Source organism: Bacteroidota bacterium, assembly GCA_037133915.1.
Lineage (GTDB): Bacteria > Bacteroidota > Bacteroidia > Bacteroidales > CAIWKO01 > JBAXND01.
Map to the genome: position 1 here is coordinate 1 of JBAXND010000025.1, position 57,671 is coordinate 57,671.

Below are 57,671 nucleotides of genomic sequence, written 5' to 3' on the forward strand. Positions count from 1 at the left end.
CCTGAGCTGAACCAACAGCTGTTGCTGATAAAGCAGCAGGATTTGAAATTACAATCGGAGCCAATGAAGTAAATGTACATGCTTTCGAGTCTTTAACTACTAATGTGTAACTTCCGGCTGAAAGGCCATTGAACACATTTGATGACTGAGCAGCACCTCCGTTTAAAGAATATGTATAAGGTCCGGTTCCTCCGCTTGCTGATACAGTTATTGAAGCATCACTCCCATTGTGGCAGCTGACCTGTGATGAACCGCTTGCTGTTGCTGTAACTGCTGAAGGATTATTAATTGTTATTGAAGCGCTGCTTAATGCACAACTATTAGTATCCTTTACAGAAACTATATATGATCCGGCAGAAAGACTTGGGAAAACATTTGAAAGCTGATAAGGTCCACCATTTAATGAATATCGGTAGGGCAATGTGCCACCCGTAGCGGTTACGGTAATGACGCCATTATTAGCATTATTGCAACTGATATCAGTTGCAGCAGTAGTAAATGTAAAATGGTCGTGTAAAGTAAGAGTTTTGATAATCGTATTCTGATTACACGGACAGCCATTCCCAATTGATATCGTCAATGTTTCGGCGCCTTCGGCTATAGCATCAGAAATAATAGAATACGGTATTGTAACCGAGTTAACATTTGCCGGGATGGTTACTGAACCTGTCGGAAAAGTATAATCAGCAGCAGTTGACGAGCCTGAAAGCGTATAATTAATAGTAAGTGGTGTTGCATTACTTCCGCCATTACGAGCAAAAACAAAATTATAATTACAACCTTCATAAACATCATCGGTTGCATGATTGTTTAAATCAAAATTTGTCATCGTAACCGGATTGGAAGTAAAGCTCTTTCCTTCTATAAAAACACCGGAATCCCATTTTTTATCAGACACATCGGCGATTGCTAGCTTAATATGATAAGTCTGACATGGAGTAACTGTCCACCTGGCTGTTAAAACTACAGTATATCCGTCATATTCAATAGCTGTTCCGCCAGTATTATCAATATAATAGCTGGCATTTTTATCAGGGCACGTTGAAGGGTTGTGACTTGATTCAACCGTTTGATTCCATCCATTAATATGTATATTATTAATAGTAACGGCAGTAACATTATCCGGTAACAAAGCAATATTTTTTGCATTGTTGCTAAATCCTTGCCCACCGGCAATACCGGGACCGCTTAAAAGAAATGCGAACACATCATTAAATTTGCTGCATGCCCATTCGGGATATTCTTCTGAAGCGAAAACATATTTAAACTCCACGGTATTACTTGCAGGAATAAAATCAAATTCTAATACAGATGCATCCATTGTTGAATTTGCACCGGTAATAATATTTAAGTCGGCATCACCTGCAGTGCCAAGTTCAGTAGTCCGGTTTGTGTATGTGTTAGGACCTGCAGCATTGGTTACATTCCCGGTAGCCAGCAAAATACCGCTACTCAGAGGAAATCCGGAGCCGTTAGCACTAAATGAGCCCAAGGCCGCTTGGCTTCCGGTATAAACAACATTAGAAGCCTGCAAACAGCCTGATACCAAGACATTTTGGACAAGGGTTGTTGGCGTATAAGGGGTGCTTCCAATCGGTGTGACAGAGATTGCAGGAATTGCTTTCATTTGATTCTGCCCCTGTTGCGAGGATTTATCTGCATTACCGTTCGGACTATTAACCCTAATAGTATTGAAGATATCTCTACCGGTAACTGCTTCCACATTTGTCTGAACCGGAATCTGTGCGAACGACTGGAATATCGTCAAGAGACTAATGAAAGTCGCCAGAAAAAAGTATGTTATTGATTTCATGTTGGATAATTTTAAATTGATACTGCTAATAAATAATGCTTATTTGGAATGTTTCTAAATTGTAAATTTGAGCAAAAAAAAATCATGCCCGGCGTCCGGCCGTCATGAAATTGAACATCTCAATGCTAGTGACTTTATAATGTAAATTATGACGTATTAGATTATTCATCTTCCTATGCGTTTTTTATTTTTATTTAGACAAAATTAAGATAGTAATTACTTCCACACAAGAACTTTAACATATTTATTTTTTTCATCGCCGTATAGTTTTGTTTTATAGTCTGTTAGACACATACATTATATATTATTAATTGTAAATTTTCAAGTATATTTCTACGTTTTTTTGCTCTTATTTCCGAAAAACAATTCATCGTTTTTACCTTTTAAGCGAATATTCTTCATTTCAATATGTTTAATGCCGGCAGCTTGACAATTATCATTGCGGATTTTGGAGTATTTCTTCGTATTTTTATAGAAATTAGATTTCATGAATATCTCGGCAGCAATTCTTGCAGGCGGAAAAGGGTCACGCATGGGCAATATACGCAAGGAGTTTATTTCCTTTGAAGGAACAACTCTTTTGGGTCGTATGTTCGAAGTACTTAGGCCTGTATTTGCAGAAATACTGCTGGTTTCCAACGAGGACCAAAAACTCTATAATGGCTTTGGAATAGACAAGATAGTTCCGGATACCTTCCCCGGAAAGGGGCCGCTTGCCGGAATACATGCGGCATTGATAAACACCACCGGGTATGTTTTTATTTTTGCATGCGACCTTCCGAAGCTGGATATTGCATTCATCCTGCAACAGATTCGGCAATTGCATGCCGGACAGGATGCGCTCGTTCCCCGTCATAAAAATGGCATAGAACCACTCCACGCTATCTATAGTCAATCATGCGTTGAACCGGCAGCAAAAGTGCTGTCGCAAAATAACCACCCCGCAATTCGTGAAATGCTGGATTTGGTAAATACCAGATATTGGGACATTCCTAAAAACGATAGCTTTGCAAATATCAATTCCATCGATGACCTCACAAAATGGGAGCGCAGGATGATACCAAAACAATAACACATGCGAAAAACCGATGAAATTCTTCTGAAATATCCTAAAGATAAGCAATACCTTATTGCTATTCTTCATGAAATAAAAGAAGCCGAACCCGACAAATACATAAGTGAAAAAGCATTAGAGGCAGTTGCTCAATATTTAAAAATAAACAAAGGCGTTGTTTATGGTGTGGCAAGCTATTACAGTATGTTCTCGCTAAAACCGTCACAGCCGAATACGCTTAATATCTGCTGTTCGCCGGTTTGTGCACATGCAGGTGCCGATGAACTTTATGATGCAATAACTTCTGACAATAATTTAAAAAACAACATGGAGGTCGCTATTGGCAGATGCGAGTGTCTCGGACTTTGCGCTGAAGCGCCTGCAGCAGCATTAAATAATGAACCAATCGCTGGTCTCACGACCGATAACGTACATGAAAAAATTATTTCTGTTTTAAAAAGTGAAGGCGTATGATCAGTGAGACAAAGTTACTCACGGCAATCAACGGAACGATTGATCCGCTCAGCATCACAGACTACATCAACGCAGGTGGCTATACGGCACTTTCAAAGGCTTTGCACATGAAGCCCGAAGATATTATTGAAGAAATTAAAAAATCGGGATTGCGTGGCCGCGGAGGAGCAGGTTTTCCTACATGGATTAAGCTACAAGCCGTTCGAAATGCGACATCAGTAAAAAATAAATTCATTGTTTGCAACGCAGACGAAGGCGAACCCGGTACTTTCAAGGATAAAAAATTGATGGAGCAAAATCCTCATCAACTTATTGAAGGCATCATAATAGCGGCACTTGCCACAAATTCAAACAGAGGATTCATCTATGTGAGAGGCGAATACGGCGAATCTATCAACAAACTAAAAACAGCCATTAATCAGGCAACGCAACACGCTTTTCTCGGTCAAAGTATATCAGGAAGTTCATTCAATTTCAATCTGGAAGTGATGCCGGGGGCGGGTTCATACCTGTGCGGCGAAGAATTTACGTTGCTTGAATCACTTGAAGGAAAACGCGGAAACCCAAGAATTAAACCGCCCTTCCCTGCCGAAAAAGGTCTTTGGCAGGAACCCACGCTGGTAAATAATGTTGAAACACTTTCTAACCTTCCGCATATTATAAATAATGGTTCAGCATTTTTCGCTTCTATGGGAACTGAAAAATCGAAAGGAACAAAATTGGTTTGCCTTAGCGGAGATATCGTAAAACCGGGCGTTTATGAAGTTGAAATGGGCTGCACCTTAAACGAAATCATAATAGGACTCGGTGGTGGATTGAAAAATAATGAAGCGGTAAGTGCAGTATTGCTGGGCGGTGCTGCAGGAACATTTGCAAACGCTTCCCAGCTCGATGTTTTGTTGTGCTATGACAAACTGCTGGAGCAAAATCTAACCTTAGGGTCAGGAGCAATTATTGTTTTCGGTTCAACTGTTTCATTAGAAAAAATAATAGCGTCCATACTTCGGTTTTTCAAACATGAATCGTGCGGAAAGTGTGTCCCGTGCCGAATTGGCACGTACCATCTTTCGCGAGAATGGGAAAATTCTTTCGGTCAAACCAAAGAAGAAAAAAAACGGCTGCTAGAAGTTCTCACAACCAAAGCAAAACACATTGCTGCAACTTCTCTATGCCCATTGGGACAGTCGCCGGTACTGCCGCTTGCATCAGCACTCCGGAATGTTGCAGACCTACTTGTTTAAAATTAGAATTTCAAAAATGAAAACGGTAAAATTTACTATAGACGGAAAAATAATTGAAGCCGAAGAAGGGCAAAACCTTTTAACCGTTGCCCGTAAAAACGGTTTTGATATTCCGGGTTTGTGCTATCATCCGAGACTCAGCCCAACAGCCGCCTGCAGGCTTTGCTGTGTGAAAGTTGAGAATACCCGCGGTCTTGTAATGTCCTGCACACATGCAGTTAAAGAAGGCATGAATATTACCGCTTTTGATGCTGAACTCGAAGAATCGCGCCGCAACAACCTTGACATGCTTTTGTCAGAACATAATGAAGAAACAGACCACTCATTCTACGATGAGTTGCGCCCTCTAACAGAGCGATACGGTCTGTCGGATATAAAAAACAGGAAGTATGTATCCGTTTATGAAACCATCGATTTTCCGATAGATGCAACAAGTCCTGCACTCATGTATGATGCCGGTAAATGCATCAAATGCTTCAGATGCATCAAGGCATGTGATGAAATTCAGGGTAAGGAAGTACTTTCGATGGCTGACCGCGGCATTCATTCTTATGTAGTTGCCGGATTCAACAACTGGGGGGCATCAGAATGTGACGGCTGTGGTGAGTGTATCCAACTTTGCCCAACCGGCGCCATCGTAGAAAAGCCACATCGCGGCGAATTCAACATCAACAAAATCGATAAAAAAGTAAGAACAACCTGCCCTTACTGCGGTGTTGGGTGCCAACTTGAATTGTGGATCAGCGATGGTAAAATTGTACGTGCCACCGGAGTAGAAGGCGTAATGCCCAATGATGGCAGGCTTTGCGTAAAAGGCAGATTCGGATATGAATATATTCACAGTGGAGAACGACTCACTACTCCACTAATCCGCAGGAACGGGACATTTGAAAAAGCAAGCTGGGATGAAGCTCTTGCACTCATCGCAGAAAGGCTGAATACTATTAAGAATAATTATGGTAATGATGCATTGGCAGGATATGCATCGGCAAAAGCCACCAATGAAGACAATTATATCTTTCAAAAATTCATTCGAATTGCTTTTGGAACAAACAACGTAGATTATTGCACGCGGCTTTGCCACGCCTCTACCGTAACGGCGATGATAAAATCAATTGGCGATGGTGCTGGCAGCAACAGTATTCAGGATTTTGAAAGCGCCGATTGCCTTTTTGTAACAGGCAACAATATCATTGAAACCCATCCTGTAACTGCAACTTACATCAAACGCGGTGTAAAAAATGGTCAACGCATTATTATTGTTGACCCGAAAAAAACGCCGCTTGTCAAATACGCTGAACTGTGGTTGCAGCCGAAACTCGGCACAGACGTGGCATTGCTGAACGGAATCATTCGGGAGATTATAGTGCTCGGGCGCATCGATAAAACATTTATTGAGAACCGAGTTGACGGCGGTATGGAAGCATTCGACCTTCTTAAAGAATTGACAGAAAAATATACAGGCGCGTACACCGAAGAAATAACAGGCGTTTCAGCAGACAAAATAAAACTTGCAGCCGAAATTTATTCCTCAGCAAAAAATCCCATCATAGCCACAGGCATGGGAATGAGCCAGCAGGTAACGGGAACGCACAATGTTTTCAGTTTGATAAACATGATTCTTATCACCGGAAACATTGGCAGGGTTGGTGCAGGAATTAATCCACCCCGGGGACAAAACAACGTACAAGGCGCCACGGACGTGGGTTGCACACCAGCTTTTTATCCCGGTTATATCCCTATGCTGAATGAAGAAAACAGGAAACGTGTTGCTGCGCTGTGGAATATTTCGCCTGAAATGTTAAGTTCAAAGCCGGGTCTTACAACTGTTGAAATTGTGCAGGCGGCTCATAGTGGCGATTTGAAAGGACTATATATCATGGGAGAAAATCCGATGGTTTCTGATCCAAACCTCAACCACACAAAAGAAGGTTTTGAAAAACTTGATTTTATCGTCGTACAGGATATTTTCTTTACCGAAACCGCTGCACTTGCCGACGTCGTTTTACCTGCCGCGGCATTTGCCGAAAAGAGCGGAACCTTTGTAAGCAGCGACAGGCGGGTGTTGCGTGTGCGAAAGGCCGTTGATGCGCCTGGAGAAGCACGTCAGGACTGGAAAATAATTTCAGAGGTTGCGAGCCGCATGGGAATTAGTATCGGCAGTTATAAAAATGAATCGGAAATTTTTGATGAAATTGGTAAAGCGGCACCGATATTCGGCGGCATCAGTTATGAACGGCTGGAACATGAAGAACTGCAATGGCCTTGTCCCGATAAGGAACATCCGGGAACACCCACACTGTATCTTGATGGGTTTAACACCGAAAGCGGAAAAGCCAAATTATTCCCTGTAGACTATCATGAGCAAAACGAGCGCACATCCGAACGCTTTCCGTTTATGCTGAATACAGGTCGTATATTGTATCAATATCACACTTCAACGATGTCGCGAAAAGCGGAGGTGTTGAGGGCATTTGCGAATGAATCATATGTGTTAATGAATTCATCAGATGCGCTGAAGCGAGGATTTACAGATGGTGAATTGCTCGCAATTTATAACGGGCGGGGAGAAATTAATGTTAAGCTGAAGGTAAGTAATGATGTGCTTGAAGGCGAATTATTTATGCCCTTCCATTTTCCCGAAGCACCGGTAAATGCTTTAACGCGAGATGAACTTGATGCCTTCTCTAAAATTGCACCGTTTAAATTATCGGCAGTAGGTGTAAAAAAGGCAGTATAAAATGCGCTTACAAAAAGTTAAGCCAGCGGCTGAAATCCTGTTCGGTTCTGACAGCTTCGCGCCTGCTTCGTATTTCGGGCATTTTCTTTTTCTGAATAACAGCCCAATAGGTCATGTTGCTGCTTTTATCGGTAACCATAAAAGATAGCTGATCATCCGTATTTACCGGGAGTCTGTTAAGCGGCATAAAAACGATTCGACATCGTAAGTATTTTCTTATTTCCTTTCTCCAGGTTCCTTTGAGCACCTCGAAACGCTCTTCGCAATTTAAACTGTCGAGGTATTTAATGATAATCATGTCATCCATAATCGCACATTTAGTATTGTAGTTAGTTCAGGAGTTTTAAAAGCCCGGATCATTTTTTCGGTTCATAACTCCGATCCATGATCCGGGAGCCTTTATTTTCTGAAGTCAATACAAAGGTGCGACAGAACGAATGCCTGATTCAAGGGTTAAAAAATAGTATTTCGCCTACCGAAACGGAGGGTTCATGGCAGGTTATTTGACTTATGCCGACGAGCATAATACTTCATATATTTGGTCGGAATGCTTGACAAATAATGAATTAGAGTTGTATTGATTTTGATGCGTCAATCAGAGATTCTGATAATTTTTTCGCAAAGAGCAATTATTCAGATTCCAAAATTCGTGTGTACATCCGGGAGGTTCCGGGAAAAAGGAGGAACATTGCGGCCATGAATTTACGTTCATCGGCAGCGCGGGTTGATTCACCGTTGAGATCATCTATATTCAAGGCTTTACTAAGGCTGACGCACAAATTCTCTTTTTGAAGTTGAAACTCAATTTTATCCATTTTCCGGCATTCATTAATAACGACTTCAGCGTTTTTGATACGTTTATCGATATCTTTTTTCTTTATTCCCGGCAGTTTTGCTTTTACGATATCTTCGAGCGGAATGATAAAAAGATCTTTATATTCCAGCCATTTTTTATCTGAAAGTTCCCGAATACTTTTAAAATATTCAATCCATTCGCTGGTAACAAATGACTGACCAATAATACCCGGATCGCCGGCGTTCTGAGCAGGAATCAGGCAACATCTAAAACTTGCGAAAACGAATCTTTGTTCATTATTCAAAATGCTGTCAACGGCTTCTTTCAGCTCCCAGATTAATGAAGTTCCTTCCTCTCCAAAAAGGCCTTGTACATGAGCCAGATCAATATCTTTGCGGTAGACAGCAGTAATTGGTTTTGTATCTTTTTGAGCAATACTGCCTTTCGGGAAAAACGCAGGAGGTGCGTGACACTCCAGACAGCCCTCGCCGTGATAGGCAGGATTAGCGGCAGCAAGCAGCGTTCGTTTAATAAGATCGGCTTCCTGCACCCTCATTTCATTTACAGCATTTTTCAATGAATCGCTCACCGGCTGCTGTTTCAATAAAACATCAATCAGCATAAAGTAGGTCGAGCTGATTTTTAAAACCTCATCTGAGTAAATTGTATTTGATAACGGGATATCGAGATTCAGCGAATCAACTTTCAACGAAAGGTTTCTAAGACTCCAAGCCTGTTCTTTGGTCAGGAACAATCCATTTACCAGATTAATCGATGATGTCCGCATAACCAGATAATTCAGACCATCAAGTTGCTCATGCCAAGTTCCGGACATAATTTCAGCACCGGATTTTTTGCCGGCATCTGAACTATAAATAAAAAGAAATGCCGCAACACTAAAAATTATTATTGCGAAGAATATTTTCCTAAAAAACATGAGACGATTATTAGTAGTTAACTCCAGACACCATTGATGGGTTCATTACAAAAACCACACTTCCCATTTTTCATATTGTTTGAAATGTTGGTATATCCATTTCGCTCAATGAGAACTTTTTTACATTTTGGGCAATACGTATCGTCTGACTTTGTGCCGGGCACATTTCCAATGTAAACAAATTCGATTCCTGCGTTTATAGCGATATCGCGTGCTTTTTCAAGCGTTTCAACGGGTGTAACGGGCAATTGTGTGAGCTTGTAGGCAGGCATAAAACGGTTGAAATGCAGTGGGAACTTCCCTAAACCTGAATTGTAAAGCCAGTCACACATTTTTTTTATCATATCCATATCGTCCGTCCACGTAGGGATAACGAGGTTGGTAATTTCCAGCCAGACACCTTCTTCCTTAAAAACATTTAGATTCCGTTTAATTGTATTCAATGATCCGCCGTTCAATTTCCGGTAGGTTTCATCACTAAAACTTTTCAGGTTGATGTTGGCAGCATCGAGGTGCTTACAGATGGCGCGAAGCGGAGTTTCATTGATATAACCATTTGAGATGAAAATATTTTTCAGCCCTTTTTCATGTGCCAGTTTTGCGGTATCAAAAACATACTCGTAGAAGACAACCGGTTCAGAATAAGTATATCCGATACTGGTACATTTATTTTTAAGTGCGTACGCCACAACATCACCGGGCATCAAATCGTAATTTTCTGTTTCAAATGGTGAAACCTGTGATATTTGCCAGTTCTGGCAGTTAAGGCAATTGAAATTACAACCGGCTGTGGCCAGTGAAAACACAGTCGTTTGTGGCAGAAAATGATACAGTGGTTTTTTTTCTACCGGATCGGTATTGATAGAACAGGGATTTCCGTAGTTAATCGCATACAAGGCATCATCGAAAATAACACGTGTTTTGCAAATGCCGGTTCCTTTTTCAGGTATTATACAGGCATTGGGGCACAGGCCGCACATGATGCCTTTATCCGTTTTACTAAAATATGCAGCCTGTTTATGCCATTTCCAGATATCAATGGGTTTGTTCATAATTTGATTCTGCTTATTAAGAATGGTGCCGAAAACATCAAAATCGGAAATTCCCAATGCGGCAACACCTGCTCCAATTGCGCATCGCCGAATAAATTCCCGTTTCGAAATCGTTGATTTTTTCATTGTAAGCGAGTGTTCTAATCAACAAATTTATTGTCTTTCCAGTTACCCGAAACTACCTTTCCCGATGCATAGGTAAAGGTTCCTTTGCCATTGAATTTACCGGCTTTCCATTCGCCTTCGTATTTACTGCCATTGGCAAATAGAATGGTACCCTGACCTTCCTTCAAACTATTTTTCCAGTTGCCGTCGTATTTCTCGCCGTCTTTTGCAATGAAAACGCCATGCCCGTTCAACTTATTGTTTTTCCATTCGCCCGTAACTACAGCCCCGGCAAATTCACCGGATGCATAGGTATAGGTTCCCTGTCCGCACAATTTATTATTTACGAAATCGCCTGTATAATTATCGCCGTTTGCATACACAAACACCCCTTTTCCGGTCAGAGTGTTATCTTTAAAATCACCCGTATATTCACAGCCCTTCCATGCGCCGGAATTATATGTAAAAGTGCCCTTGCCATTGAGTTTCATATTTTTAAATTCGCCAACATATTTGTTGCCGTTTGAATAGGCGTAAGTGCCGGTTCCATTCTTACAGTCACCGTCAATACATCCGGTCTGCGCCAATAATGCAGTAACTGAAAGTAATACAAAGGAAGCTGTTGCGAAAACAATATTAAGAATACGTTTCATTGATTTAATTTCAAGTGAATAATTACAGTTTGATTATTGTTTTATCAGTAACATGGGTTTAGAAAATTCTCTGCCGGATACAATCATAACATACGTACCCGATGTCAAATCATCAATCAGAATTCTATTTTTATTTCCGATAAGCAGCGATTTTTTTACAATTCTGCCCAACGCATCAAATATCAGCAATTCCTGCGTTTCGAAGCCATTGCTGACTTCAACAAAAATTTCATCTTCAGCAGGATTAGGATAAAATACAATTTCCCCTTTGAATAAATTCTCACTTACAAAAGTGCAAGGGTCAAAAGTAATAAGTATAGAGTCGGAATTTGAGCAAACCGAATCAAGCGCTGTTAAGTAAATCAGGGCCGGACCAATTCCAAAACCTGTGGAATCGATAGTAACCTGATTCAATATTTCTCCCGTTGACCATGCATATGAATCATAACCGGCCGGCGTCGTTAAAGTGATATTTTGACCTGCACACAATGTAGTATCATTTCCCAGATGTATAACCGGAAGCACAACAACATTCAGGTTATTCACGACACTCTGAACTGTATCGCAAAGATTGCTTACTCTGCAGTAATACACACCGGCATCACCACTTGTTATCGGTGCAATATTCAGCGTATCCGAAGTAGCGCCCGCAATTTGCCCGCCGGGACCATACCACTGATACACGGGTAAAGGTGACCCACCGGCAGTAACAAAGAATGCAACTCTACTGCCCGTACATCGTGAAGAATCTGCAGATTGTGACAATACCTGCGGCAGCGCATGAAGTGTAAGTGAAGCATTATTACTGTTGACCGAATTACAGGTACTTGAAACCACACAATAATAATTTCCGGCATCACCTGAAGATACATTGTTCAAAGTTAATGTACTTGAATTTGATCCGGAAAGTATTCCTGACGGTCCATACCATTGATAACCGGGGGCAGGATTACCTGTAGCAGTAACGGTATATACAGCCTGTGTTCCAGGACACCGGACTACACTCACCGGCTGCCCCGCAATTTGAGCAATAGTTCCGTTTACCGAAAGAGTACCTGCAGTGCTGTATGTTGAAGGCGGACAGGCATTGCTCACCACACACCGATACTTATAATTGAACATTCCAACTGTTGCTCCGGTAATATTCATGGTGGCCAGAGTCATTCCTGAATACAATGAATTATTCGCCTGATTTGCCCATGTAGAGCCACCGTTGATGCTGAGCTGCCATTGATAGTTAAACGGTGCAGAGCCACCGGCAACCACGCTGAATGATGTATTACCGCCTGCACATGCATTTGAGCCCGAAGGATTTGTTGTAATCGTTGCGGAAGTATTTACGGCTAATAATGCATTTGATGAAACGGCAGGTGGAGCGCAGCTACCTGTTACTACGCAGTGATAGAGGTAATTATTCATTCCGCTTGTGGCAGTAGTTAAGGCCATAGCGGCAGTTGTCATTCCGCTGTAGCCGCTGCCATTGCCTTGATTCGCCCAGGTACTACCGCCATTTGTACTTATTTGCCATTGATAGCTGATACCGGTTCCGGTTGCATTGACAGAAAAAGCAGCCCCGTAGCCGTTACAAACAGACGCATCAAGAGGCTGAACCGTGATATTCGGTTTTAGATTCACTGTTAAAATAACGCCTGTCGAAGTTGCTGTCGGCGCACACGTCCCGCTTAAAAAACAACGATATTGGTACGCGTTCATACCGGCGGTTGCAGTGGTGATTGTCATCGTTGATGACGTCATACCACTGTACACTCCGCCATTGGCCTGGTTATTCCATACAGTTCCGCCGTTGGTACTCAGTTGCCACTGATATGAAACCCCGGTTCCTCCGGAAGTAACACTGAACGAAACATTCGCACCTTCGCATATAGTACTTGCTGTCGGATTATGAACAACCACCGGTGCAACGCATTTATATCGTACATTCCCGTTCCATTTTTCATCCGAAGCAGCGCCCATGGTAAACCATTTCCCATAAAGCTCGCCATACACAGCAGTTGCGGGGTTGTATAGTGTGCGTGCCCGCCAGTGATACAGTTTGTTATCAGGGAGAATTTTTTCCGCATAGACATTTACGCCCGAAGGACCTGCCGCCGTGGTCCATGCGGCGGAAGAGCCGCTGAGTGCAGGAGCTGAAAAAGTAGTTCCCGGAATAGATAGCTGGTATATTAATTTAACCTTACTGTTAAACACTGCGTTTTCTTTATGCGAAATACGAAGTTGGGATGTTGAAAGCAAGTTCCCGTTTTGGATTTCATGGAATCCGCCTGCATCGTATTGAGATGTCGCTCGGCTAATTGCTTTTGCATTATTTCCGTAGAAAACAACGGCCAACCCTTCATCGGTTTGTCCGTTATCATAAGCATAAGAACCAATGATTACATCGCTGTAGCCATCGCCGTTTACATCACCTGCACCTGAAACGCAATATCCATAATAGGCATTTGCCTGATTAGATTCCAGTGTGTCGGGTGTTGCACCATAACCGGTAGCTGAACCGTAGAAAATATAAACACGGCCTTCATTGGTCTGACCGTTCGTATAACTTGGTGAACCTGCAATAAGGTCGCTGTAGCCGTCGCCATTGATATCTCCGGCTGAAGCAGCGCTGGTACCCAGGTACGCACCAAATTTATTATTCTCGAAATACCAACTTTCCGTTGCAGGCAATCCGGTTGAAGATCCATAGAATAGGCTTACACGTCCTTCATCGGTCTGACCTCCATCATAAGCTTTTGATGCAATGATTACGTCGGCATATCCGTCGCCGTTCACATCGCCGGCGGATGCCACACAACTGGCCCAACCCATGTTCTGAAAATTAGGTTCGGTAGTCCAGGCAGCAGTTGATGATAATCCGGTAGAAGATCCGTAATAGAGATAGGCGCGTCCTTCATTGGTGCTGCCATTTGACAAACCCGGTGCGCCAACAAGAACATCAGAGTATCCATCTCCATTTACATCTCCGGCAGAAGAAACGCTCAGACCATATTGAGCCGCGGCGATATTGCTTTCCGTTGTCCAGTTTTCTGTGACAGACGGACCAGAAGGAGAACCATGATACACGAACACTTTGCCTTCATCAGTTTGTCCATTATCATAAAGATAAGCACCAACAATCACATCACTGAAACCATCTCCGTTTACATCACCGGCGCCTGCAACGCTGTATCCGTATGATGCATTAACTTGTGTACCAATAACACTCCAGTCAGCAGAAGAAGAAAGACCGATTGCAGAACCAAAGTAAACATAGGCTGCACCGACAATATTAGAACCTGAGTTCATCCCATAAGCTCCGACAATAATATCGGAATATCCATCCCCATTTACATCGCCGGCATTGGCGGCACTATATCCATAATTTGCACCGCTTGCATTGCCCAGCCCGGTCCAGTTTGCAGTAACTGAAAGGCCGGTAGCAGAGCCGTAATAAACAAACACAGCACCTTCATTTGAAAAAGAAACGTCATAGTATGGCGCACCCACAAGTACATCGCTGTATCCATCACCGTTAATATCTCCGGCAGATGAAACGCACCAGCCAAAATATGCCGATGCCTGATTTGATTCATTCGTCCAGCTTGAAGTTGTTGCCAGCCCGGCAGCCGATCCATGAAAAACATAAACCCTGCCCTCATCTGTTTGCCCGTTGTCATACAGATACGAACCGACAATCACATCAGCATATCCATCGCCATTAACATCGCCTGCGCTGTTCAACGCAGCACCGAAATAGGCGGTTGCCTGATTTGCTTCGGCAGTCCAGTTTGCAGCGGCAGCAGGGCCGGTGGATGAACCGAAGAATAAAAATGCGCGGCCTTCGCCGGTCTCGCCATTGGTGAAACGGCTGGCGCCTATCAGAATATCCGAATAACCATCACCATTTACATCTGCGGCACATGCAACAGCGGCGCCAAGATAGGAACCTGCAGCATTGGCTTCATAAGTCCAGGAAGGAGAAGTTGAAAGACCTGTGGAAGAACCATTGTAGAGATATGCTTTTCCTTCATCGGTTTGCCCGTTATCATAAAGGTCGGCACCAACAATAACATCAGCATAGCCATCGCCATTCATATCGCCGGCAGTGTTAACAGAAATACCGTAATCGGCGTTTGCCTGATTACTTTCAGTCGACCATGCAGCGGTTGCAGCAAGTCCCGATGATGAGCCTAAATAAACAAAAGCGGCGCCCTCATTGGTTTGCCCGTTATCATACAAAGGTGAGCCAATAACAATATCCGAATAGCCATCACCATTCACATCGCCTGCACTGTTGACCGAATGTCCGAAATCTGCGGATGCCTGATTATTCTCACCGGTCCATGAAACGGTTGCAGATAATCCGGTTGATGAGCCATGAAAAACAAATACAACGCCTTCATCGGTTTGCCCGTTGTCAAACAAATCAGCGCCTACAATAACATCGCTGTAACCGTCTCCATTCACATCGCCTGCGCATGCAACCGCACTTCCAAGTGCAGCATTGATTTGGTTTGACTCGTAGGACCATGCAGGCACTGCAGACAGACCGGTTGATGAGCCTTGAAAGACAAGTGCTCTGCCTTCGTTGGCCTGTCCGTTTGAGTAGTGATACGCACCAACAATAACATCACTGTATCCATCGCCATTCACGTCGCCGGCAGTATTCACGGCATAACCAACGCCATCACCGGCATTGTTGCTTTCATACGTCCAGGCTGCCGTAGTTGACAAACCTGTAGCCGAGCCATGATATACAAAAGCGCGTCCTTCATCGGTTTGACCATTATCGTACAAAGGTGCGCCAATGATAACATCACCATAACCATCGCCATTTACATCGCCGGCAGCGCTGACTGCAAATCCGAAATAGGCAGTAGCCTGATCTGATTCTTTTTGCCAGTTAGCTGTAGTAGAAAGTGGGTCAACCGTTACAGGATAAACAGCATTGGCATCATCAACAATTATCTTCAATTCGTTTCCTTCAAGTACCATGCGGGCATCAAGAGTCCTTCCGTTTGCATCCCAGACAGCAAGTCCTTTGTACCATGCAACATTTTCTGTTGTTCCGAGGCGTGGGTGCTGCTGATAAAATAATAAATCGGATGAAGACTTAATCGCGGTCAGCAGATTACTTTCTATATTGATAGATAAGGTGAGTGGCTCATTTCCTGCAGGAATATTATTAATAATAAAATTCTGCCTCATACCCTCTTCACTATTTTCATAATGCATATCAAAGCCTGTATGCCTGACATCCAAAGAATTTAAATCAGAACAAAACTGTGGATCGGCAGATGGCCGGAGTGGTGCCCCACCTTTGCTGATTGTTTCCAAATTCATTGAAATACTCCATTCACCATGTGCCTCAGTTCTGGGTTTCATAAAAAAACCATTGTTCAAATAATTGATGCGGAGATTCTGATTACGGTTTGGGCTCGAAAAAAAGCCGTACGCGGCATCAAAACGAATATTATATTCTTCGACCCGTATATTCTGGAATGCAGACTGCTGCCATTTATCCGTGGAGGGTTCGCTTGTCTGAGCACCCAAATGATAAAAACTAAATGCAAAAACAGCCAGAACAGCAAGTAAACGCGACAAGAAACACTTTTCCATATTCAGCATAATTATGTTTTTATGACAAAACCACATTTCTTATCTATTGCCAAAACAAGAAATGACATAATGGTTCCGTATCACGAAGATAAAAAAAGTGGGCAGACCTGAGAAGAAAAAACTGCTGATGGCAGCTTACATTTTCTGAGCGCGTTCAAGAGCTTCGCCCTCAAGCTTGCGTGCTTTGTCTGATGTAGGAAAATCAAATATCTCCTTTTGAATGGATTTAGGAAAGAGTCTTTTGACATCCGTGGTATAATTATCACCATCGCCGGGAGCAATATGGCCCAAAATCCTTAGTTTACCGGAAGTCATATCAACATACAATAACAGCGGTACAGACCAACCGGCGCCCGATTCTAACTTATCATCCTTTTTGTAGTATTCCTGCATATAAGCCCATATACAAATAGTTCCCGCATCAGTATGAAAAACCTTATGCGCACTAAAAACCTTTCCGCCAAATTCGGGTTTCACCAATTTATTATCCAGATAATTTTGAATTACAGCAGAATCAGCTACAATAATTGATTCAACTTTTTTATTTCCACAGGAAGTTGCAATAAATAAAATTATTGCAATAAGGAAGACCGAAAAATAACAATTGTAATGTTTTTCCATAGAACATGTTTTGGTTAAAGCAAATATAATTCAGAAAATGTCAAAATGCAACATAAGTCTCTTTTTTTCAACATAAATTAAACAATGACCACACACCTCAGAGGCATCAATCACATTTTGTTTCACAAATAATTGTAGATTTATACCTTCAAAAACAAATTAATTGCGGATGTATCGAAAACTAATTCTGTTTCTGATTGTTTATGCTGTCAACCCCTCGTTCGGTCAGATTATAATTAACAGCAATAACTTTCCGGTGGGTGGACTAAAAATCAACCGCGGATATTCACTTGCGACCTCAACTGCTTTGGGAAGCCCCGGCAGTAATCAGTTTTATGATTTCTCGAGTATCATACCGGTTTTCCACGATACTATAAAATATTATCAGGCATCACAAACACCCTGGGCAGCGTTTCATCCGGGAGCAACCATAGCATCTGCCATTTCCGGTAACGGACTCACCACGGTAGATTATTTTTCGGCCAGCAGCACAGCATTCAGAAGAACCGGACAAACACTTATCGGCAATTTTGGCGGCGGATTGGATACTGTACATGCCAATTATATCCCTGATGACACCTTGCTTTCCAGTAATTATACGTATGGAAACATTGAAAACACACGTGCAAAAGCAACGTACATCAACTTTTTGTCGACGGCCAACCTGGAGAGAACAATAATCAGAAGCAGTTTCTTTGATGGCTGGGGTTCATTACAAACTCCTTTGAATTACTACGGCGATGTGCTTAGAATGAAGGGCGGCGAAATTAATTACGACACTGCATTTTACTTCGGAACACCTATATATACGGCTGCCGACACCCAATATTATTATAAGTATTATGCAAAAGATATCAGGCATCCGGTGGTAGTGGCACATACCGACAAGAATTTCAACCTTCAGTATCTGGAGTACATCTTCTCGCCTCCGGTTATTGCCGGTTGCATGGATACTATGGCGCAGAATTATAACCCACTGGCGAATACACCCGATGGAAGTTGTGTTTATTGTAATGTTGCGTTTACCATTACTTCTGATACAACCATATGTAAAGGCAACACAATAAATCTAACTGTAACCGGCGGGAACAGCTATATGTGGCAGGATGGCTCGACATCTTCAACATTATCAATAACACCGGAACACAGCAGTAATTACAGTGTTTATGTAAGCAACTCATCCGACTGCCACGCACTTGCCAATGTATATGTTACCGTAGATGAGCCGGTAGATGCGGCATTCTGGACATCTCACGACACCTATTATGAAGGTGAAGTCGTGCAATTTGTAAACCTGAGCACTCAAGCCTCGCAGTACTTATGGGATTTTGATGAACCACCTTCGGGTAGCAGCACACTGGAATATCCGCTGTACACCTACGTTTCATCGGGGTTAAAAAATATTGTACTGATTGCATCTAACAGCTGTTATGCAGACACAAGCAGCGCACAGATTACAATTCTGGAACCCTCATCACTGCCAAATTCAGCCATTGACGGCAGTTTTAGCATTTTCCCTAACCCCGGAAAGGAATATTTTAGTATTAGCGGAAAACTCAATGGTTGCGGTATCTATGAAATCATTGCAATTGATTTGCTGGGAAGAACGAGTGTTCTTGCCTCGTCGGCATATCATGACAGCAGGCTGAACAGCCTGGTAACAACAGAAAAACTTCCGGATGGGATATACCTCATTGAACTCAGGACTGCTGAACAGAATATCAGATTCAAATGGTTAAAAACGAAGTAATATCATGACCAAATTAATAAAACTAAAAATTTTCGTCACAGCCATTTTTTGCATAATAGTATTCAATTCAAAGGCACAGGTTGTAATCAATGAAATATCGCCGTCCAACGATTCGGTTGTGAAAGATGAAGACGGTGATTCACCCGACTGGATTGAACTATACAACAGTGGAAGCTCAGTAATCAATCTTGGCGGGTATCGTATCAGCGACAACATTGCACAGCCTGCCAAATGGGTATTTCCATCGGGAGTGAGCATTCAGCCATCCGGTTTTATATTGCTTTTTGCATCAGGCAAAGACCGTAAAAAATTCTTTCATCATTGGGAAACAGTTGTAAATGCTGACAATTTGTGGCATTACACCACACCCTTCACTGAACCGGATTCAAACTGGAGAATACTTCCCGGATTCAACGATGCTTTCTGGAATCAGGGTATTGGAGGTATTGGGTATGGCGATGGCGATGATAATACTATTCTTACTCCGCCTGTAACATCTGTTTATATGAGGCGCGTTTTCACAATAACCGATACTGCAGATATCGCATCGGCAGTGTTCAATATGGATTATGATGATGCCTTTGTTGCCTATATTAACGGAGTTGAAATCGCCCGTTCCAATATCGGAGTAAATGGGACTCCGGTACCCTTCAACACACCAGCACTGTCGGAGCATGAAGCAAAAATGTACACCGGCGGGGCAGCTGATCAGTTTTTTCTTGACGAAGCGTTTCTTAAATCCTTCCTTAGGAACGGCAACAATATACTTGCAATTCAGGTTCACAATGTCACTTCAGGATCGTCTGACATGACCTCACTTGCGTGGCTTTCATTAGGAATAAAAAGCGCGTCTTCCAATTATGGACCTGTTCCTGCCTGGTTCAACCTGAACAGTTCATCGCTGCATACAAATTTTAAACTGGCACAAAATGGAGGAACACTGATGTTGTCTAATCCATCGGGCACACTTCTCGACCAGTTCACCGTGGGACCTATTCATACAGACAATTCATATGGCCGCAAGCCTAACGGCACTTCCACCTATAATTATTTCAAAACACCGACGCCGAACGCATCAAACAACAATGTAGCCGGTTACAACGGATATACGGCAGATCCTGTATTTTCGCCTGATGGCGGATTTTTTCCATCAACACAAACGCTCACTCTTACAACAACGACACCCGGGGGAATTATCCGCTACACACTTGATGGCAGCGTCCCAACGAACGCATCACCACAATATTCAGTACCTCTAAGCATCGATTCCACAACTGTTGTAAGAGCACGAACCTTTCACCCGTCACTGCTTGAAGGCAATACTGTCACAAACACATTCTTCATTTCAGATTCATCTTCATCATCGCTTCCTGTTATTTCGCTGAGCTTCCCTCCTGCCCTATTCTTTGATACCGTTACAGGCATTTACGTAAAAGGCCCCAATGCAGAAGCAAACATTCCATTTTTTGGTTCAAATTTTTGGCAAGAACGCGAAGTGATGGTGCATATTGAATATTTTGATAAGCAGCGGCATTTAGGTTTTGAGCAGGATGCAGGACTTGAAATATATGGAAACTATTCTCGGTCGTATCCGCAAAAAAGCATGAAACTTGTGGCCCATGACGGCTATGGTAACGGCTCATTCAACTATCAGTTGTTCCCGTCGAAAGACATTCATTCATTCAAACAATTCATTTTAAGGAACGCAGGAACAGACTGGAATCAGGCGCACATGCGTGATGCGCTTTTACATACCCTTGCATTGAAACCTACAAACTGCGATGTAATGGCATATCAGCCCAGCGTAGTTTATTTAAATGGTAAATATTGGGGCGTATATAACATCCGAGAAAAGATTAACAAATATTATTTAGAAAATAATCATGGAGCAGACCCTGATTCTGTTGATTTGTTGCAGTACAACGGACTTGTGATGAATGGTTCAAACACACGGTTTATTCAGGATGGATCTTTTGTGGCCTTTAATGATATGAGTAATGCAGCCAATTTTGCAACTGCCGAAACGTTGTTTGATCTGGAGAATTTTGCCGATTATTTTGCAGTTGAAACATGGTCGGAAAACTGGGATTGGCTTACCAATAACGTGCGCTACTGGCGTGAAAATAAAGCAGGTAAAAAATGGCGTTACATCCTTTGGGATCTTGATAACGGATTGGGCGGGCAATACAGCTACGTTGCCAATTCATTAGATTCCAATATCCACAAGTCCTATGATTATACATCAATCCTATTCCACAGCCTGCTTAACAATACCGGCTACAAAAACTATTTCATTAACCGATATGCCGACCTTCTGAATACAACCTTCACTCCACAAAATTTCGTGACCATCCTGAACAGTTCGCGTGATACGGTTGACAGCGAAATGTACCGTCATTTCAGGCGTTGGGGAACAGGATTCAACAACCCGAACTGGGGACTGGCAGGTCACGGCGACTATAATACATGGAGAAATTATCACCTTCCGGAGATACTCACTTTTTGCCACAACAGGCAAATTACAGCACGCAATCACATTGAAGCAACCTTTCATCTAAAAAAACAGGTTCCCGTTACCTTGAATGTATATCCTCCAAATGCGGGGAAAATTATTTTAAATACTATAACAGTTGCAGACATGCCATGGGCAGGAATATATTTCGACAGCGTTCCTGTAAAGATTACCGCTGTTGCGAATCCCGGTTTCCAGTTTGGTTTCTGGCAATCAGGAATTATCTATTCATCCCCGCAAAATACTGCATCGCTGACCTTCAACCCTGATACTGCCGACGTATTTACAGCCTATTTCTATGGTTCACCTGATACCGCAAAAATAACCTTCAGTGAAATAAATTACCATGCATCTGACCTGGCTGATGACGCCGATTGGGTTGAACTTCATAATTACAGCGCATGGGATTTCGACCTGTCGGATTACCGTTTTAAAGACAGTCAGGACGAAAACTTTTTTGTTTTCCCGAAAGGAACCGTGCTGCACGGAGGCGAATATCTGGTACTTTGTCAGGATACAACAAAATTCAAAGCAATACACCCAGCAGTCACCAATTATATGGGACCCTGGAATTTCGGGCTCAGTTCTGCGGGTGAGAATATACGGTTGTTTGATAAAGACATGAATCTATACATCAGCGCGGACTACTCAGGAGGAAGTCCCTGGCCGACTTCACCCAACGGGCAGGGCCGTACACTTGAATTACTCTCACCCAACGGCAATCTCAACGACCCGTATAACTGGTTTGCAGGTTGTCCGGGAGGTTCGTCGGGCGGACCGTTTGTTCCATGCGATAACAGCGGCACTGACACACCCAATAATATTTCTGACGGCTATGTCGCAGTGTATCCAAATCCTGTGTCCGAAAATTTGTTTATTGAATTCAATCCGGAATTAATAACGTCATCCATCGTAACAATTGAACTTTTCGACCTTTCGGGAAGACCCGTTTTCAGGCAGAATCAACAAACACAGGAGCAATGCATTATTCAAAATACTTTTGCACCCGGAATGTATATCTACAAAATTTCTTCATCATCAGGTTATCATTGTGCAGGTAAAATAATTTTCGAATAAACGTTTCATATCAGACAGTCAGATATCAATAAATAACCCAGTGACCATGACATATAAAACAACGGTTGTTTTTTTTGCGGCATTTCTTATTTCGACATTATTTGCCACGCTTACAGATGCTCAGGGAGTCAGCATCAATACATCAGGCGCAGCGGCTGATTCATCAGCCATGATTGATGTTGCAAGCACAACAAAGGGCGCACTGATACCGCGCATGAGCACACTTCAAAGAAACGCAATAATTGCACCCGCAACAGGGCTTATCATTTTCAATACCGATTGTAACGAAATACAGTACTATACAGGTTCTGCATGGATAAGCGTTCTAAACAGTCTGTCAACATTAATACCGGGGCCGATAAGCGGCCCGTCAACATTTTGTGCAGGACAGACAGGCGTGTCCTATTCGATAACCTCTGTGTCAGGTGCAACAAGCTATTTGTGGTCGGTTCCTCCGGGTTCTACAATAAATTCGGGACAGGGAACCAATTCAATTGTGGTGACTTTCGGCAGTAATTCAGGCATCGTAAGCGTTTCCGTGACAAACGGCTGCAACATCAGTCCTTCATCAAATCTTGTAGTTACGGGTGCCATACTACCTTTAACTCCGGGAGCCATTTCCGGAAGTGCAAATATTTGTTCAGGCCAATCAGCTCTAATATATTCAGTCGCGCCTGTTCCGGGTACAACGACCTATAACTGGTCACTTCCCACAGGAACAACAATCACAGCCGGGTCCGGAACTAATTCCATCACAGTAACCGCCGGAAACACTTCAGGCACGGTAAGTGTTACATCGACCAACAGTTGCGGTACAAGCGCTGCGTCGAATTTAAGTATCAGCATCACTTCAGCTCCGGCAACACCGGGCTCGGTGAGCGGACCGGTAAATGTAACACCGGGTCAGACCGGTCTTAATTATTCCATCGCAGCAGTTAGCGGTGCAACTTCATACACATGGACTGCACCGACCGGCTCTGTTATAACATCAGGACAGGGAAGTACTTCAATAACCGTAACATTTGGAAGCACATCAGGGAGTATTTGTGTAACTGCAGGCAATATCTGCGGAAACAGCACTTCAAGCTGCCTCTCTGTATCAACGGCATGCTATACGCCGGGCAGTATAACGCTGAATTACACCGGTGGAATGCAAACATGGACCGTGCCCTGCGGTGTTACATCCATTGTAGTGCTGGCCGATGGTGCCCGTGGTGGAAACGGATGGAATCAGGACGGCGGTGGAACTGTGAAAGGATATGGTGGTTATGGTGGCAGAACTCAGGCAACACTCACCGTTACACCGGGAAGTACATTGAACATTTTTATTGGAGGTACAGGAATGGATGCCACTCCGTCTGCATATGGAACCGGCGGATATAATGGTGGTGGCACGGGCTTCAGAACAATGGGATATGCCGGTGGCGGTGGCGGTGGCGCAACCGATATTCGGCTTGGCGGAACGGCACTCTCCGACCGTATTCTGGTTGCAGGCGGTGGCGGAGCCGGGAGCGGCTGGTGTACCGCAGGAACAGGGGGTGGTGGAGCCGGGGGCGGCACAACAGGAGGAAGCGGAAGTATGTGTTCGGGATATCCTGTTGGAACCGGCGGCACTCAAAGTGGGGGTGGAAGCCTGAACGGAACACTTGGTACCGGCGGAACAGCCACAAATTACGCAGGCTCCGGTGGTGGTGGCGGATACTATGGCGGCGGTGCATCAGACGGCTCAGGCGCAGGTGGTGGCAGCAATTATGTTACCCCGACAGGCAGTTCAGCCATTACTCATACTCAAGGTGTACAAACAGGCAACGGTCAGGTAAGTATTACCTGGTAAAATATTCTATTATTGCCTTAAGACATCCGGAATCTAAGAATCAGTCGTGTTTTCGCGACTACCGTAAAAGGGCAGATACTGCACACTTCCGAACGTGCACCTATTATATTTCACAAATTGTGACCCGATTCTTGTTTTTGTATGTTTTATTTCGCTATAATTGATATGTCGTTTTTATGGACTGTCAAATAATAAATCCTATGAAAAGAACTATTACTTCATTTCTCATTCTATTCATCACATTTCAGATTTACGGTCAACAGGCTGTATTCGATGACTACAAGCCTATCCGTTCATCAGGAACCATACCTCAGGACTTTCTGCAATTATTCTCAGCGCAATATCAGCAGGATATTTCAAAACTCAATACTGACGAAAAGCGTTCTGTACGCCGGTCAAAAGAAAAATTCCTGCTGCTTTCAAACTATTACATCTATGATTTACTCACCGGTGGTAAAGTCATGTTTGGAGATCCTATAAGCGAGTATGTGAATAAAGTTGCCGATCATGTGTTGGTTGCTTATCCTGACCTGCGTAAAGAATTGCGTTTTTATGTAATCAAATCACCTTATGTAAATGCCTTTTCGACCGACAAAGGTATTATCCTTATAAATCTTGGATTGCTTGCTCAGCTCGAAAACGAAGCACAACTTGCATACGTGCTGGCGCATGAAATTGTACATTACGTAAAGAAACACAACATGGATCTGTACGTATTTCAAGTGGATGTGGACAAGAATACCCGAACCTTGAACAAAAATAATTTTGGAGATAAAACATTAAGCATGAGCCATCATTCGCGCGAGTCGGAACTTGAGGCGGATAAAGAAGGTTTGCAAACGTATTATGCATCAAGCAATTACTCATTGAGTGCTGTTAAGAATGCGTTTGATGTAATGCTCTACTCCTACCTGCCTTTTGATGTAGCCCCTTTTAATAAAGACTTTTTTGAAAAAGATTTTTTCCATTTCCCAAAAGAATATCAACTTGACACATTTGCTGCAATAGATGCTGAAAAATATTTTAAGAACGACACCGAACTTCATCCCAGCATAGAAAAACGGCTTGAAACAGCCGATGAAATCCTGCAGGGAATTGATAACAAGGGACGTCAGGATTTTATCGAGCCTAAGGAAGATTTTATGTACGTCAGGAATCTGGCTCGTTTCGAAAGTATCAGACTTAAATTACTTGCAGCCGATTATACCGACGCCATTTATGACTGCTTTCTGCTTCAAAAAGAATTTCCCAACAATAGTTTTCTGAATACATCCATTGCTGCCGGACTTTATAACTTATCGCACCGCAAAACACACTCGCAATCAGATAACCAAAGCGGATATAAAAAAATTCAAGGCGAACCGCAACAGTTGTACTTCTTTCTGCAAAAGCTGAATAAAAAAGAATTAAACGTTCTTGCGCTCAGCTGGTGCTGGCGTACAAAAACAAAATATCCGGAAAGTAGTTTTCTGAAAATGGCGACGTATGATTTATTATACGACATGGTTTCAACAAATGAGATACGCAGAAATTTCTTCAGCACCAAAATAATGGATACGACTGTTGTCAATGCTTCAGAACCTGTTGCAGACACAAACCGTTCATCAAAATACGGCAAGATTAAAACCAAAAAAAGTCGCGAGGAAGCCATCAATTATCTGCGCTATGCCTTTGTTGACCTGATGAACGATACAAGCTTCGTACGTTATTTCGCGTGGATTGAAAATCGGGTTGATGAAGAAAAAAATCAACCCGAATCTAAAAAAGAGCGGTTCAGAAAATGTCGCGAAAATTGCGTTGACAAGGTGGTTGTAGCGGATCCTTATTACCTGTATTTCGATGCCAGAGGCAAAGGCAACGTCAAATTTTTCAGAACAGAAGAACTGAACCAAAGCATCAATGACGCCATTATAAAAGGTGCTCAAAAAAACGGGTTGAAAGCCGAACTCCTCAGCCCCATGAATTTCGGACCGGATGACGTGGACAAAATGAATGACCTTTCTTTGATTAACGAATGGCTCTCTGAAAGGTTTGCACTGGAAGATGATTTTGAATCGGCACCTCTCGAAAGCGATGAAATAAAAAAAGTAATGCAAAAATATGAAACGCCCTATCTGTCGTGGGCCGGCATGGTCACTGTTCATCTTAAAAAGAGTTTTACGGCTACGGATCTGCTGCTGTTTATCACTGTTTATGGAATCCCCATTGAAATATACAGACTCATAAGACCACAGTATACCACCTACTATTATCAGGTGTTGTATGATACCGATGACGGAACACCCCGCCTTACTCAATCAGCCAGACTCAAAAATAATTACAGGAAGGATATTTTAAACTCCCGTATTTACGATTCGTATTATCAAATAAAAAATACAAAAAAATAAATTTCATGGAAATTAATCTCGGTGAAGACAATTATAAAATTCATTGAAAATGAAAAAAACACTTACACTTATATTCTTCGCATTATTGACTCAGGCATTATACAGCCAATCGCCGGGATATAACGGCAAGAAGTTTTCTATAAACTATGGCTTTTACTTTATTAATGCGACAAGCAATCCTAATACAAACGGCAACAACGGTTTCTTCTGTTTTACCACCACCCACTGCCTGGCTCCGGAATATGTAGTAGGCAGGCACATAGCCATGGGATTATCATTGCGGTATTCAAGAACAGGCTTCTTTTACAAAAGTAATCTTATCTATAATAATAATTTAGCCTATAATCCCTATGGCAGCAGCTATACGCTTTTTGGCAGCAACAATAAAACAGACCACAGGCTTACCGGAACCATGAATGTTATTTCCGCCGGGATATATCCCAAAATATTTCTTAAAGCAGGCATTGCACCTCTCGGTTCTTACATGAAACCGGAACTTATTATTTCCATGACTTATGTGCAAGCCGCCAGTGACGCAAAAATGAATGATTATATAAACGCTGACCACTACTATAATGTTCCCGATTACCCGTCACCAAAAATCAGCAATTACAGCCCATATATGACCATTGGCGCCGGATTAGAGTTCGGTGAAACCAGAATACTTTTTAATCGGCTGGTGCTTGATTATGGATTGAGAATGGGTCTCACATTCGGATCATTTATGAACCAGCAGGCTCAAGTTACCGAATCTAATTATTACGAATTAGTTTCAGGCCGCCGATTATTTCAGGCATCGCTACTCAATTTGAAAGTTGGTGTAGGATTACTCGCCTTCTAAACTCACAGCATCTGAACATGTAGAAATTTATCGGTACTGCGGTCAATTAAAAGCGGAATGAAATACAATTCAATTAATTTCTTCTAAAAGTCACGTCATACAACTATTTTTAAAAGAAACGCTTCAGCAACACCACCATTTTTCCCAAATCACAATCCTCTGCTAAACCACTGCGGAGTTAATTGCAATCATATCGACCAAACTATCAAATAATTTAGTTTGTATTGCTAATACTAACTATCTTGTATTACTAATACTAACTTCTTTGTATTAGAAAAACTAACTAATTTGTATTTCTAATACAAACTTATTATCTTTGCAAAAAGGAAATTACATGATAACGGAAGAAATACTCAGATCAGTTATTGTAGCCAATCGCCACAATATTGATAAAAGCAAACCTATTAAAAGGACAAAAACGCTCCCGTTGAACAGCGCAAGAGTGGTCGTGGTAACAGGCGTACGCCGATGTGGCAAAAGCACCTTGCTACAGCATTATCTGAAAAAAGAGAAAAATAAAATATTTCTCAATTTTGAAGATACCCGTTTAGAAGGGTTTACTCTTTCTGATTTCCGAAAACTTGAGGATATAGCTATTTCGGATAAAACAGACTGTTATGTTTTTGATGAAATACAAAATATTGAAGGTTGGGAAAAGTATGTGCGTTCTGCGCAGGAAAAAGGATTTCGAATATTTATTACCGGCTCAAACGCATCCATGCTCAGCCGCGAATTTGGCACGCGACTTACAGGAAGGAATATACAGGTGGAACTTTTTCCATTCAATTACACGGAATTTCTGCATTTCACAAAACAAAAATCCGGTGCTGACAGCTTCAATGAATATCTGAAAAGCGGCGGATTCCCGGAATTTCTTGCCTTTGCAGATAACGAATACTTAAGGTCGTTGTTCAGAGATATTGTTATTCGTGATATCGCTGTGCGAAGAAGCATCAGAAATGAGCATGTTATTCTAAGGCTGGCATTGTATTTATTGAGCAATGTCGGTAAGGAAGTAAGTTACAACAATGCAACAGGGCTATTATCTATAAAATCAGTCCGTACAACCATAAACTATTGTGATTACCTCCGAGAAAGTTACCTGCTTGATGTTATTCCGCGGTTTTCTTATTCAATAAAGCAGCAACAAAACAGCCCTAAAAAAGTCTATTGTATTGATACGGGTATGGCCGGGGCAAACAGTCTTTCGTTCAGTGAAGACTACGGCCGCATGCTTGAAAATGCAGTATTTTTGAAGCTCAGACAGTCAACTTCAGATATATTATATTACAAAGAAGCACAGACGGAATGTGATTTCTTAATAAAAAAGAATGAGAAAATTTGTCTTGCCGTGCAGGTTTGCTGGCACCTTACTGAAGACAATATGGAAAGAGAAATCAATGGATTGAGCGTTGCAATGAAAGCCACGGGTGCCAAACAAGGAGTAATCATCACATTTGACCAGCAAGACTCTTTTGGCAAAATCAAGGCTATTCCAGCATGGAAATGGATGAATCAGGAATTAATATTTTAAAATTACATTTTCTTATAATCAAAGAGTACCCACGATAATTCCATTAATTTCATGAAGTTTCTATATCATGCATAGCAATAATACAAACGCCGAATCGTAAAAAATAAATGCTGCAAATGATAAAATGGGCAACAAACCGTCAGGTAATAATTATTGTGCTGTTGTGCCTGCTTTCCAGACTGCCTCAACTACTCAATCCTCATCTCCGCATTGATGGCGATGAGTGCATTGAAGGACTGATGGCTAAACATTTCTCTGAAGGCAACGGCATTCCAGTATTTTTCTATGGGCAGACCTATGGATTTGCTCTGATTGAAGTTATGCTTATCAGCCTGTTCTATGTATTTTTTGGCATTTCAGATACGGCAATAAAAATTGCGATGCTGACACTATGGACCGTTGGTATTGTGTTTTTCTATAAGACGCTCAAGCAGCTCAATCCTGAAGACCGGTGGACAGCCTTTTTGATTACCCTTGTATTTATTTTCTCTCCGTCATGGTTTATGTGGTCATTGAAAGCAAGAGGTGGTTATTTAACGGCATTCGCACTATTCCCAATCATTACGTATCTTTTATTTCATAAAAAACATGGGCAACAATTATTGGCAGCATTATTAAGCGGAATATTGACATGGCTGCTTTTCGAATCACAACCGCTTTGGCTTGCAGGTCTGATACCTGTTTTCGTGTACAAATTCTACAAATCAAAAATAGCCTACACCGTTTTATTCTTTTCAGGAAGTATTGTCACCGCCGGAATTTTCATGTTGCTTAAATCAGGTATTACAACATTCTGGGCACCACAAGTGTTGACTATGTCAACGCTCAGCTTCACCTCAATTGGCGCCATTCCGCTTCAGGTTTTTCATCATTTAACCGGCAGTTATTATTATTTCGATATCATCAAGTTCGGATTAGCAACACAACTGTGGGCTATCGCTTTCACCGCAATTATTTTCGGAACACTCGTATTGGGTTTCATCAGGTTGATACTCAGAAAAGCCGAAAATCCACTATTCTATGTTTTTTGCTTATCGGTACTTTCAACAATGTGTTATGTAGCATTAATCAGCACGGAAACGCCACGATACCTTCTGCCCATTACAGGCTGTGCCCTGCTGATGGTTTATACAGCAATGAGTTCATATAAAAAGAAATCAGCAACGAACATATTAGCGGCCACTTTCATTATTTTGGGAGGCATTGTGTTGTCAGGTATGAGATACTCAACGTATGAAGTATCTAAAAAATCAGAATTGCTCGATCTTATAGAAGCGTTGAAGTCAAAAAACATCCATTATGTTTATTGTAATGGTGGATTGATGCAATGGGAAATAATGTTTTATTCAAAAGAACAGATTACGGCCCGGAGTTTAAGCAATAACGACAGATATCCAAAATACATTCAACTGGTTGATGATGCCCTTCAGCGCGACTCAACAAAAATTGCCATGGTTGGTGACATTGGAAACACCTTAGTAGTTTCGGATGCACAGCTTATTGATAAACGTTTTTTTATTTGTTTTAACCCCGGCAGAGCGACACTTATTGAGCATGGCTTTGACTTGGGTAAAATAGACGGAACAAAGAAACCCGAATAATTCAATGCAGGCAAAATCCTCGTATTTCTGAACAATACAAAAAAAGAGGCGACCCGTATGAGTCGCCTCTTTCAATTTTCATCATGCAATTTTATCCTTTTTTAATTCTCATGCTGTAGAATGAACGATATACGAAAACCAGACCTACCAAAAGGCAGAAAGCGCCAATATAAGGTGTGTAATCGCGTCCACCGGTTTGTTTTGCAGCCAGACTCATGCTAACTGCTATTTCTACTGCCAGCATTCCAAACAGGGTTGAGAATTTAATAACAGGGTTCAGTGCTACAGACGACGTATCTTTGTAAGGATCGCCCACAGTATCGCCAATAACGGTTGCTTCGTGGAGCGGTGTTCCCTTTTCTTTCAGGTCAACCTCAACCACTTTTTTGCTATTGTCCCATGCTCCGCCCGCGTTTGCCATGTACATTGCCTGAAAAAGTCCGAAAACGGCCAGTGAAATCAGGTAGGATACAAAGAAGTTAGGATCAAAAAATGCGAAAGCCAGGGTCATTGAAAAGATGACACCAAAAATATTCCACATACCTGCCTGAGCGTATTTTGTACAGATTTTAACCACAGCTTTTGAATCTTCAATATCTGCTTCAGTTTTGTCGAGATTGATATTCTTTTTGATGAATTCAACAGCTCTGTAAGCTCCGGTTGTAACCGCCTGTATAGAAGCGCCCGAGAACCAATAGATAACGGCACCACCTGTGATAAACCCAAGAAGAACGGGTGCATCAGTAAGTTCGAGCTGAAGCAATCCCTTCGCTTTAAGCATAAGAATAATCGCGAATATCATGGTAGTAGCACCGATTACCGCGGTTCCGATAAGAACAGGTTTTGCGGTGGCTTTAAAGGTATTTCCGGCTGAGTCGTTTGCTTCGAGGCTGTGTTTGCCGCGAACAAAATCAGGTTCAAAACCAAAATCTCTTTTTACTTCTTCTTTTATGCCCGGAATTTTCTCTATCTGCGAAAGCTCAAAAACCGATTGAGCATTATCGGTAACCGGTCCGTAGCTGTCAACAGCAATAGTAACCGGACCCATGCCCAGGAAGCCAAAGGCTACCAGCCCAAAAGCGAAAATAGAAGGATAGGTCATAAACTGATCGAGACCGAGCATGCTGGTCTGGTATGCAATAAACATAAGAGCAACCATCACCATGCCTTTCCAGAACGCACTGAAATTACCGGCAACAATACCTGACAGAATAGTCAGCGATGCGCCACCTTCGCGTGAAGCAGTAACAATTTCGGCCACATGGCGCGACTTTGAACTTGTAAATGCTTTGGTGAGCTCGGGAATAATTGCTGCTGCAAACGTTCCGCAACTGATAATTGTGGCGAGTTTCCACCATAATCCCGTATCAGAAATTTCGGCAATAAGAAAATAACTTGCCAGATAAGTAACCACTATAGAAACAAGAGAAGTAATCCATACCAATGTTGTAAGGGGTGTTTCAAAATCAAAAGTATCTTTCTGGCTGAAACGAATTCTGGAAATAACCTGGTTGACTAAGTATGAGAAGATAGAAGTAAACACCATCATTATACGCATGGCAAAAATCCACACAATCAGGGTAGCCTGAAATTCGAGGCCCATTGCAAGTACAATAAAAGAGATGAGAGCAACACCGGTTACACCATATGTTTCAAAACCATCGGCCGTAGGACCAACACTGTCGCCGGCATTGTCGCCTGTACAGTCAGCAATTACGCCTGGATTACGCGGGTCGTCTTCACCAATGTTAAAAACGATTTTCATCAGGTCGGCACCGATGTCGGCAATTTTAGTGAATATACCACCGGCAATACGAAGTGCACTGGCACCCAAAGATTCGCCAATAGCAAAACCAAGGAAGCAGGCACCGGCGCTGTCGCGAGGCACAAACAACAAAATAATGAGCATCATTATAAGTTCCACCGTAATCAGAACCACGCCTACACTCATGCCTGCCATCAAAGGAATAGAAACCACTTTCCAGGGTTTGGTATTCAGTGCGGCAAATGATGTGCGGCTGTTGGCCAGCGTATTGATACGGATACCGTACCATGCAACGCCGTATGAACCAAGGATTCCAAGAACTGTCCAGCAAAGAACCACGATAGTCTTGCTAATTTCCATTCCATTCAGTCCATAGAAATAATAGAATATAGCCGAACCTATGATTGCAAAAAGGATGAGCAGAAATTTTCCCTGTTGCAGTAAATAAGTCTTACAAGTTTCATAAATAATATTCGAAACTTTAAGCATACTTGTATGTGCAGGCATCTTGCGGATTCGCAGGAATTGCCAAAGGCCAAAAAGCACGCCTAACAGAATAATAACAGTTCCGTAGAGCAGCAAATCCCAGCCATCGAGTCCGAAATTTGCAAAAAAGCTGTTTCTCAGATCAGGGATTTTAAGATCCACTTCGCTGGCGAAAGTAGCCGCCGGTGCAGTAATCATGAACAGCATAATAAAGAGAGTCTTCATCGTTTTTTTCATATGCAGTAGATTTGATAATAATTCAGGAGGAGGTAAAAACCGCTGCAAAGTTAACAAAAATACAATTCGAGGCAAGAGCCCGACCTTGTGCGTTGTGTGAAAAGTAGTTGCTTTATATCATCATGTAATGATTATACTGATTTTGATTTGCAAAAAACACGGTTGTTTTTAAGTGAAATATTTATATTTGTACGCAATATTACAATTGGTCAATAGAAATCTATGCCCACTAATGGCTTTTCAGCTACTTTTGGATAGTTTTTGAGGACTTGATGAAAATGCGCATAAAACGGCGCAATGATTTTTATCAGCAGGGCAATTATTCAATGAGTATGGTTGCAAAGCTTTAAACAGTACTGTATAAATATATATGTGGTTTGCATAAAGTGAAAAGATGGAAAAGCGGAGACTGGAAATAATTGGAATATCATACAGCCAGTCGCAGAGCGGTGCATATGCGCTGATACTGGGCGAAGCCGACGGTAAAAGGCGTTTACCCATTATAATTGGCGTATACGAAGCACAAGCCATTGCTATAGAGCTTGAGAAAATGAAACCGGCGCGTCCGCTCACCCACGACCTGTTTCGCAGCTTTGCCGAGACCTTTGGCATCAACCTCACCGAGGTATTTATCGATAAGTTTGTAGAAGGTGTTTTCTATGCAAAGCTCATTGCTTCTGACGGAACTAAGGAAAAAGTAATTGACGCACGCACATCGGATGCCGTAGCATTAGCAATACGTTTTAATTGCCCTATATTTACGACGGATAAGGTGCTTACCGTTGCCGGGATGGTCAAAGATGAAGAAGATGAGCTGAACGAAGAACCACTCGATTCAGAAAACGAAACGGAAGACCAAATATCGGAAGCTTCAAGGGATTCGACAGATGCAGAATATGCATCAAACACATTTGCGGAGCTCGAACAATTGCTGGAAGAAGCGATTAGAAATGAAGATTATGAGCGCGCTTCGCATATAAGAGACGAAATTAAAAAGAGAGAAACAAACACAGACAATCAATAATACTAATAAAACAAACACTTATGAACCTAAAGCTTCGACTTGTTGGGATGAATTTCATGCAGTTCTTTGTATGGGGATCCTGGTTGCTTACTATTGGCGCTTTTTGGTTTCAGACAAAACAATGGTCGGGAACTGAATTTGGCGCAATATTCTCCACCATGGGTATTGCATCATTGTTTATGCCTGCAATTGCGGGTATCATTGCCGACAGATGGCTCAACGCTGAAAGGTTGTACGGTATTTTTCATATTTGTGCAGCAGCGGTACTGTTTTTTATCCCTTCGGCCGGCAGCCCCAATACCATGTTTTGGTTGATGCTGCTTAATATGATTTTCTATATGCCCACCATTGCACTTTCCATAACGGTATCATACTCCTCCATGAAAGCTGCCGGAATGAATGTGGTAAAAGAATACCCACCCGTGCGGGTATGGGGTACCATTGGTTTTATTGTTGCACTCTGGACAATCAGTCTTTCGGGTCTTGAAACATCGCCGTTCCAGTTCTATATTGCCTCAATATCGTCATTATTACTTGGTTTATACGCATTTACATTGCCTGCCTGCAAGCCGCTCGGTCGTGGTCAGAAGAGATCATTTGTAAATGCACTCGGCTTGAATGCATTTAAATTATTCAAGAACCCCAAAATGGCCATGTTTTTCATTTTTGCCATGCTGTTAGGGGCATCGCTTCAACTCACCAATGCTTATGGCGATACCTTTTTGCACGATTTCAAAAAGATTCCTGCCTTTGCCGACCTGCTTGCCGTAAAATTCCCGGCGATTATCATGTCGATATCGCAAATATCTGAAACGCTTTTCATTCTTACCATTCCCTTCTTTATGCGTCGTTTTGGGATAAAAAAGGTAATGTTATTCAGTATGGTGGCATGGGTGCTGCGCTTTACGCTGTTTGCTTATGGCGATCCCGGTAACGGATTATGGATGCTTATTCTCTCATGCATTATCTATGGTATGGCCTTTGACTTTTTCAATATCTCAGGTTCACTTTTTGTGGAAACACAGAGCGAACCGGAAATCAGAGCCAGTGCGCAGGGTTTATTCATGATGATGACCAATGGCGTAGGCGCTTTCTTAGGAAGCCGTCTCAGCGGAATCGTGATTGATAAATTTTTCACAACAAAAGTTACAGATGCCGCCGGTGCCGTTTCCGATAATTTGAATTGGCAAGGTATCTGGCTGACATTCGCAGCTTATTCCTTAGTAGTTGCGCTGTTGTTCTGGGTATTATTTAAACACAAACATAATCCTGAAGAATTTAAAGAAGTGCATCATTGATATTATAGAAACAAGATTTAAAAAGCTGTCTGCTGAAAAGCACGACAGCTTTTTGTTTTCAGACAAAATACCTTCATGATAATTAAAATATTCTATCCATTGAATTAACTGCCAAGAGGTAGAACATTTTTTGTAAATTTTTGTATCACCGAAATAATTGTGTATATTTGCGCCGATTTCCTGGTCTGAATTTCAAAAATACATAGGATTATTAATTCTTCGAATCAATCTTGATTTTTACTGATTGATTGACTATACCGGGCAACACCTAAACATTTTAAGCATCCATCAAACGGTTTTAAAACCATAACATACAGTTTATGTACGATATTATTGAATTGAACGGGAAATCTCTACCCGAACTTCAGGAGATTGCTGTGAAATTGAACTTGAATGGCATTCAAAGTTTGCAGAAACAAGAGCTGATATACCGCATTCTTGACCAGCAGGCGATTAAACCATCGCAACCACAGCAGGAAGACAAACAGCAGCCCCGGCAAAAGCGCACGTATCAGAAAAGGGCGCGCATACAAAAAATTGATGCTCCCGAAATCAAAAAAGACGATAATGGGAAAAAGATTGAAAAACCTCACGAAAAGGTTTATTCAGTAAGCCCCGGCGTAGCTCCGGAAATAGATAAAAAACTTCTTTTTGAAGAAGAAAACAAGAAATTTGATTTTCTGGCACCTGAAGATGCTTTTGAAACAACACCCGAACCGCTTATTCAGATTCAGCCGGTTGAAGTTGATGCACAGGCTGCACAGCCTGAAGCCGAGGCTCAACAGGAATCTCCCGTAGAAAACAATTTTGAAACCGTCGCCACTCCTGAAGCTGAATTGATAAGCCAGGAGCCGAAAGAAGATAACCTTGACCATCTGGTAAAAGAACCTTTTATAAAAAGAGTAAAAGAGAAAAATAATGACTATCAATTTGAACTTGACGGCATTATTTCTTCAGAAGGTGTTCTTGAGATTATGCCTGACGGATATGGTTTTCTGCGTTCTTCTGATTATAATTACCTGAATTCACCCGATGATATTTATGTATCGCAGTCGCAGATAAAACTTTTCGGTTTGAAAACCGGTGACACCATATGCGGAAGAATACGCACACCCAAAGAAGGTGAGAAGTATTTTCCGCTTATAAAAGTTGAAATGATTAACGGACGCAGCCCGGACGAAGTCCGTGACCGTATTAACTTCGACCATCTGACACCGCTTTTCCCGGAAGTAAAATTCAAACTTACCGGACATCCTCAAAATTCAATATCGACACGCGTTATCGACATGTTTACGCCCATCGGTAAAGGTCAGAGAGGGCTCATTGTAGCTCAGCCCAAAACAGGTAAAACCGTATTGCTTAAAGAAATTGCGAATGCCATTGCATACAATCATCCCGAAGCATACCTAATTATTTTACTTATTGACGAACGCCCCGAGGAAGTAACCGATGTGCAGCGCAGCGTGAATGCCGAAGTGATTTCATCAACCTTTGATGAACCAGCAGACAGGCACGTAAAAATTGCCAACATCGTTCTTGAAAAAGCAAAACGCATGGTAGAATGCGGTCATGACGTTGTGATTCTGCTTGACTCTATTACCCGTCTGGCAAGAGCTTATAACACGGTTGCACCGGCATCAGGAAAAGTATTATCGGGCGGTGTGGAAGCAAGCGCTCTTCACAAACCCAAGAAATTTTTTGGTGCTGCACGACAGATAGAAAACGGAGGTTCACTCACCATTATCGCTACGGCTCTTACAGAAACCGGTTCAAAAATGGACGAGGTGATTTTTGAAGAGTTCAAAGGTACCGGTAACATGGAGCTTCAGCTCGACCGCAAATTATCTAACAAACGCATGTTCCCGGCTATCGACATTGTTGCATCAAGCACACGCCGCGACGACTTACTGCTCGACAGAGAGACACTGCAGCGTACGTGGATACTGCGCAATCACCTTGCAGATATGAATCCGCTGGAAGCAATGGAATTTCTGAAAGACAGAATGAAATTCACACAAACGAACGAAGAGTTTCTTGTTTCGATGAACGGATAAGAAAATACGCTTGATAAGGCGGGGCTCACGAAAGTGAAGCCCCGTTTTTTTTTAATTCACGCGGAACAAGCCGAATTTCATGATACACCAAATGGCACGGAAACCGTCTTTCCAACTGATTTTTTTGCCTTCGGCATAGGTACGGCCATAATATGAAATACCCACTTCATAAATCCTTATGTTCTTCAGACGGGCAATTTTTGCTGTAACTTCAGGCTCAAATCCAAAACGGTTTTCACGCAGTTTAATTCCTTTAATGATATCCGAACGGAACATTTTATAACAGGTTTCCATGTCTGAAAGATTCAGATTCGTGAACATGTTTGAAAGACCTGTCAGCATACGGTTTCCGATCGAATGCCAGAAAAATAAAATACGATGCGGCCGTCCGCCTGAAAAACGAGAACCAAACACCACATCGGCAAAGCCACGAATGATAGGCTTTAACAACAGATTGTACTCTTCGGGGTCGTACTCAAGATCGGCATCCTGAATAATGATATAATCGCCCGTTGCCTTATCAATACCGGTATGCAGCGCAGCACCCTTCCCTTTATTCTTCTCATGTTTGAAGTATTGAATATTCATATCGGGATGAGAAGCCTGATATGCCATTATTGATTCTTCGGTTGCATCTTTCGAAAAATCATTGACAATGATAATCTCTTTTATAAATCCGCCATCCAGATTTACGGCACCAACTTTATCAAGAATGAGATGGATGGTACGGGCTTCATTGTATGCGGGAATGACGATAGATAGCGTTGGCATGGGTTCTTTTTGTATTGCTTTTCAGACAAAAATAAACAATCTCGCATAAATACGGCGTAAAATCAGTTCAGCTTCCTTATTTTTGCTTTATAATGCTTATGCCACTTAAAAATAAAATTTATTCCTTTTCGCCCTTTCTTATAGGAATTGCTTTGCTAATAGCGTTCTTCGGCACACGCGGCTTTTTCGGCAATCCTAAAAGCAAGATTATATTCAGTGATGGTATTGGCTATTATTCTTATCTGCCGTCAAATTTCATTTATCACGACCAAACTTACTCTTTTCTTGAAAAGGCATCGAGCAATTATTATGACAGTGCACCCAATCCCAAATTATTTGAATTCAGACACGAAGTGAACGGGCGCTATGTGAATCAATTTTTTGCGGGCACAGCACTATTGATGCTTCCGTTTTTTTTACTCGCACACCTGTTAAGTATTATCAGCGGCCTTCCGCCTGATGGTTTTTCATTGTTATACCAGTATTTTATTGCACTCGGCAGTATTTTTTATTGTTGGCTTGGCTGTGTATTTTTGTTCAAATTATTACGAAGACTTACAAAAAGAGCCGGGGTGTCGGCACTTTCGCTCACGCTTATTGTATTTGCAACAAACCTGTATCATTACACGCTTTACGAACCCGCCATGTCGCATGTTTATTCCTTTATGGCTATTGCCGGCTTTCTGCTGTTTTCTTTCGATTACTTCAACACACTTCGTCCACAAAAATTACTATGGGCTGCATTGTTTTTGGGAATCATTTTGTTAATCAGACCGACCAACATTATAGTTCTGCTGCTCCTTCCGTTTGTTGCAACAAGCCATCCTGTTTTATTGTCAGGAATCAAACACATGTTCAAAAATGCAACATGGCTGTTCGCACTATTGATTGTCGGATTATTGAGTTTCATTCAACTGTGGCTTTGGCATAAGCAAACCGGACAATGGTTTATTGACAGCTACGCGGGACAATCATTCGATTTTTCACAGCCTCACATTATGCAGGTTTTGTCCAGTTATAAAAAAGGATTTTTTCTTTATACGCCGCTGTGCGCATTTTCATTAATCGGTCTGTTTTGGTTTCTCAAGAATAATCGATTCATGTTATTTTTCGCACTGCTTTTTTTGTCTGTCGCAGTGTACACCATTTCATCGTGGTGGTGCTGGTGGTACGGCATGAGCTTCGGACATAGGGCGTTTATAGATTATTACTCGCTGTTCGCCATTCTTCTCGCGTTTGGTTTTTCCTTGCTTAAGTCACCGGTTACCAAAATAATTACGATAGCACTTTGTACTTTTTTCCTGTTTTTAAATCAGGTGCAAGCATACCAGTATCGTTATTATATTTTGCATTGGGAATTGATGACAGAACAAAAATACAAACAGGTTTTTCTTAAAACAGGCAAAGAATACCGAGGGATATTTTGGAAGGATAATGATACAAATGCCCCGGCTAAAGATTCTGTAAATGCTAATACACAATAACAAAAGGGATTTTGTAAGTCGTGGAAATTCCATCTTATGTATCTTTGTTATAATAAGCAAATAATCTAACGGTTCACAATGCACATTCACTATAAAAAGACCATCTTCTTACTTGCCCTGATAATCATGGCATTTGGTGTGTTTTTTCTTTTTCTGTATTATTCGGCAAAGCACAAACTTATCGTCCCGGCTGCACCAATTGCAGGTTACACAACAACTGCCGATCAGATGCCCGGGCCGAATGCTTACCTGTACAGTTTTGAACATGGGGAAGCTTCTGATCTCAGAAGCAACGTCAGAGCACATACAGGGAAATACAGCACCATTGCATCCGGTCGCTTATCATACAGCCTGGTAGTTAAAAAAAATATTGATTCTGCGCTGCTCACTTTACCAACCCGTATAGCAATCAGCGCATGGTTATTTATTGCAGGCAGCGTCAATGACCCCGAAGCACAGCTTGCAGTAACCGTTACAGACAAAAAAAACAAGGAGCGCTATTCCGCCAGTATTCGTATTAAGGGAAATAGTGTTCCTGCAAACCACTGGTTCAAAGTTTCGGGAAGTTTTGATATTAAAGACATCGCATTCAATCCTGATGATCAATTAAACGTTTTTCTATGGAATCAGTGCGACAGTGAAATATTCATGGATGATTTGCTGGTAATTTGTGGCATTCAAAAAGTGTGCGACCTGAAAATGGCGCACCCGCATAAAAAGTGAGTTATGACAATTGTAGAAATAAAAACAAAAATAATTCACAACCTGATTTTTCTGTCAGCCATAACAATCCTGCTGCTGGCTCAAGGCTGCACTGGAATAAAACTACCGCCATCACTGGAGTGCAGCACTTTTGAAATTCAATCGTTTCAGCTGTTTCTAAAGCCCGCAAAAGCCAACAATGCGGGTGATAGCAATTGCAAGACTATAAATCTGGATTACACAAACGCCATCAACGGATTTACGATACCTTCTGTGAAACAGGCTCAGGACGGACTTTTCCATTTTCATTTTTCAATAAAAAACAAAAAAAGCAGCACAAGTAAATTTCTATATCGCCTGTATTACCAAAATGAATCCTACAAATTTCCTGAATGCAGCGCTAACGATTCTGCGAAACAGCATGAAAAATCAGGAGAGAATTTTTACGGAACGGCCATGCAAACTACAACATGTTTTGCATATACATCTGAAATCCCCGCCGACGGAAGGTTTCATGAGGTTGATGGTACTTTTTCAATTACAGGAAATCCAAGAAATGAACAAAAATATTTTTCAGGCAATGTTAATGACCGGTGGAAGCGCAATCCGCGCGTCGGAACATACCGGATGATGCTGGTTGTAAGCGATGAATCGAATCTCCAGAAAGGGCTTTTCCCGACATATATTACTGATATTACAAAAACAAAATCAGGACAGTTTGTGAATCCGTTTCATTTTTTCCTTTATGGCGGTGGACGGGCTATTCCGAACATCATATCCCAAATTTCAGAAATCAGGTTGCGTATTATTGCATCACCGGATTTAAGCTCTGGGGTGTACATTTCACCGGCTGATTTTCCATCGCCAAAATCAGATACGGCCTTTACAATGAATTGTAATAACACGACCTTGTTATACAAAAATGCACCTGTTCAACAATTCATTCATTATGTTGATGAGTCCTCAGCCTTTGATAATATTCCCACTCTTGCCAATGTTCTGAATGATGAGTACTCTCAGGTCGATTATAATTACAACCGCACTTTCAGCAAGAAATCTGACCGTATTCACACCAAACCGTCTACAGCCGATTGCCCTTGCCGCGATATCATTCCCGACACATCCACTCATCGGATTACAATAATAAATCCTGCTGCCACAGCACAGAAACTGCAAAAACAGGATGTTGGTTTAATCACCCGTCACGGGCTAACCTATGGCACATACACGGTAAAAGCGAATCTTACTCGTTTGCTCAATAAATACCATGTCTGGAATGGTTTGACAAATGCTTTGTGGCTCATCACTCAAAGCAATGATGCGTGGAACGAGCGCAGTATCTGCGAAGGCAAAGGATACCGTCCTAAATACTGGAGCGGTGAAAAAGATGAACGTGCTCAAACAACAACCTATTCCGAAATAGATTTTGAAATTCTGAAAACAGTACCCTATTGCCCCGATTATGCTTTTCCACCCGCCTATCTTTATCCTGTTGCAAATGCTAAAGACAGCACCCAATGGAACGTGCCGCTGCCCGATGAAGTGAATAACGGCAATATTACCGTAAGCTGCACCAATTGGGACATGGCATGCACGGCACCTGAAAATTACAACGCGGGCTGCTTCCCTGTTCCGTATAAAAATGAGATTTTTTATGCCCATCGTTGGGATTACTGGTATCGCGCCATCACTGAGAAATATGATGCCAATGAACGCGAATTGTTCGGTTCTCCGTATTACTATTTTCAGATTGAATGGACCCCGACAGAAATAATCTGGCGTATCGGCCCTGAAAAAGACAAACTGAAAGTTGTGGGTTACATGAACAGCGGTGTGACCACTATTCCCGACAACCAGATGCTGCTCATCATCTCGCAGGAGTTCCACAACACCGACTGGTGGCCCGGAAGTCCGTTCGACCAGCGCAATATTCCCTTCCCGTCGGGAGAAACCAAAGGCACTATTTTTGAAATAACGGTAGAATAATAACAGTTAATATCAATTTCAGAAAACCGTTTCAATGGTTGATGTGGTCCATAGTTATCATATAATCAAATTCTCCCAGCAAGAACTATTTCCCCTGCTTATTATCTGTATCCTTAAAACCTTTGTTTTTCTTATATTTGTTATGATTAAATCGTAAAAGATGAAAACAATTATCACGTTTCTTACCCTCGCTTGCCTGATAACCTTCAAAACTTTTTCGCAAGGCACCGCGATAAATACAAACGGAACGGCTCCCGATCCATCGGCAATGCTCGATATAAAAAGCAATGACAAAGGATTACTGGTTCCGCGTATGACCACCGGTGCACGCGATTCCATTGTAACTCCTGCCGAAGGATTACTCATTTTTAATACGACTTCAAAGTGCTTTAATTTTTACAAAAGCGGAAGCTGGTTTGAATGGTGCGGAAACTGTATCGCGCCTTCAGCAGCGGTTGCAGGCAGCAACAGCCCGATATGTTCCGGCAGTACGCTCAATCTTACTGCCACCTATATTCCCAACGTTACCTATACATGGACGGGACCTAACGGATTCACATCCACTCAACAAAATCCGGTGATTTTAAATACAACGACCACCAACAGCGGCTTATATCAGGTACGCACAAACAATCAAAATTGTTCCAGCAATTATTCAGGTACAACAGCCATTATAAATCCTGTACCTGCTTCTGCATTTTCATTTACCCCCACTTCTCCCGGGCTGAACATGAATGTTACTTTTACCCCTTCAGAAACAGGTGCCACGTATTCTTGGACCTTTCAGAATGGAAATCCGGCAACAAGCAATGCACAAAACCCGGTTGTATCGTGGGTTTCAGCAGGCACATACGATATTACACTTACGGTCGTTAAAAACGGATGTACCTCCACAATAACCACACAGCAGATTACAGTGACCGTATGCAGCCCGAACACTGTTACGTTCAGCTATACGGGAAGTATCGTTACCTATATTGTTCCGACAAACGCCTGCGGAACAGTGACTGTAGATGTGATGGGTGCACAGGGAGGTAATGCAGGAGTATATACCGGCGGACTTGGAGCCCGCATAAAAGGAGATTTCACCAATCTTGCCGGACAAACCATTAAAATATTGGTGGGGCAACAAGGCGCTGCAGCAATTAATAATTCTGATCAAAGCGGTGGATGTGGCGGCGGCGGTTCGTTTGTTACACTTCAGAATAATTCACCGCTGATGATTGCCGGCGGCGGCGGCGGCGCCGAAAACTATACAGGTGCCTCAATGTGTAATGGAGGCCCGGGACAGATTACAACAAGCGGGCAAACCGGAGGTGGAAGCGGAGGTGCAGGCGGAAGCGGAGGTGGCGGTGGCACTACCTGGCCATGGACAGGATGGCACAGTGGTACCGGTGGCGGCGGACTTACCGGAAATGGAATTAATAACTCAAATGGAGATATCAGTTACGGAACCGTGAATACTCCCGGAATAGCTTTTATAAATGGAGGTGCCGGTGGAACCGGAGGTTCATTGGGTCGCAACGGCGGTTTTGGCGGAGGCGGTGCAACGGGCTTCACCGGAGGTGGCGGCGGCGGATATTCAGGAGGCGGAAGTGGGAATTATCAAAGCTCACCCACCTATGGCGGCGGCGGTGGTGGTTCTTATAACGGAGGAACAAACCAAACAAATACTCCGGGATACCAGTCCGGAAACGGTCAGGTTATTATATCATGGTAATTGAACTTTTAATGACAAGGACTTCAATTGCCCTAGCCGACTCCCACAAAAGCGGTGGATAAAAAATCAAGCGCCCAAAACAGGTATAAAAAAATGCATACCAGTAAGGCGGTAAGCTGAGTAAGCCGAAGGATTATTGTTATTCTTGCCGACAAAGAATTGCCATTGATAACCCCAGGCACGGAAACTATCATTCCAATGATTGCCGTAACAATTATTGCTCCGGGATAATTTGTTGTGCACTTCAATACAACACTTTCATAAAAAGCCCTGGTAGCAAACCCCAGAAAAAGAATCAGAAATCCTGTATTAACAATCAGGTGGAGGATTTTCCTTCTCACAGGTTTCTTTCAGTTCATGTTCAGCCTAATGACAAATAGCTGGACGAATAAGCAAGTATCGGATTACAATCAACAATGGATTTATTTGCAATCCGATGTTAATTATCGAATAATGGTAACTGTGCCGTTGTATTTTGAATCATGACCACGGGCGGTAACTTCAAGTACATAATAGTACACACCGTCTGCAGCATCTTCTTTACCTACTTTGCCATTCCAGAATACAGCAGGATTAGTGTTTTCCCACACTTTCTTTCCCCAACGATTGTAAATCAACAGATTGTAATCAGTAAATCCGCGTGCAATAATTTCAAACTGGTCATTGACGCCATCACCGTTGGGTGTAAAAACATTGGGTAATAAAATATCTTCAGCAACATTGATTGTTCCGTAAGCGGTGTCTGAACATCCGTTAGGCGTTGAAACAATCTGAATCACATCATACGTGCCCGCATAATCGTACGCATGTATCGGATTCTGGTCTGTGCCGGTAACTGCATCTCCAAAATTCCAGTAATAAATAAGGTTTACGCCTAAACTCTCATCCGTGAATTGTATAGGGTCACCCGCAAGTACATTGTTTGTATCGGTACTGAAACCAGCCGTTGGAACAGGATAAATTGAAATATTTGCCGTACTTGACAATACCATTTGACATCCGTTAGGAAACGTAATTGTAACCGTAACGGGATAACTCCCTGAAGCTGCATAAACATGAATGGCATTGGTAATATTTGACGCCGAAGTTCCATCACCAAAATCCCATACCATGCTGGCAAAAGTCTGATTGATACCTGCAGTATCAACTTTAATGGTGGTTTGAAGCGGTGGATAACATGTTGTAGTCCCGGTTATTGTGATATCAATCGCCGGAGGATTAAAAATACTTACAACGCTGTCGTAGGTCATTACGAAAGTACATGGTCCAGCAACTATTGTCAGTGTTACATCATATGTACCATTGACATTGTATAGATGCGAAGGGTTTTGAATTGTTGAGGTAGTACCATCGCCAAAATCCCACAGCCAGGAAGTAATTGGTGATGATGTTTGCGAAGAATCGCTGAATACCACTGTAGACGAAGGTGTGCAGGGCGGTGTCGGCGTGTAGCCAAAATCCGCAAAACCGGCAACAATAGTAATTGTATCGTTCGCGGTAATTGTAAGTGAACAGTTATGAATAGAATCAGTAATTACAAGTGTGGGCACAAAATTACCACCATCTGTGTATGTATGCATGGCTGAACCGGTGGTGGTGGTGGTTGCGTTGCCATCGCCAAATACCCACAAAAAGCTGGTAGTACTGGTTGATGTTGCAGTGAAAGTGACATCAACAGGTGTACATCCGCTGGTCGGACTGTAAGTAAAACTTCCGGTAGGGCCGTTCACCGTAATATAATCGACGAGATGCAGTGAATCAATACAGCCATCAGAATTAACCACAATTAAAGAAACATCAAAAGTTCCTGAAGTAGTATAATGATGCTGCGGATCCTGAAATTGGGAAAAATTATTCATGCCACTTCCGGGATCGCCGAAATTCCATAGCCATTGAACTACATCGGCAGATGATGAATCATTAAAATTCACAAACAAAGGCGGGCAGTTTGCCGTAACCGTGTTTGCAAAGAAATTTGAATGAGGTCTTGAAATGATGATTTGCCTGTCGTAGGCACTGTCGCAGCCCACAGAATCGGTAACCGTGAGACTTACGGTAAATGTAGCCGTGAGTGGCGGGTTAAACAGATGCCAGGGATTTTTTGCCGTATCTGAAGGAGAGCCATCGCCAAAGTTCCAGGCATAACTCAGATGCAATCCGCTTGAAAGGTTGGTGAAGAACACTGTATCATTGAAACACTTCAATGAGTCGGCGGTAAAAAACGCAATCGGAAATGTAGTGGTGATATAATTCAATTTTATAATTGTGCTGTCGCATCCTTTGCTGTCGACAGTTTTCAGTTTCACTGTATAAGTTCCCACGGCACTGTATGTATGCACCGGATTTTGAACAGTGGAAGTTGCCCCATCGCCAAAATCCCATGCCCATGACGAAATAGTAGCAGGGGCAATAGCAACGGTCATGTCTGTAAAATGCACCGTAAGCGGATTACAGCCTCCCTGTACATCGGAAGTAAAATTAGTGCGAGGTTTCTCGCGAACTGTAATCCAGTTCGTTTTTGTTATACTGTCGTGACATCCTAAAGCATCCGTAATTACAAGCTTGACGGTAAAAACACCGGGATTAAAATAGAAATGAGTAACTACATATCCCGAACCGGTTGTACCGTCGCCAAAATCCCAATGATAATTTGTGACTGAAGTATTAACAACAGAAGTACTCAGAAAAGCAATAAAATTGCCTTCACAAATTTCGGTCGTCGTTTGGGTAAAACTAGGCGTAATATCAGATATCTGAACATAATTAGCCACCAGCATCGTATCCTTACACCCGTTACTGTTCGAAACGATTAGCTGCACATCGTAAAATCCGGGCGAACTATAGGTATGCGAAGGATTTTGCTGCGTTGAACTTCCGCCGTCACCAAACGTCCAGTTCCAGGTCTGGGGCATAATAGACTGGTCGGTAAATTGCACGAACAGCGGCGATGAGCAACCTATTTGCGGGGTTCCCGTGAATGTTGCCTTGGGTGGTTTGACATAAATATAATCCGTGAACTTTATAGTATCGGGACAACCGTTGTGCTTTACAATCAGCGTCACACTGAAATAGCCGGTATCCTGATACGTATGCTGAGGGTTTTGCTCATGGGATATCCCACCATCGCCAAATTGCCAATACCAGTCATCGGCGTATGGGCTCGAAAGATCCGTAAAATTGACTGTAAATTTCAAACAGCCGATGGTATCGTCGGCTACAAAATTCGCGATAGGATGCTTGCCCGCGAAAACAGTATCAGTCCAGGTATTCGTACATCCCATAGAATCCACAACAAACAATGAAACAAGATAAGTTCCGGTATCAGGATAATTATGACTTGGATTCTGCAGATGACTTACCGGTGATCCGTCGCCAAATGTCCATGTCCAGTTAGTTATATAACTTGAAGTAACAGTTGAATCGGTAAATTGCACCAAAAGTGGAATACACCCTTCGCGCGGATTGGCACCGAAATGCGGCAATGGAGGCGAAATATTCACATAATTAACCCTGTTATACGTATTGGTACAACCATGAACATCAGTAACGGTAAGCATTACCGTAAACGAACCTTGTGTTGTGTACGTATGCGTAGGATTTTGTAATGTACTGGTTGAGCCGTCACCAAAATTCCACGAAAATAAAACAGCGCCCGGAGCTGAAGGTGTAAAGGAAACATTAAGTGGCGGAAGGCAGGCTAAAATAGGATTTCCGGTAAAACTGAGGTTAGGAGGACCGTAAACCGTAATGGTATGCACCACGGTATCAGAACAGCCGGAACCATTGGCCGAAATCAGTGTTGCGGTGTAGGTTCCCGGTGCACTGTAAGTATGTGAAGGGTTCTGCGCTGTAGAAGTGCCGCCGTCACCAAATGTCCACGACCATGAATTTGGCGCAGGTGTGCTTAAATCATGAAAAGTTACTGTAAGTGGCGAACATCCCGACAATGGACTTGCACTGTACTGCGCGGTAAAAGGGCTTGTGGTAATTGTTACGGTATGCGTAATGGTGTCTGTGCATCCGTTTTGAGATACAATAAGTGTAACGGTATACGTGCCGGGGTTGTTGTAACCATGTGTGGGCGAAAACTGCGTGGATGTGCCGCCATCTCCGAAAGTCCAGGTACTTGTAACCGAACCCGGAATCGTTGTATTGGTGAAGTGCACGTTTACAGGCGGATTGCAGGCCGACGGTACTTGAGAAGTAAATCCAGCCACAGGCTTTAATCCCACATGTACGTAGTTTGTTATTGAGAAACTGTTTGAACATCCATTCTGATCGGTAACTTGCAAAGCCACAGTAAAATTTCCGGAAGCTGTGTAGGTATGTGTAGGTGATTGTGCCGACGAGGTTGCGCCGTCACCAAAATCCCACAACCATTGATTAATGGGTGCGTCGCCCGGAGTAGACGTATTTGTAAAATGAACTGCCAGTGGAGAACAGCCCGAAAGAGGTGCTGCCGAAAATGACGGTGTGGGCAGTGCAAAAACGTGAATGTATGCAGTTTTAACGATTGTATTATTGCCCTGGGAGTTGGTCGCTTTAAGTGTTACGGTATAGGTGCCCGGAGCAACATATGCATGCGTAGGGTTTTGAATAGTGGAAGTACCACCGTCGCCAAAGTTCCACAACCATGAAGTGGGATTATTGGTTGTAAGGTCAGTGAAGGTAACGATAAGCGTGCCGCAACCGGTAGTAGTATTGGCTGAAAAATCTGCAACGGGCGCCTGTGCAAATCCTTTAATTGCAATGAATAAAAGGAATAATACAAGGACAGAGAATCTCTTTTTCAAGGGCATTGGATTTAAGACTTCAGGTAGACAATGTTTTTTGAATAATGGTTGTTTTAGAAAACCTTATAAATAATGGCATAAAAATAATTAAAATCATACTAATATAAGCAAAATATAAGCTTTACCCAAGGATATATATCAATCTTCAGCACTTTTTCATTTAAAAAACGCTATAAATTTCCTGATTTATTAATCTTACCTTTGCAGAAAAGATTCAACTTTTAATCTTCACAACATGGATATTATCCGCATCACCAAAGAATTTAAATTTGAAATGGCTCATGCATTGCTGAATTACGACGGTCCCTGTCGTAATATTCATGGGCATTCATACTACCTTTACGTTACGCTTAGCGGGCAGACCATTGCAAATGATGAAGACCCCCACAATGGCATGGTGATGGATTTTACGCTTTTGAAAAAACTAATCCATGATAATATTACCAATCAGCTCGACCATTCCCTGGTTCTTTACGATAAAACGCCTGCTGAAACGCTGAAAGGTCTGTCAGGATTTGAAAATATTGTACTTCTGCCCTATCAGCCAACCTGCGAAAATATGCTGATAGACTTTGCATCAAGGATTAAAAAAATCCTTCCGGAACATTTAAAACTTCATCACTTAAAACTTTGCGAAACAGTCACTTCTTCGGCAGAGTGGTTTGCTGAAGACAATGACTGATGCACTATTTTTTGCTTCCGGAATTAAGCCAGTCCGGTAATATTTCCTTCGTTATCAATATCAATATTTTCTGCTGCCGGCACTTCCGGAAGGCCCGGCATACGCATGATTTCACCGGTAATCGGAATCACAAAACCGGCTCCGGCTGCTATTTCTATTTCTCTGACCGTAACAATAAAATCTTTCGGCCGACCCAGCAGGTCAGGATTATCCGATAGTGACTTCTGCGTTTTTGCTATACAGACAGGAAGTTTATCAAGCCCCAGTTCATGAATTTTAATTAAATCTTTCTTTGCTTTTGCCGTGTAATCAATCGCTTCAGCCCCATAAATTTTCTTGGCAATGGTTTCAATTTTCTTCTCTATAGACCATTCCCAATCATACATGGGCGTAAATTTAGCATGACAGCGGTCAACAACCTTACCAACAATTTCGGCAAGTTCAACAGCACCGCCGCCACCTTCAGCCCACACATTTGCAATGGCCGACGGAATACCCAGTTCTGTGCATTTATCCCTGATAATATTCAGTTCTTCATCGGTGTCGGTCACAAATTTATTGATGGCAACAACGGGGCAGATATGGAAGTGCCCCATATTCTCAATATGTTTTTCCAGATTTGCCAATCCTCTTCGCAATGCTTCGGGGTTCGGCTCTTTGAGCGTTTTAAGGTCGGCGCCGCCATGGTATTTTAATGCGCGAACGGTTGCCACAAGCACAACAGCACTGGGCGCCAGTCCTGCATAAACACATTTGATATCGAGGAATTTTTCGGCTCCCAGATCAAAACCAAATCCTGCTTCGGTGACCACATAATCAGTTAACGTAAGTCCCATTCTGGTGGCGATTACACTGTTGGTGCCCTGTGCAATATTTGCAAACGGACCACCATGAATAATTGCAGGAGTATTTTCAATAGTCTGAACCAGATTGGGCATTATCGCATCTTTAAGCAATGCCGCCATAGCACCGTTTGCTTTAAGATCGCGGGCATACACAGGCTTTTTATCGTAGGTGTAACCGATAAAAATATTCCCCAGTTTTTCTTTCAGATGATTCAGGTTATCCGACAAACAAAGAATGGCCATCACTTCGGATGCGGCTGTGATGTCGAAGCCCGTTTCGCGTGGCACTCCCGACATGGTTCCGCCCAGCCCTACAATTGTTTTACGCAGTGAGCGGTCATTCATATCCATCACACGTTTCCACGAAACGGTCCGGGGATCGAGCGGCAGATGGTTTCGTTTATTCTGGATGTTATTATCGATAAGTGCCGCAAGCAGATTGTGTGCTTTTTCAATAGCAGCAAAATCGCCTGTAAAATGCAGGTTGATATCTTCCATAGGCAGCACTTGTGAGAATCCGCCACCGGCGGCACCGCCCTTCATTCCAAATACGGGTCCAAGCGACGGTTCGCGCAGTACAACAGTTGTCTTTCTTCCAATCCGGTTCAAGCCTTGCGATAGACCTATAGACATCGTTGTTTTTCCTTCGCCCGCCGGAGTAGGAGAAATAGCCGACACCAGAATGAGTTTGTGCTGTCGCACAACGTCTTTATCTATGAGTTTTAACGGCAGTTTTGCTTTATACTTGCCATACATCTGCAGGTCATCTTCCTGAACGCCTAATTGTGCAGCAATTTCTTTTATGTGCAGCATTTTTGCTTCGCGTGCAATTTCAAGATCTGTTTTCATACTGTGATTATAATTGTTTTTACTTTGTTTCTATAATTGAAGACTCTCACAGACGGGCATTACCAAAGCCCGTCCAGATATGAATTAAGTGCATAAAATGTTTTTTCGGTCGCTTCGAGATAGCCCATATGCGCGACATCACCCATCAGCAAGGCAATACAATCGTTGGGCAGTGCCATTTGTTGCAGCACCTTTTCATATGGAATCCGGCTGTCCAGCTTTCCGGCTATAATGAGTACCGGAACAGGGCAATTTTTCAGCACATGGCTACGATCGGGCCGTTCAAGCATTCCGCGTTGCGATGCGATAATAGATTCTTTGGTCATTCCCCGTGCAGCTTCGGTCAGGGTTTGAATCTCGCGTTTCAGAAGGCTTCTGTTAGCAGGGGCAAATAATTCCGGAATGAAGTTGCTGATAAAACCTGCGTGATTTTTCTTTATAACATCGATTGTACGTTGTCTGTTTACTTTTCCGTCGGGTGTATCGGCATAAGCAGTGCTGTGAAAAAGGCATAAGCCACGCATCATTTCCTCATACTTTTCGGCAAAGGCAAGCATTACATAGCCACCCATTGAGTGTCCGGCCATGGCACATTCTGTAACACGCTGCGACTTCAGTACAGCATGCACACATTCAGCCATGGCTTCCATAGTATGTATTTCGCCCAAACACTCACTGCGCCCATGCCCCGGCAAATCAATAGTAATAACATGAAAATTTGCTGAAAGCCGGACAGCAAAATCATTCCATATATCAAGAGTTTCGGTAAAACCATGAAGCAGCACAACTGTATTTCCGCGACCCTGAGCTGTAAAGAATATTTTTTTTCCGTTGATTGTAATAACCATGCTGTTCTTTTATTGATTCCCCAAATTAGCCTATAATCGCTTCGATTAATCGACGAATCACAAATATAAACTATTATGCAGCTTAAATCAATAAAGATGATTTAAATTATTTTCTACATTTGCTGCATTAAAATTCCTACAATTTACAGCGTGTTCAAACGAAAACAGTACATATCGTCGTCATCATTATCGCGTAAAGCGTGGAAACGTTTTTTACAAAGCAAACTCGCCGTTGGCGCTCTGATTTTTATTGGGTTTGCGGTGGTAATTTCGTTGCTGGGATACCTTATAACACCCGACAATACGCCATTCGCCAATCAGCAATTCCTTGAGCTCACCACCAAAAAGCCCGGTTTTTCAGTAAAAATGCTGATGGTACGTAAAAACGAACCGGCTTCAGCAAAAAACTTTTTTAGTACGATGATATCGGGACATAAAAGCGAATACACCGCAGTTCCGATTTATAAATATTCATTCAAATCAGACACAATATTCGTTGAAGCGTATACGGGAGCCGTACCCAATGACGGAGAAATAAAAGCCTATAACTTTGCCGATGTTTTGTTTCCGCTTCAAGCAGAAACAGCGCCGGTGCTATCATCCGATGGAACCATTTCCTTCACAGATATTGATGGAAATCCGGTTACTAAAAGTTGTGCTGAACTCAAAACAGAAATTGAAAAAAATAACATCATTGATAAAACGTTTTTACTCGGAACAGACCGTTTCGGGCGCGATTTGCTGAGTCAGTTAATGATTGGGACGCGGGTAAGCCTGTCGGTAGGACTTATTTCAGTTCTGATATCGCTGGTTATTGGCATACTGTTTGGGGCGCTGGCCGGCTATTTCCGTGGTTGGGTTGATAATGTAATTGTTTGGTTCATCAACGTTATCTGGTCAATACCGACCTTATTGCTGGTTATTGCCATAACATTTGCTTTAGGAAAAGGTTTCTGGCAGGTTTTTATTGCGGTTGGACTCACCATGTGGGTTGAAGTGGCACGAGTGGTCCGCGGACAGATTTTATCCATTCGCGAAAAAGAATTTGTGGAAGCAGGAAAGGCATTGGGATTTAAAAGTTTCAGGATTATTTTCAGGCATATTTTACCGAATGTTATGGGGGCTGTTATTGTAATTTCCGCAGCAAATTTCGCATCAGCTATATTGATAGAAGCAGGCCTCAGTTTTCTGGGAATAGGCGTTCAGCCGCCCATGCCCTCATGGGGAACCATGATTAAGGAACATTACGCGTATATCATACTTGACGCAGCCTACCTCGCCATTATTCCGGGCATTGCCATTATGCTCATGGTACTCGCATTTATGCTCGTCGGTAACGCTTTGCGCGATGCTCTTGACGTGAAGACGGTGAGCAAATAATGTTTGTTTATTCTGCAACAATAAACTTAACAATTTCCGTACGCACAGAAGTTTTCATTCTCAGATAATACAATCCTCGCCTGAGTGTCCCCGCAAAAATTCGTTGGTCGCCTTGCATCGCTCTTGAACTATTGTAAATTATTCGTCCTTCCGCATTGGCAATGCTGATATAATATTGTTCTTTGATTCGATTACCCGGAACAACTGTAAAGACACCATTATTTGGATTGGGAACCACGGTACTTGCCGAAGATTCCACAGGCAGCAACGGTTGCTTCCCGCTTATCACAGCGGCTTCAAAATGCAATACAAACCTATGAACTGCATCACCCGTGTCTGCCGTAAAATAATATTCGGGTGTGTCTGCAAGATTTGTTGTAACACCAGTTTTCAGATCTTCCAAAAATATTCCGGTATGCTGGATTAAATGTTCAAACTCGCTTGCGGTAATTGAAAATAATCCATTGTGTGCGGGTCTAAAAACAACAGGAATTTCGGCACCATTCTGAACGTCGGGAATCGTATTTATTGCATACTGAACGGATGAGCTATTTGAGTTCTCTGTCCACAACTGGCTCAGGCCACCATCCATAAATTTATAGGCATCGAACTGTCCGTCAAATCCGGCAGAAGATTGCTGGCATATCCTTACAACAATTTCATCGCGCCAGGCTTCATTTTTCAGTGTAAGTCTGATATAATCCGGCTCAGCTTCCGATTTCAAAAAGCCGGTATTATTATGTATACGGACCTGATTATTCATTTCAATGATGCCGCCCGAATTATTATTGCAGGTAATAAAAAAGCCCTGCATCGGAGGTAAATACCTGGAACCACCATTAACACCAATCCCATTATTGTAAACAGCATAGTTTGAGTATGATTGATTATACACATAAACAGCGTTATCAACATTGATTTTATTCCAACCCAAAGGCGCATCCCAATCTATGGAACTCGGATAGGGATTTCCGGCCAGGCACCATCCCTGCTTACTTAAGGGCAGGTTTGAATTTCTGGTGAGCAAAAGTTGCAGACTGCCGGTATTGGGCTTTGAAGAGAAATTATATGTACTTGAACTGAGCGATTTCAGAGCATATCCTTGAAGTGTAGCAATGGGTGCTGCAGGTGTAATTAGATTGGACCATGAATAATTGTTCTCGTTCCAGCTTTTCAAATACTGACCGCTGAATACCGATGCCGTAGCAATAGTAACCGGAGCTGAAATATAATGCCAAACGTTTCCTGTTATGTACCGTTCTACTTTAGCGGTGCCGTTTCCATTAATTATTCCGTTATCAATAAATGAACCCGTACCGGTGTTATTCGACTTAATTATCAAACATTGCGCCCCATTGAGCGTTGTAACACCGTGAACCGTGAGCGACTGCCCGGGTAAAATAGTGAGTGTTGCACCGGGATTAATTATCAAATTACGGCATTCTGCGAATCCATTTATTACCGGGTTGTTCGCCGAAGAAGAAATTACCACATCGGTGTTTGAGTCGGGAATTTGCCCTCCCTGCCAGTTTGCCGGAGACGACCAATTGCTGTTAAATCCAAGCCATGGCTGAATAAAACAGTTGCCGCTTATGACTGTTAGGTCCTGTGTAAGCACGATATTGCCACCACAATAATTTTGTGCAGTAAGCGTATAAGTTCCGCTCATGGCAGTAGTCAGATTTTGTATTACGGGATTTTGAACCGTTGAAGTATAGCCACCCGGCCCGTACCAGTGCCACATTGTTGCCCCGGCAGCCAATGCGGTTAACCTTACGAAATCGCCGGTACATGCAGGATTTGATGATACGGATGCGGAATACTGTGTAATCGGGCCATTGATTGCAATGGATGCATTGGTCCAGTTAACTGCATACGGGAAGTTGCTGCTGCAGTCAATAACTTTTACCTGAACCCCAGACAAAAACCGAAGATCAACATTGCCTTTATTCGTGCAGTAAAAACGAAGTTTCAACAGAGTTCCAGCAGCAGTACTGAAGCTGCAGGAACCCGGATTCAGCCATTGTACTGAAATCGTATCAACAATTCCGCTGTTAAATTTATAAACAGAAAGATTAGCCCCGGAAATTGATGGATTCAAATCGGTAAAACCCGTATACCTAATTATTCCGGTGTCTGAAATTTGTATTTGTATAGAAATATCGCCGACGTCAGGTTGATTAAGTCCGGTAAATTGTATCGGTATTTCAACTGTGTTGCCCAGGCAAACCGCCGCACTTCCAAGTGCGAACGAACAAATTTGAGCCATCGGATTTACAATAATAGAAGCTGTACAGGCTGTTTTCGAGCCACAGCTATTTGAAACAACGCATGTGTAGATACCGGCTCTGGATGTTGTATATACTGTAAACACGGGATTTTGCGCGGTAGATGAAAAACCGCCGGGACCGCTCCATGTCCAGGAAGTGGCTCCGACAGCGCTGCCTGTAAGAGACAATGCTGTTCCAAAATTCAGAATAGCGGGCAAAGCGGTGGCAGCCACATTTGTGGGCAAGACACTATAAGCCGGTCCAACACCAACGGCATACCATGCATTGGCACATTGCTCGTACTTTTTTGAGCAGGGTCCGTACAGACTGCTGCAAACCATTAATGAGGCTGCCCGGCAGTCATCATAGGTTGAGGTTGATGTAAGGTAGTATAAGGTATTGTAAGCAATAATGGCGGCAGAATCAATAGTTATACCGGTGATGTTATAATTATCACTTAGGTCGTTGGTTCCGGACCCACCCATTGATAAGAGGTAAAACCAATATCCGAGCGGACCACTGTTAGTGTGTGCCTCGCCACCAAAATCCCAATAATTACCAAGATATGTATCCGGATAGTCCAATGAATTAGGGTCCGATAAATCTCTAATCGGACTGCAAATATCTTCGCCCATGGTCCAGTTGCCGGATTTTGCATATGCCTCAATGCAAACGCCAAAAATATCAGCAAAACCTTCATTCAGAGCCAAAGACTCGGCTGTAGCATTGAGTTGTCCGCTGTATTGAATTACGCCGTGTGTTATCTCATGACCAACAATATCCAAAGCTGTAAAGGGACCGCACGTCCCATTCCCATCGCCATACGACATGCGTGAACCATCCCAAAAAGCATTGGCATTATCAACAAACCCGAAGGCAACAAGGTTTGCATGAACGTAATTCTTTAGCTTTAAACCGGCATTATTCACACTATTCCTGTTGAATTTTGTGAGAAAATAATCATAGGTTTTTTCAGTCCCCCAATGGACATCGGTGGCTACTTCATCCTGAAGCGCATTGACATTACTCCATATATTATCAGCATCAATAAAATCTACAGCAGCGGAATAATTTATGCCTGATTTCATATTATATGTTTCTATTCCAAGTCCACGGCCGGTTTCGCGCAAGCGGTACTGACTACTGATTCCAAAAACATCAGTGGTTATTGATCGTGGTCCGCTGTATTTTGTATTGGCTGTACCCACTGCATTAGCGGTTATGTTTTCATGTTCCATACAAATGCGGTTAACTTTCAATAAGATTCTGCCATCGGCGGCATCAACAAAAACATAATTACGCGATAAGGGCTGATGAGCGTACACATCAAATTTATAGGCCAGCCGACGGTTTTCTCCGGAAAAGTTACCGCTATCAGGAACAAGCACCAATTCGGCATGTGGAAACCATGAGGCAGAGCTATCGCCAAGTTCGCGCTTCAACAGCAGTTCTTCTTCCGGCAACTCCCACTGATATTTTTGAGCAGCAATACTCTGCAATGCACGGTTCAGCGCTTGCTCCTCAGATAACACCACCTGTGCGTGCACCTTAAATTTTTCGCGAATGTGCCCGCTTATTGATTCAATTTTCCCTGTCGATGTATGAAGTATAATTTCGCTTCCAAAAATCGTATAATTAAGCCATCGCTGGTTATACCGATAATGAGTCATGCCTCGTGAGTCCGTTTCAGTACTTGTTTGAGAAAAACTGATTTCAGGAGCAAGTCTGAATTGCTTATTTATCCAGGCATTCCATGTTCCCAATTCAATTTCAGAACCTCGTTTGAACTGTATAAATGATGGTATAAGTGCACCCTGATTCATCACCACCATTTCGGCG

34 protein-coding genes (1 of these 34 running past the window's edge) are annotated in these 57,671 nt (G+C 42.5%); 20 read left to right on the forward strand and 14 right to left on the reverse strand.

Annotated elements, in window-relative coordinates; genetic code table 11:
* On the reverse strand, window positions 1–1,813 hold a 1,813-nt coding region (locus WCM76_09805), incomplete at its 3' end, for a choice-of-anchor L domain-containing protein (protein ID MEI6765924.1).
* 487 nt (window positions 1,814–2,300) lie between these two features.
* Here WCM76_09805 and WCM76_09810 point away from each other — a divergent pair.
* From WCM76_09810 to fdhF, 4 genes are read left to right on the forward strand one after another with little or no spacing between them, the layout of a single operon-like run.
* Window positions 2,301–2,885 (forward strand): molybdenum cofactor guanylyltransferase, encoded by a 585-nt coding sequence (locus tag WCM76_09810; GenBank protein ID MEI6765925.1) that lies wholly within the window; start codon window positions 2,301–2,303, stop codon window positions 2,883–2,885.
* Window positions 2,886–2,888: 3 nt separating this feature from the next.
* Window positions 2,889–3,341, forward strand: coding sequence for an NAD(P)H-dependent oxidoreductase subunit E (locus tag WCM76_09815; GenBank protein MEI6765926.1), 453 nt, complete (start codon window positions 2,889–2,891; stop codon window positions 3,339–3,341).
* Entirely contained in the window at window positions 3,338–4,582 is a 1,245-nt protein-coding gene (locus WCM76_09820) for an NADH-ubiquinone oxidoreductase-F iron-sulfur binding region domain-containing protein (GenBank protein MEI6765927.1), read from the forward strand. Before WCM76_09815 ends, WCM76_09820 begins: the two co-directional genes overlap by 4 nt.
* Window positions 4,583–4,598: 16 nt before the next feature.
* Window positions 4,599–7,322 carry a formate dehydrogenase subunit alpha gene (gene fdhF, locus WCM76_09825; protein MEI6765928.1) on the forward strand — a complete coding sequence of 908 codons (2,724 nt, stop codon included), beginning with the start codon at window positions 4,599–4,601 and terminating at the stop codon, window positions 7,320–7,322.
* Window positions 7,323–7,329: 7 nt separating this feature from the next.
* On the opposite strand, the gene WCM76_09830 is transcribed toward fdhF, so the two are convergent.
* From WCM76_09830 to WCM76_09855, 6 genes are all read right to left on the reverse strand, one after another.
* A complete protein-coding gene (locus tag WCM76_09830; GenBank protein MEI6765929.1) occupies window positions 7,330–7,629 on the reverse strand; it encodes a hypothetical protein in 300 nt (99 codons plus the stop codon).
* A 322-nt stretch (window positions 7,630–7,951) separates the two neighbouring features.
* Complete coding sequence (locus tag WCM76_09835; protein MEI6765930.1) at window positions 7,952–8,953, reverse strand: hypothetical protein; 1,002 nt, start codon at window positions 8,951–8,953, stop codon at window positions 7,952–7,954.
* Between the two features lie 119 nt (window positions 8,954–9,072).
* The gene (gene amrS, locus WCM76_09840) at window positions 9,073–10,233 is read right to left on the reverse strand and encodes an AmmeMemoRadiSam system radical SAM enzyme (protein ID MEI6765931.1); all 1,161 of its coding nucleotides are present in this window, start codon (window positions 10,231–10,233) and stop codon (window positions 9,073–9,075) included.
* 14 nt (window positions 10,234–10,247) lie between these two features.
* Complete coding sequence (locus WCM76_09845; GenBank protein MEI6765932.1) at window positions 10,248–10,865, reverse strand: hypothetical protein; 618 nt, start codon at window positions 10,863–10,865, stop codon at window positions 10,248–10,250.
* 33 nt (window positions 10,866–10,898) lie between these two features.
* Complete coding sequence (locus WCM76_09850) at window positions 10,899–16,481, reverse strand: FG-GAP-like repeat-containing protein (GenBank protein MEI6765933.1); 5,583 nt, start codon at window positions 16,479–16,481, stop codon at window positions 10,899–10,901.
* Window positions 16,482–16,616: 135 nt separating this feature from the next.
* Entirely contained in the window at window positions 16,617–17,102 is a 486-nt protein-coding gene (locus WCM76_09855) for a hypothetical protein (GenBank protein MEI6765934.1), read from the reverse strand.
* Between the two features lie 169 nt (window positions 17,103–17,271).
* Here WCM76_09855 and WCM76_09860 point away from each other — a divergent pair, with 169 nt between their 5' ends.
* The 7 genes from WCM76_09860 to WCM76_09890 all read left to right on the forward strand — a co-directional run bounded on the left by WCM76_09860 (window position 17,272) and on the right by WCM76_09890 (window position 30,638).
* Complete coding sequence (locus WCM76_09860) at window positions 17,272–18,852, forward strand: T9SS type A sorting domain-containing protein (GenBank protein ID MEI6765935.1); 1,581 nt, start codon at window positions 17,272–17,274, stop codon at window positions 18,850–18,852.
* 4 nt (window positions 18,853–18,856) lie between these two features.
* Window positions 18,857–22,441, forward strand: coding sequence for a CotH kinase family protein (locus tag WCM76_09865; GenBank protein ID MEI6765936.1), 3,585 nt, complete (start codon window positions 18,857–18,859; stop codon window positions 22,439–22,441).
* A gap of 46 nt (window positions 22,442–22,487) precedes the next feature.
* On the forward strand, window positions 22,488–24,275 hold the full coding sequence (locus WCM76_09870; protein MEI6765937.1) for a glycine-rich protein: 1,788 nt from the start codon (window positions 22,488–22,490) through the stop codon (window positions 24,273–24,275).
* Window positions 24,276–24,475: 200 nt separating this feature from the next.
* Window positions 24,476–26,662, forward strand: a complete 2,187-nt coding sequence (locus WCM76_09875) for a M48 family metallopeptidase (protein MEI6765938.1) — start codon at window positions 24,476–24,478, stop codon at window positions 26,660–26,662.
* A 49-nt stretch (window positions 26,663–26,711) separates the two neighbouring features.
* Entirely contained in the window at window positions 26,712–27,503 is a 792-nt protein-coding gene (locus WCM76_09880; GenBank protein ID MEI6765939.1) for a hypothetical protein, read from the forward strand.
* A gap of 334 nt (window positions 27,504–27,837) precedes the next feature.
* Window positions 27,838–29,037, forward strand: a complete 1,200-nt coding sequence (locus tag WCM76_09885; protein ID MEI6765940.1) for an ATP-binding protein — start codon at window positions 27,838–27,840, stop codon at window positions 29,035–29,037.
* Between the two features lie 116 nt (window positions 29,038–29,153).
* On the forward strand, window positions 29,154–30,638 hold the full coding sequence (locus WCM76_09890; GenBank protein ID MEI6765941.1) for a hypothetical protein: 1,485 nt from the start codon (window positions 29,154–29,156) through the stop codon (window positions 30,636–30,638).
* A 91-nt stretch (window positions 30,639–30,729) separates the two neighbouring features.
* Here WCM76_09890 and WCM76_09895 read toward each other — a convergent pair whose 3' ends face one another.
* Window positions 30,730–33,126 (reverse strand): sodium-translocating pyrophosphatase, encoded by a 2,397-nt coding sequence (locus WCM76_09895; protein ID MEI6765942.1) that lies wholly within the window; start codon window positions 33,124–33,126, stop codon window positions 30,730–30,732.
* Window positions 33,127–33,520: 394 nt separating this feature from the next.
* Here WCM76_09895 and WCM76_09900 point away from each other — a divergent pair, with 394 nt between their 5' ends.
* The 3 genes from WCM76_09900 to rho all read left to right on the forward strand — a co-directional run bounded on the left by WCM76_09900 (window position 33,521) and on the right by rho (window position 37,502).
* Window positions 33,521–34,150, forward strand: coding sequence for a bifunctional nuclease family protein (locus WCM76_09900; GenBank protein ID MEI6765943.1), 630 nt, complete (start codon window positions 33,521–33,523; stop codon window positions 34,148–34,150).
* Between the two features lie 20 nt (window positions 34,151–34,170).
* Window positions 34,171–35,448: a nucleoside permease gene (locus WCM76_09905; protein ID MEI6765944.1), complete on the forward strand. Its 1,278-nt coding sequence runs from the start codon at window positions 34,171–34,173 to the stop codon at window positions 35,446–35,448.
* 320 nt (window positions 35,449–35,768) lie between these two features.
* Window positions 35,769–37,502: a transcription termination factor Rho gene (gene rho / locus WCM76_09910; GenBank protein MEI6765945.1), complete on the forward strand. Its 1,734-nt coding sequence runs from the start codon at window positions 35,769–35,771 to the stop codon at window positions 37,500–37,502.
* 51 nt (window positions 37,503–37,553) lie between these two features.
* On the opposite strand, the gene WCM76_09915 is transcribed toward rho, so the two are convergent.
* A complete protein-coding gene (locus tag WCM76_09915) occupies window positions 37,554–38,273 on the reverse strand; it encodes a glycosyltransferase family 2 protein (GenBank protein ID MEI6765946.1) in 720 nt (239 codons plus the stop codon).
* Window positions 38,274–38,371: 98 nt separating this feature from the next.
* Between WCM76_09915 and WCM76_09920 the strand changes: the two genes are divergently transcribed.
* From WCM76_09920 to WCM76_09935, 4 genes are all read left to right on the forward strand, one after another.
* Window positions 38,372–39,757 (forward strand): hypothetical protein, encoded by a 1,386-nt coding sequence (locus WCM76_09920; protein MEI6765947.1) that lies wholly within the window; start codon window positions 38,372–38,374, stop codon window positions 39,755–39,757.
* Between the two features lie 78 nt (window positions 39,758–39,835).
* Window positions 39,836–40,480 (forward strand): hypothetical protein, encoded by a 645-nt coding sequence (locus tag WCM76_09925; GenBank protein ID MEI6765948.1) that lies wholly within the window; start codon window positions 39,836–39,838, stop codon window positions 40,478–40,480.
* A 3-nt stretch (window positions 40,481–40,483) separates the two neighbouring features.
* Window positions 40,484–42,445: a hypothetical protein gene (locus WCM76_09930; GenBank protein MEI6765949.1), complete on the forward strand. Its 1,962-nt coding sequence runs from the start codon at window positions 40,484–40,486 to the stop codon at window positions 42,443–42,445.
* Between the two features lie 160 nt (window positions 42,446–42,605).
* A complete protein-coding gene (locus WCM76_09935; protein ID MEI6765950.1) occupies window positions 42,606–44,165 on the forward strand; it encodes a PKD domain-containing protein in 1,560 nt (519 codons plus the stop codon).
* Window positions 44,166–44,197: 32 nt separating this feature from the next.
* Here WCM76_09935 and WCM76_09940 read toward each other — a convergent pair whose 3' ends face one another.
* Both WCM76_09940 and WCM76_09945 read right to left on the reverse strand, forming a co-directional pair.
* On the reverse strand, window positions 44,198–44,506 hold the full coding sequence (locus tag WCM76_09940) for a hypothetical protein (protein MEI6765951.1): 309 nt from the start codon (window positions 44,504–44,506) through the stop codon (window positions 44,198–44,200).
* Window positions 44,507–44,608: 102 nt separating this feature from the next.
* Window positions 44,609–48,958 carry a PKD domain-containing protein gene (locus tag WCM76_09945; GenBank protein ID MEI6765952.1) on the reverse strand — a complete coding sequence of 1,450 codons (4,350 nt, stop codon included), beginning with the start codon at window positions 48,956–48,958 and terminating at the stop codon, window positions 44,609–44,611.
* A gap of 235 nt (window positions 48,959–49,193) precedes the next feature.
* On the opposite strand from WCM76_09945, the gene WCM76_09950 reads away from it, so the two are divergent.
* Window positions 49,194–49,640 carry a 6-carboxytetrahydropterin synthase gene (locus tag WCM76_09950; GenBank protein ID MEI6765953.1) on the forward strand — a complete coding sequence of 149 codons (447 nt, stop codon included), beginning with the start codon at window positions 49,194–49,196 and terminating at the stop codon, window positions 49,638–49,640.
* 23 nt (window positions 49,641–49,663) lie between these two features.
* On the opposite strand, the gene WCM76_09955 is transcribed toward WCM76_09950, so the two are convergent.
* Both WCM76_09955 and WCM76_09960 read right to left on the reverse strand, forming a co-directional pair.
* On the reverse strand, window positions 49,664–51,334 hold the full coding sequence (locus WCM76_09955; protein MEI6765954.1) for a formate--tetrahydrofolate ligase: 1,671 nt from the start codon (window positions 51,332–51,334) through the stop codon (window positions 49,664–49,666).
* A gap of 59 nt (window positions 51,335–51,393) precedes the next feature.
* Window positions 51,394–52,182 carry an alpha/beta hydrolase gene (locus WCM76_09960; GenBank protein ID MEI6765955.1) on the reverse strand — a complete coding sequence of 263 codons (789 nt, stop codon included), beginning with the start codon at window positions 52,180–52,182 and terminating at the stop codon, window positions 51,394–51,396.
* A gap of 150 nt (window positions 52,183–52,332) precedes the next feature.
* Here WCM76_09960 and WCM76_09965 point away from each other — a divergent pair, with 150 nt between their 5' ends.
* Window positions 52,333–53,562, forward strand: a complete 1,230-nt coding sequence (locus tag WCM76_09965; GenBank protein MEI6765956.1) for an ABC transporter permease — start codon at window positions 52,333–52,335, stop codon at window positions 53,560–53,562.
* Window positions 53,563–53,569: 7 nt separating this feature from the next.
* Here the strand turns inward: WCM76_09965 and WCM76_09970 are convergent, their stop codons facing one another.
* Window positions 53,570–57,671 carry the 3' portion of a M4 family metallopeptidase gene (locus tag WCM76_09970; protein ID MEI6765957.1) on the reverse strand. The gene runs 158 nt beyond the window's last position, so the window shows 4,102 of its 4,260 coding nt (coding positions 159–4,260); its start codon lies beyond the right edge, outside the window; its stop codon occupies window positions 53,570–53,572.

What these genes read in the sequence shown, in the direction of transcription:
- WCM76_09875 (MEI6765938.1), top strand. Translation starts at nt 24,476, where the DNA reads ATGAAAAGAACTATTACTTCATTTCTCATTCTATTCATCACATTTCAG.
- WCM76_09810 (MEI6765925.1), top strand. Translation starts at nt 2,301, where the DNA reads ATGAATATCTCGGCAGCAATTCTTGCAGGCGGAAAAGGGTCACGCATG.
- WCM76_09820 (MEI6765927.1), top strand. Translation starts at nt 3,338, where the DNA reads ATGATCAGTGAGACAAAGTTACTCACGGCAATCAACGGAACGATTGAT.
- fdhF (MEI6765928.1), top strand. Translation starts at nt 4,599, where the DNA reads ATGAAAACGGTAAAATTTACTATAGACGGAAAAATAATTGAAGCCGAA.
- WCM76_09905 (MEI6765944.1), top strand. Translation starts at nt 34,171, where the DNA reads ATGAACCTAAAGCTTCGACTTGTTGGGATGAATTTCATGCAGTTCTTT.
- WCM76_09865 (MEI6765936.1), top strand. Translation starts at nt 18,857, where the DNA reads ATGACCAAATTAATAAAACTAAAAATTTTCGTCACAGCCATTTTTTGC.
- WCM76_09915 (MEI6765946.1), bottom strand. Translation starts at nt 38,273, where the DNA reads ATGCCAACGCTATCTATCGTCATTCCCGCATACAATGAAGCCCGTACC.
- WCM76_09895 (MEI6765942.1), bottom strand. Translation starts at nt 33,126, where the DNA reads ATGAAAAAAACGATGAAGACTCTCTTTATTATGCTGTTCATGATTACT.
- WCM76_09920 (MEI6765947.1), top strand. Translation starts at nt 38,372, where the DNA reads ATGCCACTTAAAAATAAAATTTATTCCTTTTCGCCCTTTCTTATAGGA.
- WCM76_09900 (MEI6765943.1), top strand. Translation starts at nt 33,521, where the DNA reads ATGGAAAAGCGGAGACTGGAAATAATTGGAATATCATACAGCCAGTCG.
- WCM76_09835 (MEI6765930.1), bottom strand. Translation starts at nt 8,953, where the DNA reads ATGTCCGGAACTTGGCATGAGCAACTTGATGGTCTGAATTATCTGGTT.
- WCM76_09830 (MEI6765929.1), bottom strand. Translation starts at nt 7,629, where the DNA reads ATGGATGACATGATTATCATTAAATACCTCGACAGTTTAAATTGCGAA.
- WCM76_09855 (MEI6765934.1), bottom strand. Translation starts at nt 17,102, where the DNA reads ATGGAAAAACATTACAATTGTTATTTTTCGGTCTTCCTTATTGCAATA.
- WCM76_09815 (MEI6765926.1), top strand. Translation starts at nt 2,889, where the DNA reads ATGCGAAAAACCGATGAAATTCTTCTGAAATATCCTAAAGATAAGCAA.
- WCM76_09860 (MEI6765935.1), top strand. Translation starts at nt 17,272, where the DNA reads ATGTATCGAAAACTAATTCTGTTTCTGATTGTTTATGCTGTCAACCCC.
- WCM76_09890 (MEI6765941.1), top strand. Translation starts at nt 29,154, where the DNA reads ATGATAAAATGGGCAACAAACCGTCAGGTAATAATTATTGTGCTGTTG.
- WCM76_09850 (MEI6765933.1), bottom strand. Translation starts at nt 16,481, where the DNA reads ATGGAAAAGTGTTTCTTGTCGCGTTTACTTGCTGTTCTGGCTGTTTTT.
- WCM76_09950 (MEI6765953.1), top strand. Translation starts at nt 49,194, where the DNA reads ATGGATATTATCCGCATCACCAAAGAATTTAAATTTGAAATGGCTCAT.
- amrS (MEI6765931.1), bottom strand. Translation starts at nt 10,233, where the DNA reads ATGAAAAAATCAACGATTTCGAAACGGGAATTTATTCGGCGATGCGCA.
- WCM76_09870 (MEI6765937.1), top strand. Translation starts at nt 22,488, where the DNA reads ATGACATATAAAACAACGGTTGTTTTTTTTGCGGCATTTCTTATTTCG.
- WCM76_09925 (MEI6765948.1), top strand. Translation starts at nt 39,836, where the DNA reads ATGCACATTCACTATAAAAAGACCATCTTCTTACTTGCCCTGATAATC.
- WCM76_09935 (MEI6765950.1), top strand. Translation starts at nt 42,606, where the DNA reads ATGAAAACAATTATCACGTTTCTTACCCTCGCTTGCCTGATAACCTTC.
- WCM76_09930 (MEI6765949.1), top strand. Translation starts at nt 40,484, where the DNA reads ATGACAATTGTAGAAATAAAAACAAAAATAATTCACAACCTGATTTTT.
- WCM76_09880 (MEI6765939.1), top strand. Translation starts at nt 26,712, where the DNA reads ATGAAAAAAACACTTACACTTATATTCTTCGCATTATTGACTCAGGCA.
- WCM76_09885 (MEI6765940.1), top strand. Translation starts at nt 27,838, where the DNA reads ATGATAACGGAAGAAATACTCAGATCAGTTATTGTAGCCAATCGCCAC.
- rho (MEI6765945.1), top strand. Translation starts at nt 35,769, where the DNA reads ATGTACGATATTATTGAATTGAACGGGAAATCTCTACCCGAACTTCAG.
- WCM76_09960 (MEI6765955.1), bottom strand. Translation starts at nt 52,182, where the DNA reads ATGGTTATTACAATCAACGGAAAAAAAATATTCTTTACAGCTCAGGGT.
- WCM76_09955 (MEI6765954.1), bottom strand. Translation starts at nt 51,334, where the DNA reads ATGAAAACAGATCTTGAAATTGCACGCGAAGCAAAAATGCTGCACATA.
- WCM76_09845 (MEI6765932.1), bottom strand. Translation starts at nt 10,865, where the DNA reads ATGAAACGTATTCTTAATATTGTTTTCGCAACAGCTTCCTTTGTATTA.